At 49.1% G+C, this 46,736-nt stretch carries 42 protein-coding genes; 16 read left to right on the plus strand and 26 right to left on the minus strand.

Features of this window, described 5'->3' with window-relative positions:
• Nucleotides 1–81: 81 nt before the first annotated feature.
• From A8707_RS18840 to A8707_RS18870, 7 genes are all read right to left on the minus strand, one after another.
• Nucleotides 82–708: a hypothetical protein gene (locus A8707_RS18840; RefSeq protein ID WP_068817839.1), complete on the minus strand. Its 627-nt coding sequence runs from the start codon at nucleotides 706–708 to the stop codon at nucleotides 82–84.
• 53 nt (nucleotides 709–761) lie between these two features.
• Nucleotides 762–2,465, minus strand: a complete 1,704-nt coding sequence (locus A8707_RS18845; protein ID WP_068818749.1) for a PAS domain S-box protein — start codon at nucleotides 2,463–2,465, stop codon at nucleotides 762–764.
• A 113-nt stretch (nucleotides 2,466–2,578) separates the two neighbouring features.
• On the minus strand, nucleotides 2,579–2,980 hold the full coding sequence (locus A8707_RS18850; protein WP_068818750.1) for a response regulator: 402 nt from the start codon (nucleotides 2,978–2,980) through the stop codon (nucleotides 2,579–2,581).
• A gap of 150 nt (nucleotides 2,981–3,130) precedes the next feature.
• Entirely contained in the window at nucleotides 3,131–3,640 is a 510-nt protein-coding gene (locus A8707_RS18855) for a DUF3122 domain-containing protein (protein ID WP_068818751.1), read from the minus strand.
• A 340-nt stretch (nucleotides 3,641–3,980) separates the two neighbouring features.
• Nucleotides 3,981–5,456, minus strand: a complete 1,476-nt coding sequence (locus A8707_RS18860; protein ID WP_197484888.1) for an alpha/beta fold hydrolase — start codon at nucleotides 5,454–5,456, stop codon at nucleotides 3,981–3,983.
• A 50-nt stretch (nucleotides 5,457–5,506) separates the two neighbouring features.
• Entirely contained in the window at nucleotides 5,507–6,241 is a 735-nt protein-coding gene (locus A8707_RS18865; RefSeq protein ID WP_068818753.1) for an alpha/beta fold hydrolase, read from the minus strand.
• 50 nt (nucleotides 6,242–6,291) lie between these two features.
• A complete protein-coding gene (locus A8707_RS18870; RefSeq protein ID WP_068818754.1) occupies nucleotides 6,292–6,675 on the minus strand; it encodes a cupin domain-containing protein in 384 nt (127 codons plus the stop codon).
• Between the two features lie 366 nt (nucleotides 6,676–7,041).
• Here A8707_RS18870 and A8707_RS18875 point away from each other — a divergent pair, with 366 nt between their 5' ends.
• Nucleotides 7,042–8,067, plus strand: coding sequence for a DNA cytosine methyltransferase (locus A8707_RS18875; protein WP_068818755.1), 1,026 nt, complete (start codon nucleotides 7,042–7,044; stop codon nucleotides 8,065–8,067).
• Entirely contained in the window at nucleotides 8,064–9,800 is a 1,737-nt protein-coding gene (locus tag A8707_RS18880) for an ATP-dependent nuclease (protein WP_068818756.1), read from the plus strand. The genes A8707_RS18875 and A8707_RS18880 overlap by 4 nt, the downstream gene beginning before the upstream one ends.
• A gap of 200 nt (nucleotides 9,801–10,000) precedes the next feature.
• Here A8707_RS18880 and A8707_RS18885 read toward each other — a convergent pair whose 3' ends face one another.
• Entirely contained in the window at nucleotides 10,001–10,864 is an 864-nt protein-coding gene (locus A8707_RS18885; RefSeq protein ID WP_068818757.1) for an acyl-CoA desaturase, read from the minus strand.
• Nucleotides 10,865–11,061: 197 nt separating this feature from the next.
• Here A8707_RS18885 and A8707_RS18890 point away from each other — a divergent pair, with 197 nt between their 5' ends.
• The gene (locus tag A8707_RS18890) at nucleotides 11,062–12,285 is read left to right on the plus strand and encodes a TetR/AcrR family transcriptional regulator (protein WP_068818758.1); all 1,224 of its coding nucleotides are present in this window, start codon (nucleotides 11,062–11,064) and stop codon (nucleotides 12,283–12,285) included.
• Nucleotides 12,286–12,302: 17 nt separating this feature from the next.
• On the opposite strand, the gene A8707_RS18895 is transcribed toward A8707_RS18890, so the two are convergent.
• Together A8707_RS18895 and A8707_RS18900 are read right to left on the minus strand one after the other, a co-directional pair.
• Nucleotides 12,303–13,022, minus strand: coding sequence for a response regulator (locus tag A8707_RS18895; protein WP_068818759.1), 720 nt, complete (start codon nucleotides 13,020–13,022; stop codon nucleotides 12,303–12,305).
• A 483-nt stretch (nucleotides 13,023–13,505) separates the two neighbouring features.
• Complete coding sequence (locus A8707_RS18900; protein WP_068818760.1) at nucleotides 13,506–14,255, minus strand: response regulator transcription factor; 750 nt, start codon at nucleotides 14,253–14,255, stop codon at nucleotides 13,506–13,508.
• Between the two features lie 167 nt (nucleotides 14,256–14,422).
• Here A8707_RS18900 and A8707_RS18905 point away from each other — a divergent pair, with 167 nt between their 5' ends.
• Together A8707_RS18905 and mug are read left to right on the plus strand one after the other, a co-directional pair.
• Nucleotides 14,423–15,958 carry an AAA family ATPase gene (locus A8707_RS18905; protein WP_231948142.1) on the plus strand — a complete coding sequence of 512 codons (1,536 nt, stop codon included), beginning with the start codon at nucleotides 14,423–14,425 and terminating at the stop codon, nucleotides 15,956–15,958.
• A 12-nt stretch (nucleotides 15,959–15,970) separates the two neighbouring features.
• Nucleotides 15,971–16,519, plus strand: a complete 549-nt coding sequence (mug, locus tag A8707_RS18910) for a G/U mismatch-specific DNA glycosylase (RefSeq protein ID WP_068818761.1) — start codon at nucleotides 15,971–15,973, stop codon at nucleotides 16,517–16,519.
• 246 nt (nucleotides 16,520–16,765) lie between these two features.
• Here mug and A8707_RS29205 read toward each other — a convergent pair whose 3' ends face one another.
• Nucleotides 16,766–16,936: a hypothetical protein gene (locus tag A8707_RS29205; RefSeq protein WP_231948143.1), complete on the minus strand. Its 171-nt coding sequence runs from the start codon at nucleotides 16,934–16,936 to the stop codon at nucleotides 16,766–16,768.
• 238 nt (nucleotides 16,937–17,174) lie between these two features.
• The gene (locus A8707_RS18920) at nucleotides 17,175–17,735 is read right to left on the minus strand and encodes an HPP family protein (protein WP_068818763.1); all 561 of its coding nucleotides are present in this window, start codon (nucleotides 17,733–17,735) and stop codon (nucleotides 17,175–17,177) included.
• Between the two features lie 825 nt (nucleotides 17,736–18,560).
• On the opposite strand from A8707_RS18920, the gene A8707_RS18925 reads away from it, so the two are divergent.
• Complete coding sequence (locus A8707_RS18925) at nucleotides 18,561–18,932, plus strand: hypothetical protein (RefSeq protein WP_156518719.1); 372 nt, start codon at nucleotides 18,561–18,563, stop codon at nucleotides 18,930–18,932.
• A 343-nt stretch (nucleotides 18,933–19,275) separates the two neighbouring features.
• Here the strand turns inward: A8707_RS18925 and A8707_RS28385 are convergent, their stop codons facing one another.
• On the minus strand, nucleotides 19,276–19,416 hold the full coding sequence (locus A8707_RS28385) for a hypothetical protein (protein ID WP_156518721.1): 141 nt from the start codon (nucleotides 19,414–19,416) through the stop codon (nucleotides 19,276–19,278).
• Between A8707_RS28385 and A8707_RS28390 the strand changes: the two genes are divergently transcribed.
• Nucleotides 19,406–19,594: a hypothetical protein gene (locus A8707_RS28390; protein WP_156518723.1), complete on the plus strand. Its 189-nt coding sequence runs from the start codon at nucleotides 19,406–19,408 to the stop codon at nucleotides 19,592–19,594. The genes A8707_RS28385 and A8707_RS28390 overlap by 11 nt on opposite strands.
• A gap of 148 nt (nucleotides 19,595–19,742) precedes the next feature.
• Here the strand turns inward: A8707_RS28390 and A8707_RS18930 are convergent, their stop codons facing one another.
• Complete coding sequence (locus tag A8707_RS18930) at nucleotides 19,743–21,986, minus strand: alkaline phosphatase family protein (protein WP_082906430.1); 2,244 nt, start codon at nucleotides 21,984–21,986, stop codon at nucleotides 19,743–19,745.
• 342 nt (nucleotides 21,987–22,328) lie between these two features.
• Here A8707_RS18930 and A8707_RS18935 point away from each other — a divergent pair, with 342 nt between their 5' ends.
• A complete protein-coding gene (locus tag A8707_RS18935) occupies nucleotides 22,329–23,063 on the plus strand; it encodes a hypothetical protein (protein WP_068818765.1) in 735 nt (244 codons plus the stop codon).
• A gap of 50 nt (nucleotides 23,064–23,113) precedes the next feature.
• Here A8707_RS18935 and A8707_RS18940 read toward each other — a convergent pair whose 3' ends face one another.
• From A8707_RS18940 to hpxO, 7 genes are all read right to left on the minus strand, one after another.
• Complete coding sequence (locus A8707_RS18940) at nucleotides 23,114–24,088, minus strand: ABC transporter permease (RefSeq protein WP_231948145.1); 975 nt, start codon at nucleotides 24,086–24,088, stop codon at nucleotides 23,114–23,116.
• Nucleotides 24,089–24,100: 12 nt separating this feature from the next.
• Nucleotides 24,101–24,880: an ABC transporter ATP-binding protein gene (locus A8707_RS18945; protein ID WP_068818766.1), complete on the minus strand. Its 780-nt coding sequence runs from the start codon at nucleotides 24,878–24,880 to the stop codon at nucleotides 24,101–24,103.
• 28 nt (nucleotides 24,881–24,908) lie between these two features.
• On the minus strand, nucleotides 24,909–25,802 hold the full coding sequence (locus A8707_RS18950) for an isopenicillin N synthase family dioxygenase (protein ID WP_068818767.1): 894 nt from the start codon (nucleotides 25,800–25,802) through the stop codon (nucleotides 24,909–24,911).
• A 21-nt stretch (nucleotides 25,803–25,823) separates the two neighbouring features.
• The gene (locus tag A8707_RS18955; protein WP_068818768.1) at nucleotides 25,824–26,909 is read right to left on the minus strand and encodes an ABC transporter substrate-binding protein; all 1,086 of its coding nucleotides are present in this window, start codon (nucleotides 26,907–26,909) and stop codon (nucleotides 25,824–25,826) included.
• Nucleotides 26,910–27,034: 125 nt separating this feature from the next.
• Nucleotides 27,035–27,541 carry a 2-oxo-4-hydroxy-4-carboxy-5-ureidoimidazoline decarboxylase gene (gene uraD, locus A8707_RS18960; protein ID WP_068818769.1) on the minus strand — a complete coding sequence of 169 codons (507 nt, stop codon included), beginning with the start codon at nucleotides 27,539–27,541 and terminating at the stop codon, nucleotides 27,035–27,037.
• Nucleotides 27,542–27,545: 4 nt separating this feature from the next.
• Nucleotides 27,546–27,899 (minus strand): hydroxyisourate hydrolase, encoded by a 354-nt coding sequence (gene uraH, locus A8707_RS18965; RefSeq protein ID WP_068818770.1) that lies wholly within the window; start codon nucleotides 27,897–27,899, stop codon nucleotides 27,546–27,548.
• Between the two features lie 13 nt (nucleotides 27,900–27,912).
• Nucleotides 27,913–29,076, minus strand: coding sequence for an FAD-dependent urate hydroxylase HpxO (hpxO, locus tag A8707_RS18970; protein ID WP_068818771.1), 1,164 nt, complete (start codon nucleotides 29,074–29,076; stop codon nucleotides 27,913–27,915).
• Nucleotides 29,077–29,699: 623 nt separating this feature from the next.
• Here hpxO and A8707_RS18980 point away from each other — a divergent pair.
• Nucleotides 29,700–30,302 carry a hypothetical protein gene (locus A8707_RS18980; protein WP_068818773.1) on the plus strand — a complete coding sequence of 201 codons (603 nt, stop codon included), beginning with the start codon at nucleotides 29,700–29,702 and terminating at the stop codon, nucleotides 30,300–30,302.
• 155 nt (nucleotides 30,303–30,457) lie between these two features.
• Here the strand turns inward: A8707_RS18980 and A8707_RS28395 are convergent, their stop codons facing one another.
• Nucleotides 30,458–30,592, minus strand: coding sequence for a PEP-CTERM sorting domain-containing protein (locus A8707_RS28395; protein WP_197484890.1), 135 nt, complete (start codon nucleotides 30,590–30,592; stop codon nucleotides 30,458–30,460).
• A gap of 207 nt (nucleotides 30,593–30,799) precedes the next feature.
• Between A8707_RS28395 and A8707_RS18985 the strand changes: the two genes are divergently transcribed.
• The gene (locus A8707_RS18985; RefSeq protein WP_068818774.1) at nucleotides 30,800–32,134 is read left to right on the plus strand and encodes an FAD-dependent oxidoreductase; all 1,335 of its coding nucleotides are present in this window, start codon (nucleotides 30,800–30,802) and stop codon (nucleotides 32,132–32,134) included.
• A gap of 299 nt (nucleotides 32,135–32,433) precedes the next feature.
• Here the strand turns inward: A8707_RS18985 and gyrA are convergent, their stop codons facing one another.
• Entirely contained in the window at nucleotides 32,434–35,190 is a 2,757-nt protein-coding gene (gene gyrA, locus A8707_RS18990; RefSeq protein WP_068818775.1) for a DNA topoisomerase (ATP-hydrolyzing) subunit A, read from the minus strand.
• A 429-nt stretch (nucleotides 35,191–35,619) separates the two neighbouring features.
• Here gyrA and A8707_RS18995 point away from each other — a divergent pair, with 429 nt between their 5' ends.
• Both A8707_RS18995 and A8707_RS29210 read left to right on the plus strand, forming a co-directional pair.
• Entirely contained in the window at nucleotides 35,620–36,543 is a 924-nt protein-coding gene (locus A8707_RS18995) for a histone deacetylase family protein (RefSeq protein WP_068818776.1), read from the plus strand.
• A gap of 366 nt (nucleotides 36,544–36,909) precedes the next feature.
• Nucleotides 36,910–37,164 carry a hypothetical protein gene (locus A8707_RS29210; RefSeq protein ID WP_068818777.1) on the plus strand — a complete coding sequence of 85 codons (255 nt, stop codon included), beginning with the start codon at nucleotides 36,910–36,912 and terminating at the stop codon, nucleotides 37,162–37,164.
• A gap of 49 nt (nucleotides 37,165–37,213) precedes the next feature.
• Here A8707_RS29210 and A8707_RS19005 read toward each other — a convergent pair whose 3' ends face one another.
• Together A8707_RS19005 and A8707_RS19010 are read right to left on the minus strand one after the other, a co-directional pair.
• The gene (locus tag A8707_RS19005) at nucleotides 37,214–38,371 is read right to left on the minus strand and encodes a PAS domain S-box protein (RefSeq protein WP_068818778.1); all 1,158 of its coding nucleotides are present in this window, start codon (nucleotides 38,369–38,371) and stop codon (nucleotides 37,214–37,216) included.
• 438 nt (nucleotides 38,372–38,809) lie between these two features.
• Entirely contained in the window at nucleotides 38,810–40,045 is a 1,236-nt protein-coding gene (locus A8707_RS19010; RefSeq protein ID WP_068818779.1) for an LL-diaminopimelate aminotransferase, read from the minus strand.
• 432 nt (nucleotides 40,046–40,477) lie between these two features.
• Between A8707_RS19010 and A8707_RS19015 the strand changes: the two genes are divergently transcribed.
• The 4 genes from A8707_RS19015 (at nucleotide 40,478) to A8707_RS19030 (ending at nucleotide 46,172) form a co-directional block, all read left to right on the plus strand.
• Nucleotides 40,478–41,557, plus strand: a complete 1,080-nt coding sequence (locus A8707_RS19015) for a chemotaxis protein CheB (RefSeq protein ID WP_068818780.1) — start codon at nucleotides 40,478–40,480, stop codon at nucleotides 41,555–41,557.
• Nucleotides 41,558–42,127: 570 nt separating this feature from the next.
• Nucleotides 42,128–44,005 (plus strand): CheR family methyltransferase, encoded by a 1,878-nt coding sequence (locus A8707_RS19020; RefSeq protein ID WP_068818781.1) that lies wholly within the window; start codon nucleotides 42,128–42,130, stop codon nucleotides 44,003–44,005.
• A gap of 286 nt (nucleotides 44,006–44,291) precedes the next feature.
• Complete coding sequence (locus tag A8707_RS19025) at nucleotides 44,292–45,080, plus strand: alpha/beta hydrolase (protein ID WP_082906431.1); 789 nt, start codon at nucleotides 44,292–44,294, stop codon at nucleotides 45,078–45,080.
• A gap of 69 nt (nucleotides 45,081–45,149) precedes the next feature.
• Nucleotides 45,150–46,172 (plus strand): ABC transporter permease, encoded by a 1,023-nt coding sequence (locus tag A8707_RS19030; protein ID WP_068818782.1) that lies wholly within the window; start codon nucleotides 45,150–45,152, stop codon nucleotides 46,170–46,172.
• 255 nt (nucleotides 46,173–46,427) lie between these two features.
• Here A8707_RS19030 and A8707_RS29845 read toward each other — a convergent pair.
• A partial coding sequence (locus A8707_RS29845; protein WP_231948146.1) for a hypothetical protein occupies nucleotides 46,428–46,736 on the minus strand: 309 nt, incomplete at its 5' end.

Genomic DNA, 46,736 nt, shown 5'->3' on the forward strand with positions numbered 1-46,736 from the left:
TCTAGCCGTTCCAGAAACGTCGCCTTGCCATATTCGGGGGTGGCTCCCATATAAATGGTGTGTTGTCGGTCTCCAAACGCGTCATACAGACTGATGGGCAGTGCCGACCATGGCTTCTCTCCATCCGGTGTCGCACAACAGCATACAGGTGCCATCTAAGCCAATGGCAACACTGGCAATTTCAGCGTCTAGTTGAGGGGGCACATAGTCCCAACTTTCTTCTTTCACCTCAATGATCGTGGCCACCGCTTCACTGAGACGCTGGATGTAGGACACGGCGACCGGGCGTTGATGATTCTCAGCCAAGTCTCGCTGCACGTCTCGGGCGGAACCATACGCCAGTTTCGAGGACACTTGTTTCGCAAACAGAGGCGTGGAGGTGATGATGATGCGAGACGCTCGCTCTAGCGGACAATCCGTTTTCCCGCCTCCAGAGCGCTGATAGACATGGCGTTCAATCACGACTTCTCCGTAGGGCGTTTGATACGCTTTGGGCTGCTTGCCTTTGGTTCGCATCACCTCTCCGGCAATCTCAATGGCTGAACCGTCGGTGTCCAGATACTCAAGAGCGGCTGTAGTGGCAATACGACCCGCCTCGTTGAGGCTTTCCTGAATCGCTTCTTCACTGGTCAGCAGCGAATGACTCAGGTCTATCGTCACTTCTATCCTGACTTGCGTCCCTTCTTGACTCAGCAATTGAGCGCTCATACTCACCACCTCTTGGTTGCCTCACTCAGTGATATCATGCTTGACCTACTAAATCAAGTAGAGGTCGCACCCGTGCGAAGTAGCTTTGCCCAGCCGTAAATCGCATTGAGCGGCGATCGCAACTCATGGGAGACGATCTCTAAAAATTCGTCTTTGGTGCGATTAGCAAGTTCGGCTTCGGCGCGCGCAGCTTGCTCACGGGTGAGTAACTCTAGCCGTTCTTGCTCTAGTCGTCTTTGCTCACTAATATCCAGCACAAAGACCACATATTCATCGGCTTCACCCTTGAGCCGGGTGGCACTTACTAAGCTAGGCACTCGCCAGCCGTCTTTATGAATCAGTTCTTTCGTAGTCGATCCAGACGTGCCGAGTTGCTCGATCAGCGCTGGCGCTGATGGGTCAGATTCCAGCAGGCTGACTGCTTGCCAGGCGAGGGTTTGATCGAGAAACTCTTCGCGACTGTAGCCCAGCATTTGCAGCAGAGCGTGATTGATTTCTAAGATTTCCCCCATCGAGGTGGCAAACGCGATGCCCACCTGCGCGGTGTTGACCATGTGCTGCAATCGCTCTTGACTGCGGCGCAGAGCAGATTCGGCTTGCTTACGATCGTCAATGTCGATCGTCGTGCCGACAATTCTCGCAGGGTGGTTTGCTTCGTCTCGCAGCACAACTCCTTGGTCTTGCACCCACAAATAATGACCGTCGTGATGCCGCACTCGATATTCGATCATGTAGCGATCGGCGGTTTCTAAATTGATGCGGTAGCGATCGCGCAGTTGGCTTGCATCGTCTGGATGGATGCACTGTTGCCACCATTCTCTTGTCGGCTCGACTTCTTCGGGGCGATAGCCCAACAGCTCAGTGAAGCCAAACGGTCGAGTAACCAGGTTTGTCTGCAAATCCCAATCATAAATCAAGCACTTAACGGCGGTTGCTGCAAGTTTAAATCGCTCGTTGAGGGTGCGAAGTTCCGCCTCTGATTGTTTGCGTTCGGTGACATCTCGCCACGCTGCAACAAAGCCGTCTTCTAACTGGCTAACGTGAAGATCGTATACTCTGGTCGAATGTTCATTGCCAAACACGTCTGAGTAAATCAAGGATTTTTCGACTAGGGGCTGTCCCGTTTCGACGACCTGACAATATTTGGCAAATTGCCCGTCACGATGGTTAGGCAGCACGTCATATAGGGGTTTACCAATATCATCGGGAGTCAGGCAACTGCTTTCGAGGGCTGCCGCGTTGAGATAGTCAATGCGAAAATCTATGATTTGCCCTGTTTGATCTCGGATTGCTGAGTAGATGCCAAAGCAATCGAGCATATTCTCAACAGATGTGCGAAACCTCTCTTCGCTGCGTTGTGATTTTTGTTTTAATTCTGCATTTGCGATCGCGGTCTGAATCGCCATTTGCAGTTGATCTGGAGTAGTTTTATGTTTGATTAAGTAATCTTCTGCGCCTTGTTTAATGGCTTGCACTGCGATCGTGACATCTTCATTATCAGCAATCATCACAATAGGGGGACAGCGATCGCCCATCTGATCGCTTAACTGCGCTAAACCCGTTAGCCCGTTTGATGACAACAAAATGCAGTCTAGGGACTGTAGCGCGAACGATCGGTTCGGTGCCAGTGCGCTTTCTAGAGAATTTTCTAAAATCGTGTAGCGACAGTCTAATGCGGACAGACACCGCTGACGAAGGTCGCCGTCTGAAGGAAAGTCTTCAATGATTAGAATCACGCGCTGGGGCAAATGAGTCATCAATGAAATCAGCAACAGATTTATACCGTTAGCCTACTTCTTTAGGAATAGCGGTGCGTCTTCCAAAAGGTAGATGGGTTTGTCTGTGAAAGATGTCACCCAATACCCAGATTTTAACCTCTATCAATCAACAATGCTTTCACTTGATTGATTACTTCTTCAAAGTCGATCGGTTTGTGGATAAAGCCATTTGCCCCAATGTTCAAGGCTTGATCAAGGCTTGGCTGATCATAGCCCGACACCAATACGATCGGAATAAACGGCAGATGCCCGTTTTGTCTAATCTGTCGAGTCACTTCAAACCCACTCATTCCGGGCATCATCACGTCTAATAAAACCAGCGCCGGAGGAGCCGCCACGATTTTATCTAGTGCCACCTGACCGCTATTTGCCACTTCTACCTGATATCCCTCGCTCTCTAAAAGCGTTTGCAACAAAAAAGAATTATCAGCAACATCATCGACCACTAAGATGCGATCGTCGGTTTGACCAGGATGATGTAGCAGAATATTCATAGAGGTGGAAAGTGCATTGGTAAGGTACATCTTCATTGATCTGTTGCACTATCGCCCTCACCCTCAAGGAGTATCATGCGTTACATTCATTCGCCATACAAAAATGAAGTTTTAGTGAATAGAGTGGTTGAGTCAAGGCACAGTCTGCTTTCAAGGAGTTTTGTCTAGAACTTCATGCCATTCTTGAACGACCGATCGAGGCACCCAAAGCTTTAGATAGTCTTCTCCGCCTAAAGGAATGCCTAACAGAACTTCTTCGATAGGCAGCTTAGGCACGATTGCCTGAACGTTATATTCACCCATCGTTGCGATCGGGGCTTCAGATATAAAGCTGTCGTCTGCCTGAAAGATCTGATCCTCTTGAGTTCTAATCTTCAGCGCTTTGGGATGGACGACCTCTGCCGAGCCGGGTAGTCCCATCAACCGTAGATAAAGCTGATTGGCACCATTTTGAGGAGTCATTTGCTTAAAGACAATGACCTGCCACGCCTTGCCGAGATCGTCTCTCAAACGATGGTAAGAGCGATAGAGAATCTGCCCCGACGGGTCTTTTATCTGTGTTACGGCTGCTTGTGCAGGTTGAGGAGTCAACCCCCCGAACCCTATAAGTAGAAGCACGATCGCGATCATAACTACCGCTTGCCTGATCTGACGAATCATTGAATCCACCTCTCCCCTAAATGTTTACACGAGTCATGATGGAGTAATTCAAATCTTTTTATCCCCTCCACAAAGAGAGATTTAAGCTCCGTCCCAACGTTTAGCACGAGTTCGGCTTTGCTTTGCCGATAGCTGACTGAAGCAGCCATGCAAAGATGTAACGCAATGTGCGACTTTCCTGAAACGTCTGCAAAGACAGCCCTCACCCTAGCCCTCTCCTGTGGGAGAGGGAACTAGAACTATCCGAAAGCCCTTCTCCTTGGGGAGAAGGGTTGCGAGGGCTTCGCCCCACTTCATGAGGAGGGCAAATTAGTTGCACATCGCATAGTACATTACGTCATCATCCAAACGATAGACAACACGCAGAGAGAGGAAATCCAGCCGCTAGAAGCCATGCAAAAAACAATGTGTTTCCGATTGCATAGATCCATGAATTATTCAACAGTGCGGATACAAACGCGAACAACGCCATTACTACCGGAAACAATGGTAATAACAAAAACATAAAACCCAATTTTGGCAAGACGATGATCACCACTAGAAATCCGGCAATTAACATCACGCTTTGCCCAAACCACCAGCCCAACCGTGTAAACCAGCGAGTCGATTGCTGCACCATTCCCGATGCTAAAAACCACGGAAAACACGCGATCGCGATCGGGAGCCAAATCATTAATCGTGCCGGAATCAACCACCACTGAAGCCACACGATCTGAGCCATTGCTCCAACTGCGATCCACAGCAGCCCGAATAATGCAACCCCAAACCCAGCCAGTTGCCAACTCACACGAGGAAGCTGACCCAGAATTCTCAGCCAGACTAACCCCGCAATCAAAAACCAGATTCCGACCGCGCCCCCGACCTGTACGCCGCCCAACGACTGCAAATCGACTATCGGGTCGAGAAGCCGCAACCCACCAAGAGCTACGATCGGAGACACGACCAATCCGCCCCACGCTCTCCAAGGTGCAATCTTTAAGTCTGGAGTAGCAGGAATCTTCACGTAAGGAGCGATCGCGCTTAACAGCAATAGCCACCCGACTAGATGTAGAAAATACCAGATCATGCGGCGATCGACATACTCACTCTGCGATTGTTGTCCAAAGGTCAAATCGAGCCACCGCAGCGCTGCTTGATGACTGACTTGACTAAACAGAATCGTAATATGCTCAACGGTTGGCACCGTCACCAATTCTCGCGCCTTACCTTGAGCAAATTGCTCATTTGCGCCGCCCGCATCCTTCAACAATTGTTGAGTATAGGGCAACAATCTACCTTCCCAAGCACCGACTTGCAGTTGCAGGTTGCGAGGCGCTTGCGACGTGACCTTTTGCCCTCCGGGAGAGATGGCGATCGTTGCCGCAAATTGCTCTACGTTCTGAACTCCGGCAGCGATGACCACACCACTTCCCATTGAGTGCCCTAAGAGAGCAAGACGAGTGCGATCGACCTCTGGCTGCTCGACTAAAACCTGCCGCGCCACGTCAAGATTTTTCTGAAGTTCAAATCCTTTGAGCGGAGCAGGATTCGCGCCATGACCGTCAAAATCCCACAGCATGACCGCGTAGCCTGCTCTCGCCAGCACATGACCATAGCCCAACATCAACTGCTTAGACCCAGCAAACCCGTGAGCAATCAGAACTCCTGGAGCGTTTTGCGCCTGCTGCGGAACCATGTATAGCAAAGGAACCTGATCGCGCTCAAAAGAGCGGACAACCAGCCCCGATCGAGCCGCAAAAATGCCCCACCACGACAGTCCGATTAGAAGAATTGCTAAGAGCGATCGGAGAATCTGCCCTTGTTTTGACTTCATCATTTTATAGCGATCGTCACGATGTCACAGTTTAAAGGATTTGACTCCAGAAACTAAGCAATCAGCGATAAGTCGAGTGATCTGACGCTGACGGTCTGCCAAAAATTGAGCAATTCATCTCCGACTTGCTGCGGGTGAGCCATTTGAAAAAAGTGATGCCCCTCTGGAATCCGCCGCAAACTATCGTCTGGCTTCAGCCAAGGTAGCCACCCCGAAAGAGTTTGAGGGTCAACAATCGGATCGGTGTTACTTCCATATACGAGCAACGGCTGTGAGATTCCTCCTTTGGCTAACTCGCGCAGCTTAAACAGAGAGTGAGGAATCGGAGATAGTTCTAAATCACGATCGAGCCTCACTACCAATTCTTTCGCCGGAATCGGCAACACACTGCCAAACAGACTCCGTGCAATCTGAGCTAAAAGCTGATATTGGCTACAGGGCATCAACTGACGCTGAATATAGTAATGCGTGTGCCAGGTAATGGCGGGCTGCGGCGCAACAGAAAGTAAGGACAGCGATCGCACTTTCTCAGGACAGAGACGCGCATACATTAAGCCAATCACGCCGCTAATGCCGTGCCCTGCGAGATGAATCGGAGTATCGCAACTCTGGAGATACTCATCCAACAACGTCACAGCATTCTCTACAGAACTGGCTTCATCAAGGGTTTGATAATATTCCCACTGAGCAACGCGAACGTGAGGGGACAAATATCGCAACAGAGGTTGATTAAACGATTGCAAACTCGGACTCGCGCTCAACCAAAGAACTTCGGGTAAATGAGACATGAGAATTATAGAAATGAATGACATCGGAATCGTGAGCGGTCAAAACTATTTTAGAGATTAATAACCCAAGGTGAATCATGGGTGTCTCGATCGGGCATACACCGATTCAGCAAAAAGACGAGTCTCGATCGAGTCTGCAATGTGTGAAAGGTATTCGCAGGAATAAACACAAACATTCCTGGCTCTAATGTCACCGTTTCTTCTTGAATAATCAGGTTCCCATTGCCTTCTAAGACCGCGATCGTGATGTCTTTGGCATCACAAATTTCTGGCAGTTGCACATCTGCCCCCGAACTCATCAAGTTTTGCTGATAGAGAGCCTGGTCGCCATCGCCATGCTGAACGATTTCTACATTCAGAATTTGATGCGGCTGTGACTGCATTGGCAACAGTTGCAAGTGAAAAGGACGACGAAGATCAGCAGCTTGTGCCATAAAAGCCTCCACAGTTAGGGGTGATAAATTTCGCCTTATTGAGTCTATATCTCAACAAGCTTCTGCTTATCTTACCACCATTATTGAGAATTTATTTCATTAATGATGAGAGCGATCGGACGAGTGGAGTGGGGCGATCGCGTTCTGAGAAGAGATACTGAAATTTTCCCTGTATTTCGCTTGTCGAAAGGCAATAGGTGGTGAGGGCTAATAAAGTTCCATTAGAAATTGGTGCAATTGCTGGTCTTGCAGGGTACACTTTTGCAAGCGAGTTAGGCATCCCTGAGATTAATCTTCGCTTGTAAGAATTCTAAATGCCTAATTGTGGGCTGAAGATTGCAGAAGACATCTAATCATCACAATATAATGACATTTTTAACATCCATTGACCTTTTTGCTGGTGCAGGGGGACTTAGCTACGGACTCGCGGCAGAGGGATTCCAAGTAAATGCTGCGGTGGAAATTGATCCAGTATCAGCGAAAAGTTACAGTCTCAACCATCCAAATACGAATGTTATAGTCAGTGATATTCGTCAGGTGAGCGGTCCTCAGATTCTCAAGGAAGCAAAACTTACCCGTGGCGAGTTGGACTTGTTAACTGGTTGCCCACCCTGTCAAGCTTTCTCCACACTTCGTACGCGGCGGCGGAAGCAACAGTTAAACGATCCAAGTAAAGAACTCATTACGGAGATGCTACGACTGGTACGCTCGATGCGACCCCGTGCTGTCATTGTAGAAAACGTTCCTGGTCTAGCAGATGATAAGCGCTTTACTAACTTCCAACTTGGTTTGAAACAAGCCGGGTATAAATCTGCATACGCAGTTCTCAACGCATCTGACTTTGGTGTACCACAGCGCCGCAAGCGGTTAATCCTTGTTGCATTGCGGGGAAGAGAAATCCCCTCAGGTTGGTCAAACTATTCCTGTGAGGGTAAGACCGTTAGAAGCACAATCAGCGATCTAGCACCAGCAGGAACAAGTGGAGATGTGCTTCATGACATTCCTGAAAATCGAACACCAGCTATGATGTCGAGAATCAGAGCAACGCCCAAAGATGGTGGTAGTCGCCGTGATATTCCCTCTGAGTTACAATGTGCCTGCCACGCACACACTGACGGATTCAAAGATGTCTATGGTCGAATGGCGTGGGACGATATCTCGCCAACTATTACTGGCGGGTGTACAAATCCTTCTAGAGGTCGTTTCCTTCATCCCCAGGAGAACAGAGCCATAACACTTCGGGAGGCTGCCCTGTTACAAGCATTTCCTTCAGACTATCAATTTTGCCTTGATCGAGGCAAAGAGCATGTTGCTCGTCAGATCGGAAACGCGTTCCCTCCAGATTTGATTAGACCAATTGCAAGAGTCATCAGCCGCGAGTTGTCAGTATGAGCCAGAAACCCCCCGTAGATACTCTCGAAAAGAGTATTAGGGCACTTGAAAATAAAGAAACCTACATTTGCAGCCTTCGCTTTCCCAACTATCGGAATCTTCGATTTGACAGCGAGATTCCGTTTGATTTTCCAATCACGGTCTTGCTTGGTCGAAACGGGACAAACAAGAGTTCTATTCTTCACGCTTTGTACGGTAGCCCAGATCGTAAAACTGTTGCAGACTTTTGGTTTGAGACAGAGCTTGACACAATTCCACCTGAACGTGATGGACGCAAACAGAGCATCATTCATAGCTACCGTCAAAATGATGGCGAAGTCGTTGAATGTATTAAGGCTCGTGCCCCGCGTGGAGCTAAAGATCCTGATTATTGGGAGGCGGTTAAACATAGTAAAACCTATGGACTCTCTGATAGTGGCACTCGAATTAGTCCTATTAAACTTAAAGTCATGCATTTGGACTTCCGAGGTGAATTGCCCGCTTTTGATAAATACTTCTACTTTCCCGATCCACAGCATCTTGCGGAGCGTGCCCGTTCTGCAAAAGAAAATGGGACGCTCCGCAGAGGGTACCGAAAACAAGACTATCTCAGACGACGTTCAGGACGGCTGAAGAAGGAAATTGAAAAGAAGGGCATTCCACTAGCTAAAGACGAGTTAGAAGTGCTGAAGTATATTCTTGAGCGTGACTACATTAGTGGAAAGATGCTGAGACACTCACTGTTCCACGGGCATGAGGGCTGGACAATATTGTTTGAGACAAATCACTTTAATGGGTATTCAGATGCATTCGCTGGTAGTGGTGAGTCAGCCGCCGCACTGCTTGTACACAATATATTACAGGCTCCAGAGGGGTCGTTGGTTCTCCTAGACGAACCTGAAACATCCCTTCACCCTCGTGCCCAAAAACGAATGATAGAATTCATCGCACACCAAGCTGTGCGAAGATCGCTTCAGATTGTGATTGCAACTCACTCTATTTATCTTGCGGAGAATCTTCCTCAGGAAGCGATTCGAGTACTTGTACTTGAGAAAAATGGCACTGTAACCGTAAGAACAGATCTTTCAGCAAATGAAGCGCTACATGAGATCGGTACTCTCCCTCCTGGGAAAACTATCTTGGTTGAGGATGAGCGCGCAAAACACATTGTTATTTCAGCTTTTTCAGCTTTGTCGAGTCATGCCCTACAAGAGTTTCAGGTTTTGGTTTTGAAAGGTGGAGCTTCACGAATATATAATCATATCCAAGCCTATGCCAATTCTGAGAGAAAGGACATTTTTGTTGTTTTTGATGGAGACAATAAGCCTAAAGAACCTATTCCTGAAGAGGGGTCTCTACCCCAAGGAAAGAGTGATTTGGATAAACTAATTCAGAAAATCACATGTGGAAATGATAAAAATGGTCCTAAGCTTAACTTTGTAGACATAGATGAGAGAACCCACTACATTCGCTTTCTAAAAAGGTCTGTACATTTTTTACCTGAACTGACTCCTGAACACCTCGTTTGGGACGAAAATGCAGCTAAAGAACTCCTTGATGGAGAAGAGCTACCGCTTGAAGTTTCACAAACAGGAGACTTCAAAGAACGAATTCGCCTTCTTGCAGAAAGAATTCCAGGCTTGGATGCTGATGCTGTCTTCAAAAATCTTCTTGCCAGCCTGTTGAAGGGGGAAAGCCAGCGTAAATCGGATCTCATGGATGTTGTTAGAAAGATTCGATCTGCCGTTGTTTAAGTGTGATCGCTTCTCAGAGGTTCCTGCACTTCCCATCTGCATTACTGAAGGGACACGATCGAGGAAGTGATAGCTACTTTGAAGGATGCGATCGGAGGTTAGCTCAACGTTATCAATAGTTTTGAAGTTCCTTGAATCTTTAAAACTAAAAAGGTCAGAACAAGCATCGTTTGCCCTGACCTAATCAAATTATGAGTCGTTTATTTATCTGTTGGAGGCAGAACGAGTTTCTTCACCAAGCCCAACCGATCGAGACCTCTAATCGCCCACCATGTCATATCAATTTCCCACCACTTCCAGCCTGCTTTTGCCACATTGGGGTAAGCGTGGTGGTTGTTGTGCCAGCCTTCGCCGTAGGTGAGAATCGCCGCCCACCAAAGATTCCGGGAGTTGTCGTCTGGCTCAAATGTGCGATAGCCCGTTATGTGACTCGCAGAATTGATCAACCAGGTGCTGTGCCAGAGCAAAACGGCTCTCACAAACACCCCGTAAATCACAAACGACCAACCACCTGCTAAATAAAGCGCCACCCCAACTGGGATTTGAAGCAACAAAAAGTACTTATTTATCCAGCGATAGAACGGGTCACGATCGAGGTCAGGCGCAAATTTCTTACACTCGTTGTAGTCAAAAAACTTCGACTGCGGATAGAACAACCAGAGCATATGACTCCACCAAAATCCGCGCTTTGCCGAATAGGGATCAAGATTCACATCTTCGGTGTATAGGTGATGCTGCCGATGCCCTGCGACCCAAAAAATCGGTCCGCCCTGCAAGGCTAACGCACCAATCAGCGTGATAAATCGCTCTAACGGTTTCGGAACTTGAAAACTGCGGTGCGTCAGCAAACGGTGATATCCCAAGCAGATGCCAATGCTGCCAAACAGCCAGTGCAGCACCAACGCCACACCCAACGCTGACCACGAGAAAAACCAGGGAGCCAGCAGCGCGATCGCGTGAAACGTCCCAAAAAATCCGACGTTCACCCAATCTAGTTTGGGTTCTTCTTGCAGCGGGGGCAACGGTTCACTCGAAACTGTAGATTTAATAGAAGTAGGGGTCATAAAAATCCTTTATCTAAATGACGAGATCAATCTGCGTTCAATCAGGCAACCCGATCGATAAACCCCTCAACGCACGAGTAGACATCTGCGCTTCTGCTAGAAGACCGTTACAGTAGAGGAGTGAATGCAAGTGCTGCTTACATCCATCACCTTAACAAGTTTTCGTGATTTCTGCAAGTGCTACTTGCATTTTGTCTATGTCTTCTCAACGAAACCCCACCCGACAACGGTTAATCACCGCTGCATTAGAGCTATTTGCCTCGCAAGGAGTGACTGAAACGACGACCAAGCAAATCGCAGAACGAGCCGATGTCAACGAAGTAACGCTATTTCGGCAGTTTGGCAATAAACACGGGCTGCTGTTAGCTGTGATTGAAGAAGCCGCCGTGTTTACGACCCTGGGGCAAACGCTGGTTGAGCAAGCTAATCAGACAAGTAGCCTGCATCAAGCGCTCAGCAAATATGCCACTGCCTGTCTGCAAGCCTTAGAACGAGTGCCGGAAGTGGTGCGATCGGTGGTCGGTGAGGCGGGGCAATATCCGTCTGAAAATCGACAGGCATTAGGGCAAGGATTCACGCAAGCCAATCGCTATGTTGCTGAATATTTTCAAACCGTCATCGATCGAGGGCAGCTAGACAGCTATCTATCAGCCGAACGACTCGCAAGTTTGCTAAATGGAATGCTATTAGGATATGCCGTGATTGAGTTTACGAGCGAATTCCATGATCTCTGGCAAGACCGACAGGATTTTTTAGAGAATCTCGTCACCTTGTTTTTGCATGGAGCCGTCTCACCGTCGGAGTCGTCAAGCAGTTTGGTGCGGGTGGAACGGGACATGATCGAGCGAGTCGCCGACCTCCCGGCTCAGTTAGTGCATTCGATTTTGCAGCGCGCCAAAAAACAAGGATTGCAGCCCTACGCGTGGGCTTATGTGTTGTTTGGAGCAGGACTAAGTGTGGCAGAGGTGGCGAGACTGGAGCGATCGCATTATATTCACGACGCTCATCAGCAGCTTTTGCAGGTGACTCAGGGCGATGTGCGGCAGGTGCCTGTCAATCAATGGATTATGGGCAAACGCTATGGTTCTTACACCAAAAATCCGTTGACTCAGTGGATCAAAAGCCGCAAAGATCAGCAATCTGCCCTGTTTCTCAACGAGTCTGGAAGACCTCTATCTGAAACCGATCTGCGGCAACAATGGCAAGAGTTAACGCAAGAATTTCTGACTCCAGAGGGGCAACCTCCAACGATCAAGCAACCTCAGCAAACTTGGTGCATCGAAATGTTGATGAGGGGAATCAAGTTAAATGATCTGCAAATTCTGACAGGTTGGAGTGCCGATCGCCTCCAACCCTATGAGCATCGAGCTAGAGAAAAAGCTGCTTTAGAAGAAGCCATTCGTCTCGATCAGAAAGTTTAAAGAGCGACAGAACCTAACTACTGAACCAATCCTGCTCTAAGTGCGCGCACTGCAACCTGAGTCCGATCGTCAGCACACAGCTTATTCAAAATGTTGCGAACGTGCGTTTTGACCGTTCCGACCGTAATGTATAGCTTCTCAGCAATTTGGGCATTGCTGCATCCATCGACGATTAGCCGCAGCACTTCTAACTCGCGCTCAGTGAGCGGATAGGTCAGCATCATCTCATTATCTTCGTCAGACAAGCGATTGATGTTAATCGTGCTAGAGGCAGGAGCCGCCGTCTGGTCAGGAGGAGCTTGCACCTGATGAAGCACAATTCGAGCGATCGCCGGATCGATCCAAGCGTTGCCTTCTGCGGTGGTTTTGACGGCTTCAGACAAGCGATTAAAGCTCGTGTCTTTCATGCAATAAGAATCTGCCCCAGCCGCAAATGCCGCCAGCACCACAGATTCGTCATCTTGCATGGTCATGATCAACACGCCAGTCTTGGAGGCAGATTCTTCGGCGGCTTGAGATTTTTTGAAGCGCTGGGTTAACTCAATGCCCGTCATGTCGGGTAAGCCCACATCGACGATCGCAACATCAGGTCGAGTAGATTCTAGCAGTTTTAGCCCTGATTTTGCGTCTCTTGCCTCACCGACAATTTCAATGTCTGGTTGCTGCTGCAAAATTGCACGAATGCCAAACCGGGTCAGGTCATGATCTTCAATTAAAGCTACACGAATCACGTTCATCGTTCAACTCTCCATTAACCTTGCATACTGTAGGGCAAACATCAATTTGAGATTACTGATGTTGTTTTGAACAGGGAAAGCGACCCAACAAGGAATCAATAATACCTCTTAAGTTCAATATTAGAAGGTCAAATTCTGATTCCTTGTCTACCTGAAGACAGAGCTTGAATGAGTGCTATTAATAATCGTTGTTCAGACTATAAGTTCATGAGCAAAAAGTTTAGCTCTAAAAATAATTTATTGGCTGGTGATGTGATTGCTATAGCGAATGCTGTTTAATCACTGTAGTGAACGCCATTTAATAGAGATCTCGTTGCAAAAAATTGAATTTTAGGAATACTGGAAGGCGTTGCTGAATCGATCGATGAAGCGCAGATTTTACCCTCACCCTAGCCCTCTCCCAAAAGGAGAGGGGACAAGAGTTCTGACTCCTTTCTCCCTGGGGAGGAGAGCATTTCATATCTGCATTCAGCAACGCCGAAATTAGCCAAATCGATAGCCAAACCCTCGAATCGTAATAATGTATTGGGGAGCACTCGGATCAATCTCTAGCTTCTCTCGCAGCCAGCGAATATGCACATCCACTGTTTTAGGATCACTCATCGATTCAATGCCCCAGATACGTTCGAGCAGTTGGTCACGAGAAAACACACGACGCGGATGACTCATAAATAGCTCTAGCAGCATAAACTCTTTGGGAGATAAACTCACTGCTTCGCCGCGTACCGTCACTCGATATTCTTGGAGATAGAGCACCACATCGTCAAATTCAAGCACAGGCTGATCAAGCGTCTGAGCAGAAAAGCGGCTGCGTCGTAGCAACACTCGACATCGGGCGATCAGTTCTCGCAAGCCAAACGGTTTAATCAGATAGTCATCGGCTCCCACTTCTAGTCCAACAACGACATCCATTTCGCTGCCCCGCGCACTCAAAATTAGAATAGGAGTGAAATTGTTTTGTTGTCGGAGCGATCGACAGATATCCAACCCATTCACATAGGGAAGCATCAAGTCTAAAATGATCAAGTCGATCGAGAAGGTCCTGTCGTCTCGCATCGTCGCACTGCGAATTAAGTTAAGCGCTTGTCGCCCATCTTCAGCCGTGATCACGTCGTAACCTTCGGCAGTCAGCGCGATCGCAACCGTTTCGCGAATGATGCTTTCATCTTCGACGAGCAAAACACAAAGCTGTTGAGAAGACTGCTGGAACTCAGGGATTTCAGACGGGGGCATAAACGATCGAAAACCCTAGCTTCATTGCATGGAGTCGCATTTATCAGCATTCATTACAACGTGACGTTAGAGGTTAAATCTGATTAAAGATCGGGTTAACTCAGGTTTCCCGTCCAGAGGGTCGCTTAAAGCGTCATGCTAGAGATGAGAGCCTGCCGTTGCCGTCGATGATGATTTCTTCTTACCCGTCGCCTCATCAAGCGCTAATTGACCAACTCGATTTAATGATTCGAGCGCATTATCCAATTCTCTACCTGGTGGCAGTCGAAGAAGCGCCCGTCGAGGAGGTTGTGCGTCAAGTTGCAGCGAAAACCCAGCCCAATCGAGCCGTTCTACTGTGGGATATTGTGCGGGGTTGGACCGATAACGGCACCGATAAAGGCAGCGTGATGGGGGCATTGGGACGGATCGCCAACGCTGCAAAACACGATGCTGTAATCTTTGTGCTGAGGGACTTACACCCGTTTCTAAAACAGCCCAATAGCAAAGATAGCGTTCCGATCGTGCGCGAGTTAAAGAATCTGGCACACGAACTTAAACGCAGCCGTACCACGATCGTGCTACTCAGCCAGACGCTAGAACTGCCCGTCGAGTTAACCGAAGCCGTGACGGTGATCGATATTCCGTTGCCGAACGAGATCGAGATTGACGCGCTGATTTCTCAACTCGTGATGCCAGATAAACTGCACCTCACCGGACTCGCCCGCGAACAACTCGTAAAAGCCTGCCAGGGATTGAGTCGATCGCGCATCGAACGGGTTTTAGCTAAGGCACTTGCCTCTAAACAGCAGGTCAACGAAACTGACATTAACGAAGTATTAGACGCAAAAAAACAAGCGATTCGGCAGACCGGAATTTTAGAATTTTTCACCGCAGAGCGATCGCTCAAAAGTGTCGGCGGGTTAGAAAATCTCAAGCAATGGGTGAGAATGCGGCAAGATGTCTTCACAGAGGAGGCGCGTCGATATGGCATTCCCAATCCCAAAGGGCTGCTGTTGGTGGGCATTCAAGGCACTGGGAAATCACTCTCGGCGAAAACGATCGCCCATGAGTGGCGGTTGCCTTTGCTCAGACTCGATCCGGGTCGGCTCTTTGGCGGCATTGTGGGAGAAAGTGAAAGCCGAATGCGACAGATGATTCAACTTGCAGAGGCGATCGCGCCGTGCGTGCTGTGGATCGACGAACTCGACAAAGCGTTTGGCAACTTGAACAGCAGCAGCGATGGCGATTCGGGCACGAGCCGCCGCGTCTTTGGCACTCTGATCACCTGGATGCAGGAAAAAACCAGTCCTGTATTTATCGTTGCCACCGCAAATAATGTGCAGATTCTCCCGGCTGAACTGTTGCGAAAAGGACGGTTTGATGAGATATTCTTTCTCAATTTGCCCAGCGATCGAGAGCGACAAGAGATCTTTAAGATCTATCTACAACGATTGCGCCCCAGTCGCTTGCGAGAGTTTGATTGCGAGAAACTAGCCTGGACAGCCCGAAACTTTAGCGGTGCAGAAATCGAGCAAGTGATCACCGACGGAATGCACCGAGCTTTCGGCAAAGGTCAGAGTGGACAACGCCAAGATTTCACCACCGATGACATCTTAGAATCGATTCAAGAGACGGTTCCCCTCGCGTCAATCTCTCAGACACAAATAGAGTTATTACAACAGTGGGCAGAACGAGCCGGGGCACGCAACGCTAGTCATTAAATTATCACTAAAATGAACGCTAAACCCACTAAACAAGACATCCAAGCCGCAACCGGAAAGATGATGTCTGACATTCTTGCTCCTGACTTGACGATTATGTTTTGTGGCATCAATCCGAGTCTCTATAGCGTGGCAGTCGGACACCATTTTGCACGTCCTGGCAATCGCTTTTGGAAGGCACTTCACTTCGCAGGATTTACAGACCGATTGCTCAAACCTTTTGAAGATCGAGAGCTTTTGCAGTATGGCTACGGAATTACAAATATCGCCGATCGAGCCACCGCACGAGCCGACCAGCTCACCTCCGAAGAACTGATCGCAGGTCATCAACAACTCGCCGTAAAAGTAGAGCATTACCGTCCAAAAGTCCTTGCCGTGCTAGGAATTAGCGCTTATCGCACCGCATTTGCTCGAACCAAAGCCACGATCGGACGACAGTCTGAGTGCATTCACGACACGATCGTTTGGGTGTTGCCCAATCCTAGTGGCTTAAATGCTCACTATCAGTTGGCTGATTTGACCCGATCGTACCAGGAGCTTTTAATCGCAGTAAAAGTCTGATTTAGCATTTACGATCGCCCGTTTGCGAAGCAAGTTCCCCTTTGGATAATCGCTCTCCCAGTCAACCATACCTGCAACATTCAGCGATCGCACATCTTCGCCTTATAGCCCTAAGCGATCAGCAACCTACGTTCCAAATGATCCTGTGACCTGAACCGTTGGAGTTTCAGAACCTAAGCTCCCACCCGACGAGATACTGACTAAAGAGGCAAGCACCATCGATGGGTTTTCGCGGGTATCAATCCGTCATCCCCGCGAATGAATGTTATTGACGGTCAAACTAATTTCGCCAGGGTTTCCGAGAATACGAATGACCAGCCCGATTAATGAACCCGATAGCGGCATCACAATCAATAGACTGATGCCCTGAAACGATCTCAGAAAATGGGTCAACAGTTCTAAGGCATTCCAGTACAAGCCAGCGAAAAATCGACTCCCAATCCTAATGATTGCCCAGCAAGCCATCCAACGAGAGAAAGTGAAAGGATTTCTAGCTGATAAACGAGAGACCCAACAAATTGGCAAGCTTTGTCGATCGAAACGATGCCTTTTTGGAGCCACTATTCATGATAGAAGGTGTTGCAGTCTGAGCAGAGGCTTGGATGCAGCTATCTTCCAGCGAACTTTTTGAGATAACAATCTGCTAGAGAAATTGCTACAGCCAATATTTTGGATACGTTCTTTCTGATGCTAAATTATTGAAGATCACAGCACTAAATACCAAGATCATCGATCCCTCCAAAGCAGGCGTGAACAGAAATTTCCAATCAGGCTTCGTCATCATCACAACTAGAGCAACCGCTCCTGACGGCGGATGTAATGTTCCGGTGATCTGCATGATGGCGATCGCACTCGAAACCGCAAAACCCATTGCCCAGGGCGAAGACCCCAGAAATTGTAGAACTATCAGGCTGAGCAAAGCGGCTAGGAAATTTCCCCCAACTACATTGCGGGGTTGAGCTAACGGACTGTCAGGCACACCAAAGATCAAAACGCTGGTTGCACCAAACGGAGCCATCAGCAACGGAGAATCTGTTTTGATTGCCAGATAAGAGGTTGCAGTAATCGCCAAAAAACTCCCAAACCAACTCCAAAAAACGTGCCGATGATGAGGTCTGTCGATTGGGCAGGCTAATGGGCAAGATTGCCATCGACCCAGGACTTTGAACCAATAACTTTCCCATTTCAACCAAGCATTTCTGAGATTTATAGCCATCGCCACTTTGCTTAGGACATTTTTGGTAGTGTACTTCGCGTGCTGCCAAAAATGTCCCTGTCCTAACCTATGTGGCGGTAGCTATATCATGAAACCGCACTTCTAGAGTCGCCTCGTTCAGACGTTGCTAAAGTTACAGTGTCATAACATTTCTCAAAAGAATCTAAATAAGGTATTGAAATATACAACTTTTATTGCATTCAACGGGTTTCTCAGCAAAAATTGATGAAAATTTCAGACTTCAATCTCAGAAAAGAAACGGTCAAACCGCTTCAGTCAGAGTCATTCAATCGTGGACGTATAGTTGATACAGTGATGCCTTGCGGGTCTCTCAAAGCGATCCTTCATCCAACACCGACTCGAAGCACATCAGGCTAACTTCTTTTTAGAGAGGAACTTTCCGCATATCGTGCCAAGACGGGTGGATCGGCAGAAACTTTCCACCTATCTATTAAAGGTGCGGAGAATTCACAGGTATCATCAGTACAGGTCATACTGCCGGATGCGCGATCGCTCCACCCTTTCCCAAGCAATCGATCGCTCCTTCCAAAAAATTCAGCATTCCAAAAAACCAAGAACTCTTGTAAAATACATCGCAGTGATGAAGTTGTGCCCCGAAGCCTGATGTGACGATCAGACTCCGAGGACTTCCATCCCTAGTTAGTACCGATAACTCAGGAGGCGTTCATGATTGTACACCGTCGGTTTTGCGATGGGATCTTGAAAGGCTGGAATCAAGATCCTGCAACCAGGTTTCACCCCTACCGAATATCTGAGAAATCAATGTTTTTGTCCTCTTTGAATTAATCGAGAGGACAAAATACTATGGGAGTTAGGACGATCGTGCCTAGCTCGATTTCGTTCACCGTTGAGTTGCGTTGCTCAACGGAAAGACGTTATCGAGTCAGCATTACTTTGGATTTACAAGAGCGTTACATATTCATGTCGTCTGGTGTTATTCCAAACATTAGCGATTCTATTGAAGACTTTGTTTCACAACTGAGCGAGATTGCGTCCAATCAACTGGCATTGCTCAAATGGGATGGCACGAGTGATTTGACAACTGAATATCAAATCGTCCGAGTGTTGCCGGGATATCAAATTGAGCGTTCTTTAGCGAAGTTCAATATTGTCCTGGGCAATGGTTCACTCATTCAAGTGGAGGAATTGCACGACAAAACCACCATTCAACTGTAGACCTCCTGCATAAATCTGGACAGCCCTCCTCACGAAGTGGGGCAAGCCCTCGCCAGCCCATCTCCTCAAGGAGAATAGAGCCAGAACCTCTTGTTCCCTCTCCTTGGGGAGAGGGCTAGGGTGAGGGCGAAGGATTCGTGCAGGAGGTTTTGTAAAAAGGCTGGGAGTCGCTGATGACCTCTTTTAAGAAATGCGGCTCCCTGATTGCAGTTTGGCAAACGTGAGTGACACCCGCCTGTAATCGTCGTGGATGAACAACCCAATTGAATGCAGTGCATTGCCATTGGTGCAAGACTTTAACTTTAATAGAAGCAGCAAAGCCTTGAGCAATCCTAACTTCCACTTAAACGCAAGTCACGATCGCTCGAACGGAAGTCACAACTGCTTCAGCAAAAGTAACTTCCGCTTGAATAAAAGCAACTTCTGCTTGAATGGAAGTCACGATCGCTTCAGCAAAACTAACTTCGGCTTGAATGGAAGTCACGATCGCTTTAAGGTTAGCAACCGTACTTTATCTCACATCTTGCACCTACCACAATCAGCCGATTTTAGTCGTGTCGTTCATGGCTCAAACCCGCCCCGGACTGGAAGTCCGGGGCGTAACAGAACAAAGTCCACTCAGGGGGACTGGGAGAGAGCTTGAGGCATTCAGTCCGTTTTGACGGACTTCGCACCATTAGCCCCGACTTTAGTCCGGGGCGGGACGCGATCGCAGCAAAAAAACTGGTGCAAGATCTCAGTAATCCTAGACTGTACAATTCCCGGAGTTATTTAATCTACGATCCTTAGCGAAAATCAGGACTCGATCGCTCAGTCCTTAAGCTTTAAAGCCCTCCCCTCAACGGTTGAAGCTGATTTAACTCCTAACAAACGATTGATCGTCGGCACTACATCAATATTGCGAACCTGCTTAAACGTTCTGCGATCGATGTCGGGACCCGCCGCAAAAAAGATTGCACTCATGTTTGGTTTCTGTGGGTCATAGCCATGAGCACCATAAAAATTGGGAACCGAAAACACGGCGCTGACTGCGGCATCGTCACCAACACGGGGCACGACAGGAGTTTGAGTACCATCGAAGTTGTAACCCTCTTTCATCGTTGCAAAAACATCTCCACTGTCTTGACCGATGAATTCATTCGTGCCCAAACCAAACTTTGGGTCATTGAGATCGCCCGATCGTGGGCGAGCATAAATCTTGTCAAAAATTCGCTTGCCCTCGCGCTTTGTGTAGGTTGAATTGGGATCTTCTAATTCCTTTAGCGCCTCGATCACTTGCTGCTGCAACGTTACATATTCGCTTCGACTCACCGTGCCATCGGGTTCGCGTCCTTGCAGATTGATATAGACATTGACCGCAGGACCCGATGTGATCGCTCTAACTTTTGTAGGATCGAATCCTTTGCTCGTCAGAAAAGCATTTAAGTTGACCGCAGTGTGGAAAGGAGAGAAGCCGTGGTCAGACACCACCATCACGTTGCGGCGAGGAATTCCACCGCGAGTTGTTCCGACTGCATCAATCACTTGTTGAACCGCACGATTGGCAACTTTATAAGCAGTTTGGACATAGGTTTGATAACGGGCGATTTTTGCAGCATCTTGCCCAGAGCCGATCGTGTTTGCGTCAGTCGGATTGGTCGCTTGACGAGAATCAACCGTGAGAAACTGATGTTCTGATCCGTCAGGCTGCTCAATGTAGAGCATTACGAGATCAGCATCAGGATTTTTAGCGATCGCTCTCAGCGCCACACGGGTCTGATAATCGACAAAGGTGCGAACTTGATCTTCATAGATATCTTCTAATTCGATATCTGGGAAGTCAGTCAGACCCGGACTCAGCCGCTCTGTGATCCGAAAATCGGCTTGCGGTGCCCAAAAGCCAACATTTTGATTAATATCGTCTACATCGGCTAACACTGCTGGGTTGCGAGGAATTGAATTCGCAGAGTATCGTACCAAACGAACGGTGGATAAATCGGGTGCTAAATTGCTGACATAGAACGCAGTTCCGGCTTTATTAGAACTGCCTTCTAGATAGAACAAGCTCGACTGTTTGCGCTTGGCTTTGACAAATGCTGAACCTGTCGAGGGCAAACTTCCGCCCGATCGCATCCCGCTTTTCGCATCAAAAAAGACCAGCGTATCGTAATTGATTTGGCGATCGTTACTCGTGTCGATTGCCGCAACCTGCAGGTCATAACTCACGCCGCCAACGGTAAATTGCTCCAGCGCGCTCGTTTTTTGCAGCACTGGACTATAGGATATTCGACCTGCGGCGGTTAGTTGCTCGGTGGTCTGAGTCGGGGCAGCAGTGAAGTCTCCGGCACTGAGGCTAAACCCCTTGGCTGATAGCCCCGCAAATCCGCCGAACGGCACCGTGTAATCGACCGTTCGCACTTTGGCAGATTGGACGATCGGGCTACCCACGGCATTGGAGAGTCTAATGTCTGCGCCATCGGCTCCAGGAAAGGTAGCAGCAACCACTTTTTTTCCGTTTTGTCTGAGCTTAATCCAAATCGGTTCAGCCGTTGGGTTAGCACTTTCGGTCACGCCATTTGCGTTTATTGAATAGCCTCCGATCGGAGCCGCAAACCCGCTCACGTTCTGCCTAAACAGACTAGCAACTAGGTGAAAAGTATTGGAAATGGCATCATGTCGGGCAGGCGTAGATCCAGAATTAAGGGTGGTGTGACAGGCAGCCGTCAACGATGGATTGCAGGTTATATTGCGCTGTGCAGAAACGCCTCGGCTTTGCAGCAGTCCTAGCCCTGTGCGACGATTGAGAACTCCATTTGCTAAATATTCGTCAATGATGCGAGGCGTTGCGCCATCGAGTGAAATTAACACAACCTGCGATCGTGTAGTAACACTGTGAGCGATCGTGGAGTGAATCATAGTGACCAACAAAAAAGTCACCAACGCAAATGCGAACAAACGTCTAAATAGACTGCGACTAAAAACACTGGCAACGCGATGAAAAACCGTAGAAGGATATCGGAAGACGCGCTGAAGAATTGGAGAGAAACTAAACTCTCTCCATTTGTGAGTGTTCATTGAGGTAGAATCTCTGAATGGTTGAGTCGATGTACAGTCTACCGCCACGATATTAAGCGCAGACTATTGTTCGATTAACGGCACATCTCAAATCGTGACAGACGAGTTTCTATAACCTGTCCTAGATGCACTCTAAAAGCACCTCTATCGATCGGTAGATCCTTCTGCTTGTGAGACATCTCTTAAAGTGGAGCGACTTAATCAAACTGATTCAACCTCTGATAGAGAAGAAGCTGGAACGATCGCATTAGATTTGAAGAACAAGTTTTTGTAACTTTTTCTTACTTCAGCTTGATTTTTATTCTTCTATTTCGTTCTTTTTGAACTTTGGAGCGTAAGGCTATGGCTAGCGTTGTTTTAGATTCTAGTAAACTCAGTAGCTGGAAGACAGGAGACCTTAAAAGCGAAGTTTTAGCCCTGACAAAAGACCGAGATACTGACTCGCTCAAAGACAAAGTATTGTTTCATAAGAACGAGTTAACGCCTTACTTTGATGAGCTAAGTCGGCGCAATCCTTACCCTGTCGTTGAAGACCAGATTGCAGTAGTATTGGGCGTGTGGTCGCCTGTCTGGTCAACGATTCCCTTTCACGACAGTCTGCCGGGACGCATCCACGATCAGTCTTATCAAATCTTTGGTAACAGAGGCTATTACGGAAACATTGCCCGCTATGCACCCGGAAACCGGTCGAATCTTTTGCAGAAGTTCTCATCGCTTCTGATCGCTTATGACTTTATGGTGCTGCAAACCTTTGCCGTTCGAGATGGTCAATGGTGTATTCAAAATGTCGGCATTGAGCAGGCATTTAGACGACGGAGTAGTGCACTGACGATCGACAAAGCAGAAAACTGGTTTACAACGGTTGTAGATACACGACTTGATGCTAAAAAAGCGGACTTGCCCCAAGAGTTAAAGCTGCAAAATCTAGATCGAAACACCGTCAAAAAGTTTGAGAAAACTTACCTGGCATCGCCTAAATTTGAGCATCTTTACGTGGACGAAGACTTCCGTTTGGTGAAGACGCAGCGAGAAGAAAAGCAAAGACCGTCTTACACGATCGCGGTTCGTAGACGATGATTTAACTAAGCTGTAAGGACGCTGCACCTAACGTCCTTATCGTTTTTGACTCAGTTCTCGCGCTTGATCGCACTCTCGTGCCATTCTTTCAGCAAGAAATTAGATAACCAAGTTAGACACGCGAAGATTAACACACCTGTTAACGTAATCATGAACAGGGCAGCAAACATTCGAGGAATTTGTAGATTATAGCCTGCCATCAAAATTTGGTACGCTAACCCTGACTGAGAGCCTCCAGTGCCAGCCACAAACTCTGCAACGACTGCCCCGATTAGCGCTAACCCGCCGCTAATTTTCAAGCCACCTAAGAAATAGGGCATTGCACTCGGCAACCGCAGATAAATTAAGGTTTGCCAACGGGAAGCCCGATACAAGTGGAATAGGTTGATCAAATTATGGTCAACGCTGTTTAGACCTAGCGTGGTATTCGAGACGATCGGGAAAAACGCCACAATCCACGCACACACAATTAACGCTAGAAACGTATCATTCTTTAACCACATGATGATCAGCGGCGCGATCGCCACGATCGGAGTCGTCTGCAAAATCACCGCATAAGGAAAGAAGCTGCGTTCAATCCATTTGCTTTGAGTAAACAGAACTGAAATTAACAGCCCTGAGATGGCGGCGGTAATGAATGCAATTAACGTCACTTTCAAGGTGACTAACAGGGACGGAAACAGTTCGCCCCATGAACTGATCAATGTTTGAAAGACTAGGATCGGTCCCGGCAGCAGGTAAGGCGGCATATTTGTCACATGGACAAAAATTTCCCATGCCGCGATCGCCAACACTCCCACCGCTCCCGGAGCTAAGATGTCGGGTGAGAGAACCCGTCTGATTAAAGAAGGTCGAAATTTTGGCGGAGAAATCGTGCGCGATCGAGTTCTGCTCCCAGTCGAGCGACTCACTTTGCCCGATAGATTGCTAAAAAGATTGATAGACGCGGGAGGGTTGATTCGACCCATTCGCAAAAGGTTTTGTAGCTCTACGATCAAGACCGCCAATTGTCGCCAAAACATCATGATTCAGTTCCTTTAGAGAGTGACGATTTGCAGGTCGCGATCGCTTCCTTTGAGAGATGCTTCTGCGAGGTGGTGAGACACATCTCGGCAATAGTGGTTGTAGTCAAGCGATGTCCGAAACTCCTCATCGCGGGGATAAGGCGCGGCGATCGCTACATCTGCGACCACTCGACCGGGACGCGCCGCCATGACTACGACTCGCTGAGATAAATAAACCGACTCATAAATGTTGTGAGTCACAAAAATTACCGTCCAGCGCAGTTGACTCCACAGCGATAAGAGGTCGCTATTGAGACGGCTGCGAGTCATCTCATCTAATGCCGCAAAGGGTTCATCCATCAGCAGCACATCCGGCTTAGTCACCAACGCCCGCGCGATCGATACCCGCATTTTCATGCCGCCCGACAGCTCACGCGGATAGCATTTCTCAAACCCTTGCAGACCGACCATCGCGATCGATTCCTCAACGGCTGCCATCGCCTCTCGTTTTGGCATTTTTGCCAGCGTTAACGGCAGTCGCACATTGTCCTGCACCGTTGCCCAGGGCATCAATGCTGCTTCCTGAAACACATAGGCAAGTTTAGGCGTTCGCCCCTGTCCCCACTCCAGTTGCCCCGAACTCATTTGCCCCAGTCCTGCAATGATTCGCAATGCCGTGCTTTTGCCGCAGCCAGACGGACCGACTAGACTAACAAACTGCGATGCACCGATTTCTAGATTCATGTCCTGCAAGGCAACGGTGCCATTTGCATAAACCTTGTTAATGTGGCTGAGCGTAATCGTAGGAGTCATGGCAATCGAGGTTTATAAAGGTGGACTGTTAATAAGTGGCGGCTAACCGACTCGCGAGATACTCTCCTGCCAAGATGGGCGGATATTGGGGGACACGATCGGAGGAGTCTGAACAGGCAATCTCAACGTCTGGATCGGGGTCACAAAACAGCGCGATCGAATAGCGCGATCGCTGGCTCTCTACTCCTAATGGAACGGCAACCCGATGAGGCGTTGAGCTTAAGCGATCGTTGGTCCAACGCTGCATGGCATCGCCAACGTTGACTACAATCGTATCCTCAATTGGAGGGGCGGCAATCCAGTCTCCCTGACGAGTTTGCACTTCTAATCCCCCGACGCGATCTTGCAGCAATAGCGTAATGCTGCCGTAGTCGGTGTGTTCTCCTGCCCGAAGTTGTCCCGGTTGAGGAATCTGATCGACGGGAGGATAGTGCAGCATTCGCAGGAAATAATGGCGGCTGTGCTTATCGGCAAAGAATGCTTCGGGTTGATGGAGGGCGATCGCAAATGCCCGCAAAATGTCGGGAGCGACTTCTGTGGTACAAAGTCGATAAAACTCCGTCACCACGTCGCGAAACGCCTCTTGATGCGGCAGCCAAACCGATTGGATGCCCATATTAAACACCTCCTTCAAATCCCAGGGATTTTTGGGATTCAGTCGCTCTTTTTGCAGCCCGACATAGCCGCAATTTGTCTCGCTCGATCGAGCCAATTGTTCCTTCACCTCGCTCGGTAGATTAAAGAACTGTTTGGACTGATCGAGCAGATCAACTATGAGCAATCGAGGAATGCCGATGTTCCGCAAATACATAAAGCCGACCTCATGACAGGAGACATAAATCTGCTCGACGACGGCTTGTTTTTCAGTCGCGTTTCCCTCAAGAAAGGGGGCAAAATCAATCACCGGAATTTGGGTAGTCATGGTCAACAAATTGCCCCATTCCTAAGCTTGATAAGCTTGCGGTCCTTTGTTCACAAACTTCAGCGTATATGCCTGCTTATAATCGGTTCCTGCTTTAAACACGCCAGCCGTCACCATTGAGTCGAAAAATGTTTTCCAACGCTCATCGGTCATTGCGCCAATGCCTTTCGCTTCAGCATCTCCGCCATTCACAATCTTATATTTGTCAAACGTCGATCGCGCATAGACAAGTTGGTCATCTGTCATTTCAGGATTGTCTTTCTTAATCAATGCGTCACCCGGAGCCGGATCTTTGAGGTAGCTATACCAACCTATAATCGACGCATCGACAAAGCGCTGCACCAGATCAGGATTTTTCTCAACTAGCTCCTTTCTGGTCTCGATCGTCGTGGCATAAGGCGCATAGCCAGAGTCTGCCAGCAAGAAAACAACTGGCTCAATTTTTCCGACCTTTCTAATGATGTTTGGTTCAGACGAAACATAGCCCTGTTGAGCAATATTCTTGTCGGCTAAAAAGGGACCAGGGTTGAAGTTGTAGTTGCGCTTCTGGTCGTCAGTAAAGCCATATTTCGACTTCAAATAAGGCCAATAAGTGGTGTATGCCTGGGTAGACATCAAAATGGGTTTGCCTTTGAGATCAGCCAAATCTTTGACCCCAACCCCTGGGTGAGCAATCAACACCTGCGGGTCTTTCTGAAACAGTGCCGCAACCGTGACTTTGGGAATGCCCGACTCAACCGAGACGATCGCGTCGGCTCCATAGCCCATAAAAAAGTCGATCGCGCCGCCCATCAAAAGCTGAGTGCCGTTGACTTGAGGTCCACCCATTTTGAGCGTCACGTCTAGCCCGTGGTCTTTGTAAATGCCTTTGGCAACGGCTTGATAAAAGCCGCCATGCTCGGCTTCTGCAAACCAGTTGGTGCTCATTGTGACTTTATCGAGCTTACCAGCACTCGCAACGGGTGACGCGCCAGGAGAACTCGTGGTTGAAGAACCTCCCCCATTAGAGCAGGCAGCCACAATCCCGCTGCCTAACGCGAGCGAACCGTATTGGATGAATTTGCGGCGACTAACGCCTCGATCGGAAGATTCTTGAAAATAGCTCACGCTGGTTCCTTTTGGCGTATACGGAATCTAGTATAAAAGCCGAAAACATTGAACTTTGTAGCACAGAATACTTTTTTGAATAGATGAAATGGATATCACTCCTCAATATTGAGGAGTGATAAAAATTAAGACGACGACTCGATCAGACTCATTAGCCTAAAGTGAGCAATCGTCGAAATTTCGATCAACGCTTGCGTGATTTCTGCGGACAACGAATTCTTTAACCGCTGATCGAACGTATATAAAACGCTAGATTTGCTGTGATTTTTAACTGCAATAATAAATGGGAACCCAAACTTATCTTTATAAGCTTGATTGAGAGATTGAAACCGAGCGTATTCTTGAGAACTCAATCGATCCAATCCAACCCCTGACTGCTCTTGCACCGAAGCCTCTGCCATTTTTGCTTTGCTGCCCAAATCAGGGTGAGCGCGAATGAGCCGGAGCTGGTCTGTTTGGCTCATCAGTTTTACGATCGCAGTCATTTTTTGATGCAAATTATCTACATCCGCAAACGGGCGTTGCTCCCACACTTGTTGCGCGATCGTCGGAGTCTCTTCAAACACAGCCCCCAACCGTTCAACAAATTCCGATTGGCTCATCTGATTCAGTTGCGCGATCGAGTAACCCATTGAATCAACTTCCTCGATAAGTGCTGTAAGCCCAAGGCGATGTCAGCAAAGGGACATGATAGTGAGCCGTCAGATCTGAAATGCCAAACTGAATGGGAACCCGATCGAGAAACGGCACTGCCTGTTCTCCCTCGAACTGAGCGAAATAAGATCCGACTGAAAACACGAGTTCATACACGCCAGTCTTGAATTCGGCATCTGCTAACAGTGGGAAATCTGTGCGTCCGTCAGCATTCGTGACGATCGTTTTTAGCAATGTTTTTTTCGATGTGGAATCGATTACAAAAAGCTCGATCGTTAAATCAGCCGCCGGACACCCGTGTGCAGTATCTAAAACATGAGTGGTGAGTTTACCCATCTGCTCGTCTCATTTAATGTAACGGTCCTGCCAAGATTGTATTAGAAATCGCATTGATGATATCACTGCCATCGTCTTGTTTTAGTTGTTCATACCACTGCTGCGTTTTTTCAGGATCTTTTCCGTGGGTCATATGCGATCGCTTTCGTGCTTTCAGCACAATATCAGCCGTTCGTCCCAGCCGTTCTGACTCATATCGCTGTAGCGCATCTTCAACCCCGATCGTCGTCGAACTCAGATATCGCGCCAAGACTTCAGCATCCTCGATCGCTTGACAGCCTCCCTGTCCCAAGTCAGGAGCCGTGCTGTGAGCCGCATCACCCAAAAGCGCCACGCGACCTTTGACAAACCGTTCTAACGGCTCAATATCGTGAATCTCAACCCGATTGGTCTTCAACGGATCGAGTCGCCCAATCAGCGTTTGTACAGGGTCAGCCCAGCCCTTAAAAAAGCTCGTCAACTCGTCTCGATAGCTGTCTGGAGTGCTCACAGACCCTTTTGGAATCGGCACATCAAAAAAGAAATAAAATCGCCCCTCTCCCACAGGCATCATCGAGACGCGCTTGTGTTCACCCACATAGATCGCCCAGCTATCTACCGGGGCTAAATCCTCACTGATTTGCACAAGTCCATTCCAGTTGACATAGCCGACATAGTGGCGATCGGTCGCGTGCCCTAAAACGTGTTGACGCACGATCGAGTGGGTGCCATCGGCTCCGATCAGAATATCGCCTGTTGCGGTGCGTCCATCTTCAAAGTGGGCAGTAACTCCATCTTGCGTTTGTTCAATCGCAACACACTTGCAGTTGAGATGCACCTTCTCAGCCCCAAACTCGTCTAACAGCATATTCTGTAAATCAGTTCGAGCGACTGGATAAGGGCGCTGCCCCACTTTTTGCACCAGAGGAGCCAGACTCACATCGGTTAATAGCTCTCCGGTGTGGCTATAGTATTGCATCCGATCCATCTGTCCGCCGATTTGGGCGATCGCTTTGCCTAAGCCCAGACGATTTAGCACCTTAACCCCATTTGACCAGAGAGAAATTCCAGCTCCGGCAGGTCGCAGCTCGCTGACTCGATCGTAGATTTCGACCTGATAGCCCACCTGACGCAGCGCAATTCCTGTCGCTAAACCGCCCATTCCCGATCCAACGATTACAACCTTGAGGTCATCCATCCCCGACTCCTTTCTGCTGTGAGCGCAACCTGTGAAACCTGTAGATTCACTACCGTATACCGGATACTATGATCAGAACAAGAATAAAATACTGTGATGATTACTACGAATTAGGACGACAGATCTAAGGGTTAAATGAGTGTTGTAAAGGGACGATCGGCAGAAGTCATCATCCGCAATTCAGTAGACCTCTTGCAAAAGTTCCTGCCCTTACCCCAAATCCCTCTCTCAAGCTTGGGAGAGGGACTTTGAAATCTGGCTCCCCTTCTCCCAAGCTTGGGTTGGGGAATGAGGGCATCGTCGGACTTTTGCAAAAAGTTTAGCAATCTAGCGAATGGTTCAAAAGTCTTCATTCATCTTCCTACTTTGGAGTGAGACGGCATCTAGCCTTTAGACTGGCTCATTTAAGAGGCGAGACTGATAGTTTAGATACAACAGCAAATGCGTCAGGTTGTTGTTAAACTCTCCTCTCTGAAAGAATGCGTCTAGCATAAATGAAGCCCTAAGCTCCTGAGCACTTGGGGCTTTTAATTATTTACAAAACATCAAAGAATAATTAAGTTGCTGTGTGCAGAGAGCTTTATTGTAGTGGGGTTCTGTTGAATTGACCGAGTTGGATCACCATGAAAAAGTATATGTCTCTCTTGTTGAGTGCGATGTTATTGAGCAGCACGATCGCGTGTAGCAAATCAAATGACACCGCTATGTCAACGGATGGCAGCAAAACCACGACCGCAAACTCTACTGCGATCGCGGCAGGAACTACCATAAACACTGACCTTCAGCAAGACATCTCGACGGGGAAAAATCGCGATCAGGAGCCGTTTACGCTCAAGGGCAAAAATGGTTCACTTAAAGACGCGACGATCGAAGGGCATTTAGAAGACGTGGTGAAGGCGCAGAAAGACAAGAAGGCGAGTTTGCACCTCGTATTGGATAAAGTTGTGCTCAAAGATGGGAGTCAATATCCGATCGATGCCACACTGGTAAACACGCGAGTCGAAAGCAAAACAAAAGGCAAGTTTTTGCAAAACGCAGGTGTTGTTTTGGGCGGAGCTGTTGCGGGTAAGTTTTTGGGAGACAGAACTAAATTCAAGCATGGCGGCTTGGCAGGTGGGGCAGCGGCGACAGCGTTTGTGTTGTCGAGTCCGGGGGGCGAAGTCGTTCTCAAAAAGGGAACGGATGTGAATTTGAAGCTGAAGAGTCCTTTGGAGATCACACCTTAAGATGGTGGATTAAACCAAGCCGAATTCGCCCTCAACCTAGCCCTCTCCCAAAAGGAGAGGGGACAAGAGTTCTGGCTCCCTTCTCCTTGGGGAGAAGGGTTGGCGAGGGCTTGCCCCACTTCGTGAGGAGGGCTGTCCAGATTCACGCAGGAGGTCTATTGCACGCTCGATTTGCGTCTAAGTCCAAAGACACCGACTGCGACGAGTGCAGGTCCGATCGCTGCCGCAGGTTCAGGAACTTTAGTCAGGGGCACAAAGCCTTTTAACTCTGCACCATCCGCTTTGAACACACATTTAGAAAATATTAAGTGATCACGTTAAATCAGTGATTAAAAATACTTCAACAGTTCTGTAACGACATTGCGAATCGGTATAGAAATGCTGTGGTCAATCTCTACACAAACGGCAACTCCACTCTTCAACGTCGTCAATCACTAGCGACTTCTCAGACATCCTTTTAGAATTAGCGTAGAGTTTCAAGGCGTTGAGCGTGAGATATGACAGATTTTACTCAGGCAGTGGTCATTGGTGGCAGCATTGCTGGACTGTTGACTGCACGAGTCTTAGCTGACTTTTATGATTATGTAATGGTTGTCGAACGCGATCGCGTCCCTGATCGTCCCGAAAATCGTAGAGGAGTTCCCCAATCGCCGCAGCCTCACGTTTTATTTACCAAAGGCTACCGCATTCTAGAGGAATTATTTCCCGGCATCGGAGACGATTTGACTGTGGCAGGTGCGGTGGCGATCGATTGGGCGCGTGAGTTCCATTATTTCAACGAGGGAGTTTGGAATCGCCGCACCGACGAGCCGACCGATATTACTTCATTTACCTGTTCGCGTCCTTTATTAGAGTGGGCAATTCGTCAACGATTGGCGGCTTTTTCTGCGGTGAAGGTTGTCGATCGCCATCGCGTCATCGGGCTGTTAGCAACCAACGGGCAGATTACAGGAGTTGAATTAGAATCGGTGGCGGGGAAGGCGCGATCGCAGATCTCTACGTCGCTAGTCGTTGATGCAAGTGGTCGTCAATCTGCGGCTCCTAAATGGCTAGAGAATGCAGGATTTAAAGCGCCCTCTGAGACGGTGGTGAATCCGTTTTTGGGCTATGCGACTCGCCGCTATCGTGCGCCCAAAGATGTTGCAGCCGCTTGGAAAGTGATGCTGATTTCTCAACAGCCGCCGGATGCGACGCGACTCGGCTATCTGGCAACGATCGAAGACGGACAGTGGATCGCAACGCTAGGCGGGTATGGACACGACTTTCCGGCGATCGACGAGGCAGGATTTTTAGCGTTTGCCCACAGTCTTCCAAGTTCAGAATTTTATGACGCAATTATCGCCGCTGAGCCTGTGTCTCCGATCTATGCCCATCGTGCGACGGCGAATCGTTGGCGACATTATGAAAAAGCGAATCTTCCGAATGGGTTTGTGGCGTTAGGAGATTCGGTTTGCGCGCTGTGTCCGGTGTATGGGCAGGGCATGACGATTAGCGCCTTGTCTGCGCTAGTGCTGCGAGAGTGGTTAATGGCTGGAAAGGGTCGCTCTGTTGACTTTCAGCGTCAGCTTGCTCAGAGCAATCGCTTCCCATGGATGCTGGCAGTTGGGCAAGATTCGCGCTTCTTAACCACGGCAGGGCGATCACAACCCAACTGGGTCGAGAATCTGTTGAGCGGATATATTAAACAACTGATGAAACAAACTAGCGTGAATGCAGAGATGAACACATTGTTTATAGAAATTGCACATCTAATTAAATCACCTGCAATGTTTTATCATCCAAATGTGGTCTTCCAGGTAATTAAAAATATGAACACAAAAGGTACGAAATAGAACATGCGTAGAGACGTTTTGGTGAAACGTCTCTACGCTATCGGGTAAACCCATAATCCCCGCATTGATTCATTCACAAATTTCACGCACCGTAAATTTATTTTGAATGCGTATAGATTGTTGGTCATGGCGGAAGCAAGGAGACGTTTCACCGAAACGTCTCTACGGGGTTGGTAAATTGATTGTCGATCGCGTTCATCAATCAATTTGAAATAACCATAAAAATAAGAGGCAGAGTGTTAATTTCTCTGCCTCTTACTCAAAGATTTAAGGATTCCGCTGACTCATTCAGCCAGCGACTACTCCTCGTCATCCTCAGCGATTTCATCAGCGATCTCAGACACGCTCAGGTCTGTTTCCTCTAAGGCAACCTCGGTCGCCATGACTTCGATCGCGCTATCTCCCAGCACACCCGCCGGAATCACTTCGGCTTCTCCAGTCAGAGGCACGATCGCGACGGCGGCGATCGCGTCATCTTCATCCAGTCGCTGCACCCGCACACCTGTTGCCCCACGAGACTGAGACGAAATCGCATCGACAGCTTGACGAATAATGATGCCTCGATTGGTAATCATCATCAATTCTGCCCCCTCGTTGACGATGTGCAACGCAGCAAGCGTGTCGCCCTTTTTACGGAACTTTGTGACGACGATGCCCATACCCGCACGGTTTTGTAAGCGGAACTGAGTCACCGGAACTCGCTTTCCGTAACCGCCTGTGGTGACGACTAAAATCCAAGGACCAGATGGCATTTTGAGTTCAGCCGTGTCGAGTTCAGATCCGTCCTCGTTGAGAACGACCTCTTCGTTGAGAGCGATTTCTTCGTTGAGAACAACTTCCTCGTTGAGTTCAGCATCTTCATCAATGAGTCCGGCTTCTTGCGCTTGGGCGACATTCTCCACGATTTGACCGGGCAGAATCGCCATCCCCACCAGGCTATCGCCTTTGCGAAGCGACATCGATCGCACTCCGCGAGTCGCCCGACCCAGCGGACGCAGTTGCTCATGGTTGACGCGAAAGTGAATTGATCGACCCAAACTTGAGCCGATGATGATGCTGTCTTCAACACAGGCGAGACGAACCCAGCGCAGTTGATCACCGTCTTCGAGCGAGATGGCAATCAGCCCGTTTGAGCGGATATTAGCGAACGCTGACAGCGCGGTTTTTTTGATGTAGCCCTTGTTGGTCAGCATCACCAAAAACACGTTGTCGCTGAATTCCGAGACGGGAATAATTGACGTAATTTTCTCGTTGTGAGGAATCGGCAGCAGTTGCACGATCGGCATTCCTCGTGCCGTTCTCGATGCGGTGTGAATTTGGTAGGCTTTGGCGTGGTAGACCACACCGCGATCGCTGAAGAACAAAATGCTGTCGTGGTCGCAGCAGGAAAGGAAGTGTTCAACCGCGTCGTCTTCTTTGATGCGCGCCCCTGATTTGCCGCGAGTGGCTCGGCTCTGCGAATCAAACGCATCTACGGGCATCCGTTTGATATAACCCTGCTCGGTCAGCAGAATCACCGCTTTTTCGTTGGCAATCAAATCCATGTCGCCGAGTTCGTCTTCAGACTGCTCGATCACCGTGCGGCGTGGAGTGGCGTGAGTGGCGCGGAGTTCGGTGATTTCGGTCTCAATGATGGTGAGAACTCGTTCGCGTCGAGCCAGAATGTCCTGCAAGTCGGTGATTTGAATTTGCAAATCGTCGTGTTCTTGCTGAATTTTCTCCGCTTCTAACGCCGTCAATCGTCGTAGTTGCATTTGCAAAATTGCATCGGCTTGAGAGTCTGACAAGCCATAGGACTCGATCAGTTCTTGCCGTGCAGTCGGAGCGTCAGCCGCCCCGCGAATAATCGCGATGATGCGATCGAGGTGAGACAGCGCAATCAACAATCCTTGCAGCAGGTGATCGCGTTCTTGAGCTTTGCGAAGTTGGTAACGAGTCCGCCGCTCGATCGTCTCAATGCGGAATGTCAGAAAGACTTCAAGGAAGTATTTGAGGGTGAGCAACTGGGGTTCGTTGTTCACCAGTGCCAGCATGTTTGCCCCAAAATTCGCCTGAATCGGGGTTTGCTTGTAGAGGTTGTTGAGCACTACACGCGGGTAAGCATCGCGGCGCAGCTCAATCACGATCCGCATTCCGTCGCGATCGCTCTCGTCTCGCACGTCAGAAATGCCGTCAATCTTGCGATCGTTGACCAACTCAGCAATCTTCTCGATCAGCGAGGCTTTGTTGGTTTGATAAGGCAACTCGGTGATGATAATCGCTTCGCGATCAGGTCTGCCGCGATGCTCGATGGTCTCGATCGACGCAACGCCGCGCATCGTGATCGATCCACGTCCTGTAGTATAAGCGTCGCGCATTCCTGACCGACCCAGAATTTGTCCCCCCGTCGGAAAGTCAGGACCAGGGATATACTGCATCAACTCCAGTTCAGTGAGATCTGGGTTGTGAATCAGAGCCGTCAATCCATCGATCAACTCGCCCAAATTGTGAGGCGGAATGTTGGTTGCCATGCCGACCGCGATCCCAGATGAGCCATTCAGCAATAGCTGGGGAAGCCGCGCTGGAAGAACGGTTGGCTCTTGCTGAGAGCCGTCAAAGTTGTCGGCAAAATCGACGGTTTCAGATTCAATATCGCGCAGCAGGGCATTGCTGGTTAACGTGGTCAGACGACACTCGGTGTATCGCATTGCGGCGGGAGGATCGTTGTCGATCGAACCGAAGTTGCCGTGACCATTAATCAGGCGCTCTCTCATTGAGAAGTCTTGCGCCATCCGCACTAAGGCATCATAAACGGCTGTATCGCCGTGAGGGTGATATTTACCGAGCACTTCCCCGACGACACGGGCGCACTTGCGAAAGGGACGCTCAGGCGTTAAGCCCAGTTCGTGCATGGCGTAGAGAATGCGACGATGCACAGGCTTTAAGCCATCTCTGGCATCTGGCAGTGCCCGACCCACAATCACGCTCATCGCGTATTCCAGGTACGATCGCTGCATCTCGCCTCGGAGATCAGTGGGAACGATCCGTTCTGTGGGTATCTCCTGGGAGAAGGTCATAGGTCGAAAAACTCCGAAAATGCAAGCTTGGATTTGACGATCGACACAAAGGGCTAAAACTCAAGAGTTAAGCGCTTCAATCAGTGCCGATTATTACTGAAATTTTAACATATTCCGTCATCAGTCGGACTGGCTGAGTATCATCAGAGACATGGATTGTTGTCTGGGTTAAAAGATTCAATTTTAGTCGCTGAAATGTCGGTTGAAAAAGTTATTTTGAGGCGAGTGCGCGACGCTGAGGGTAAAGGCTGAATTTCGTTGACAGCAACCCATTGAGCAGCTTCACAACGATTTAGTATGAGGTTACTAATTTAATCTGCGAGGTTTACTAAATTGTATTGTCTGATAAATGACCCATTCTAGAGTTTTGACAATCAGAATAGAAGTGAATTTTAGCCCTCATTTTAGCGATCGCTCGACTCAAACTTTATGACCTTCCCTATCATTTACTCCGATGAATTCTTGCTTCATGAAACGGGCTATTTTCATCCTGAAAAACCGGAGCGTCTGACGGCAATTCGGCAAGCGCTAGAGGCAGCCCCTTGGGCAGATCAACTAGACTGGCGAAAACCCACTTCCATTGAGGAACGATCGCCGATTGCGTTCGTTGAGCAGGCGCACGATCGCCGCTATATCGAAGCCGTCCGACAGTTGGCAAATCGCGGCGGCGGTCACATTGATGGCGATACGCCCGTGTCACCGCGCAGCTTTGAGGTGGCATTGCTGGCAGTCAACGCCTGGATCGATGGCGTGGATTTAGCGCTGACGACAGGAGAACCGAGTTTCGTCTTAGCGCGACCGCCCGGACATCATGCCGTTCGTGATTTGGGCATGGGGTTCTGTCTACTCAGCAATGCCGCGATCGCCGCTCTCTATGCCCTCGATCGCGGCGCAAATCGCGTCGCTATTCTCGATTGGGATGTGCATCACGGCAACGGCACTCAAGCGATCGTCGAGACCCATCCCAACATCGCCTTTTGTTCGCTGCACGAGTCGCCCCAATATCCCGGCACAGGCAGCACCACCGAGCGAGGATTGCACAACAACGTGCTAAATTTGCCCATGGAAGCGGGAAGCACGATCGCCGATTATCAGCCATTGTTTGAGTCAAAAGTCATGCCATTTTTGACGGACTTCCAGCCCGATTTGCTCATCGTCAGCGCGGGATATGATGCCAATCACGATGATCCGTTAGCCAACATTTCTCTCAAACCTCAAGACTATGGCGTGTTTACAGACTATTGCTTGACGCTGACCCACAAGATTGTGTTTGGGCTTGAGGGCGGCTATGACTTTGATACACTGTCTCGATCAGTGCTTGCAACCGTCGATCGTTGCCTCATTTACAGGTAGGTTTAGTAACCACACATTCTGCCAAGACACCAGAATCCGGCGTTGCTGAATGCAGATGCGAAATGCCCTCTTCACGAAGTGGGGCAAGCCCTCGCCAACCCTTCTCCCTGGGGAGCCAGAACTCCTATCCCATCTCCTTTGGGAGAGGGCTAGGGTGAGGGTCAATCGGAAATTCATACATCAATTTAGCAACGCCAAAAATCGATCGCGATCGCTCCTGTGAGTCAGCTATCCTAGCGAACCGATCGTCATCCAAATCTGAAAGATCTCTCCTTGAGATAGACGTGTAAAATCAGAATTGTAATTAAGATAACTCCATTGGGCTGAAAATTTTGCAACACTTAAAAACACAATAGAACAAATAATATGCAACTCCAAATTGAATGCAACAGTTCACCGTTTAAACAACAGCTTTGCTGTCTTTGCACGCACTCTTTTGAAACCAAAGAAGCCCAAGTGATTATCTGCAACGACCAGGGAACCGAATGTGGCGAAGTTTGCCCTGGGTGCATTGGTCAAGGCTTTAGCTGGATTAAAAATCAGTTTGAACAGTTAAATCAACCGCAAAAATCGCCGCGAACTCATTGGAGAAAGGTTCAAGAAGTTCCAATTAGCGCGTGAGGGCACAGGCAGAGGGGTCAGGCGCAATCCTGATATCCAAAACCCGTCCTTACTCGATCAAAATTAAATGGTTTTGAGCATCGACGATGACCTTTCCCTGTTGCTGAAGCTTACCCAAAAGACGCGTCACTGTGACTCTTGTTGTGCAGCAGGCACTGGCAAAATCCTGGTGAGTTAGCCGCACTCGCAGTCGAGTTCCCGTCTCAACGGGTTGTCCAATCTCCTGTTTGAGCATCGACAACAGCCGATTGAGACGGTCTTGCACTCGAAGCTGACCATAGATTGCTAAAAAGCCTTCGGTTTGCTTAAGACGCTGATTGATCGACGGCAGCAGCGCTTGAGCGAGACGCGGCGATCGGGCAATCTCGGTCAGCGGGATCGAGGCAATTTGCACACTGGCAAGCGCGATCGCCTGATAGGTCTGAAGCGAGGTAAAGCTAGACCCAAACACCATTCCATCGGTGGCTAACCCCACCAGCATTTCGTCGCCACTGTCTGATAGAGTCGTCAGCTTCACCATGCCGTGAGCGACGAGCCACAGGGCTTGATTGTCGAGCGGAATCCTTTCGCCTTTAGTGTAAGTCTGCAACGATCGGTCTTGAAACGGCGTATAGTCAGCTTGCTCTAATGAGGCTTGTGCCCGTTTGCGTTCGGTGATGTCGCGCACGAGCCAGCGCAAAACGGGCGCATCTTCAGGGTGACGAATTATATCAGCGGTGAGCATGGCATCAAACACTTCATTAGAGTGCCGTTGCAGTCGCACATAGGCATCGACGTGATCGCGCTGCGTGAGTTGCGAGAGTTTGGCTCGAAACAGAGACCGATCGTCGATCGCGACTACGCTAGTCAAAGGCTTGCCAACCAGAAATCGCTGCTGTCTGAGAAAAAGGGCGACTGCGGCACGGTTGGCTTCCCGAATGTTGCCTCCGGGATCGGTAACGAGATAGGCATCAGGGGCAAACTCAAATAGATTTTGATAGCGTTGGCGCTCGGCTTCGGTGCGGCTGTGGGCTGTCAGAAGTTCGTCATTTTGACGGGTTAGCTCCTCCATTGCAACCTGCAATTCTTCGGAGGCGACTCCTAATTCTTTTAAGGCAACAGGCAATAATTCGGGGGATGGAACGAGAGTTGCGTTGGCATGGTTGTAGAGGGTTGATAAACGCCCATACATCGTCTCAACTTGTTGACTCAAGAGATTGATGTTCATGTTTAACGGCTCAACTGTGCAGTTTTGGTAGGATAAAAGACTCTAAACGATTCCACAACTCACCAAATTGAAGATCTCAACAATTCTCGTATTAGAGATCACACACTGATTTTACAGACGCTTTATAAGGGTGTCACAAATTGCTTATTTATAAAGAGTGTAGTACGAATTTCCTGAAGGATTTGTGTAAATAAAAACCTCTAGAGGGTTTAGCTCTAGAGGTCGGACAGTTAAATGCTGATTGGTAGATACAGAGTCGATTCTCTTGATTTCGGAAATCTGCGTAAATAAATTTCAGAGATTCAGTTTGGCGATCGGGAATGAATTCACCATCCCTGTAGAGACGTTCCGCCGGAACGTCTTTCCACTCCCATCATGCCCCGTAGCGATCGAGGGTTCATTTACCCGATGCCGTGGAGACGTTCCATCGAAACCTCTCTATGATTTGAATGTTTGGGTGATGCGGGTCATGGCTTCATTCACGTTGTCGCGGCTGTTAAATGCCGAAATGCGGAAATAACCCTCCCCGGCAGCACCAAACCCCGACCCTGGTGTGCCGACGACATGAGTAGTGTGCAGCAGTTTGTCAAAGAAATCCCAGCTTGAGAGATTGTTGGGCGTTTTTAGCCACACATAAGGCGCGTTGGTTCCGCCATAGACTGCGATTCCGGCAGCGGTGAGCTGGCTGCGAATGATGGCGGCGTTCTCCATATAGAAGCTGACTAACGCCTTGATTTGCGACTGTCCTGCGTCAGAATAGACGGCTTCGGCTCCGCGCTGCACAATATAAGACACGCCGTTAAACTTGGTCGATTGGCGGCGATTCCACAGTTTCCAGAGTTCGACATCAGAGCCGTCTGCGGCTTTAGCGGTGAGCGTTTTGGGCACCACCGTCAAGGCACATCGAGTTCCTGTAAAGCCTGCATTTTTAGAGAACGATCGGAACTCGATCGCACAATTCCGCGCTCCCTCAATCTCATAAATCGAGTGAGGCAAATCGGGATCAGCAATAAACGCCTCGTAAGCCGCATCAAAGAAAATAATTGACCCGTGAGCGTTGGCATAATTCACCCACGCTTTTAGATGCTCTTTGGTTGCCGTGGCTCCAGTTGGATTGTTGGGAAAACAGAGATAAATTAAATCGACCTTCTGTGAGGGAATCTGCGCGGTGAAATTATTTTCTGCGGTGATTGGCAAATAGACAAATCCCTCATATTCGCCCTTCTCGTTGGCTTCGCCTGTGTGACCCGCCATCACATTCGTATCGACATAGACGGGATAGACGGGATCGGTAACGGCGATCGTGTTGTTATCCCCAAAAATATCGAGAATGTTGCCAGAATCGCACTTAGAACCGTCGGATATAAAAATCTCAGACGCGTCAATATCACAGCCACGAGACTGAAAATCGTGAGCGGCAATCGTTTCGCGCAACCACTCATAGCCCTGCTCAGGACCGTAGCCCTTAAAGAGCGCACGATCGCCCATCTCTTCAACCGCTTTGATCATGGCATTGCGGCAAGCTTGAGGCAAAGGCTCGGTGACATCGCCAATGCCGAGACGAATGATTTTCGCATCAGGATTTGCAGCAGCAAAAGCATTGACCCGCCGACCAATTTCAGGAAACAGGTAGCCTGCTTTGAGCTTGAGATAGTTGTCGTTGATGGTTGCCATAGTCAGTCATAGAAACGAGGGTTGAATCCTCATTATTCCGCAGTCGGGCAGCAGGGGTGAAAAATGTTGTCTTTCCTCCCTTATAAAGGTGTCAACTCGTTGAAGAGCCAACATAATGGACTGAAGGCTTTATAGACTCGATCGGTCTCAGGAGTTTAGATTAAATAAAACCGGAATTTGCCTTCACCTTACAGACATGATTTTACCGATTCGTTTGAATCATCGGGAAACCCCCTAAATCCCCCACGAGTAGGGGACTTTGACTCTCAGGTCAGGGCTGAAACGTTGACTCTCTTGCTGGCTCAAAGTCACCTAGAATGGGGGATTTAGAGAGCGAAGGAGCGTTGCAATTGTCAGAGTTATTTAATCCACAATCCTCAGTCGTCCCTATAATTCTCTTCAGCTTTCACTGATACGGTTTAGGAGACACACGTGTTAGGTAACGACTCTTCTCAAGATGACCATTTCAGCATTATTGTGATCGGTGCCTCGGCTGGTGGAGTCGAGACGCTCACTCAACTGGTGAAACTGTTGCCTCGTGAGTTAGATGCGGCTGTTTTGGTCGTGCTGCACTTTCCGAGCTATGGCACCAGTGTGTTGCCGAGCATTCTCAGTCGAGCTGGAACGCTGCCCGCGAAGCACCCCGAAGATGGCGAAGCACTACGATCGGGGCACATCTATGTTGCGCCCCCTGACTATCATCTCGTCGTCGAGCCAGGGCGGGTTCGTCTCAGTCACGGTCCCAGAGAAAACGGACATCGACCTGCGATCGACCCGCTGTTTCGCAGTGCGGCAATGGCATACCAACGGCGGGTGATTGGGGTGATTCTGACTGGAATGTTAGATGATGGCACCGCAGGGTTGGCAATGGTCAAGCAAAAAGGCGGAATTGCCATCGCCCAAGATCCCGAAGAAGCGTTGTTTAACGGGATGCCAACCAGCGCGATCGCCAACGTTGCGATCGATTATGTCTTGCCCATAGCTGAAATTGCATCGGTGTTGGTGAAGCGATCGAACCACCAAACCTTCAATAGAGCGATCGATAACAAACGCGACCCAGACGTTGAAATTATTCAGCAAGACAAAGCTTTAGCCGAGCAAGGAAAGCCACAAAAAGAGCCGTCAATCTTCACCTGCCCTGACTGCGGCGGCGTGATGTGGGAACTCAACCATGACGGCATATTGCGCTATCGCTGCCATGTTGGGCACGTCTATTCGACCGATAGTTTAGCCGCCGAGCAGTCTGATGCCGTAGAAGGGGCTTTATGGACAGCCATTCGCTCCCTTGAAGAACGAGCTAGTTTAGCTAGACGACTTGCCCATCAGGCTCAAATGAACGATCGAACCTTATCTGCCAAGCAGTTTATAGAGAAGGCAAATGATGCCGCCAAACACGCGCAACTAATTCGGCAAATCATCGCGGTCGATCAAATTGTGATTGCGTTTGAGCCAGATGCCTTGGAACTGATTGCATCGCCTCAAACCACCAAGTCTTCAAAAATCGACGAATAGACTTCCTGCACGAATCCTTCGCCCTCACCCTAGCCCTCTCCCCAAGGAGAGGGAACAAGAGGCTCTAGCTCCTCTCGCCTTGGGGCTACCGGGTACACACGAGTCTTTCGATCAGTTATTGCTGAGACCCTCGCCCCCCTAAATCCCCCATCTGGGGGACTTTGAGATGAAACGAGGGTTTGGAGGTCAAGCCATTTATCTGGTTCAAAGTCCCCCAATTTTGATGAGTCACTGCGTTGGGCGTGTTCCCCGACTTAAAGCAAGTGACGTAGGGGGATTTGGGGGGCTGAAAGACCTGAAACGCAGCGACACAGGCTTGTGTGTACACGGTAGAACTTCGTGAGGAGGGCTGTCCAGATTCGCGCAGGAGGTTCAATAAATCGTGATAGATTACTGCTTTAGCAAAGTGAACTGATGCCCATTCGCTAGACCTCCTGCCCAAACTCTAGAAGCCCTCCAAATCTTCAACACTGGGAAGATTTGAGTTGAGTTCCTTCAGAAAAGCAAAGGGGCAGACAGTGACTTTTGCAGGAGACTGTACCCATTTAGACCATAGCTGTTTCTGACGCGATGACTTCTCCCGAAATCGATTTGCAGTTTGAAGCGCTGCTCAACTATCTCAAGCGTAGCCGTGGGTTTGACTTTACGGGCTATAAGCGATCGAGCCTAAGTCGTCGAGTTCAAAAACGAATGCAGGCGATCGACATTGACCAATATGACGAATATCTTGACTATTTGCAGGTGCGCCCAGAAGAGTTTTTGCCCCTGTTCAACACGCTGTTGATTAACGTCACCACTTTCTTTCGCGATCGCCCCTTTTGGGATTTTTTGAGCAGCGAAATCTTGCCCCGCATCATTGCCCAAAAAGAGTCAAATGAGCCGATTCGCATCTGGAGTGCAGGCTGTGCAAGTGGCGAAGAGGCATATAGTCTGGCAATGGCACTTGCTGACCTGCTAGGAGTCGAACAGTTTCAGCAGCGAGTCAAAATCTATGCGACCGACGTAGATGAAGAAGCGCTCTATCACGCACGTCAGGCGACCTATCAAGCAGGAGAAGTCGCAGATGTGCCACCTGAATTTTTAGCGACTTATTTTGAGCCAGTCGAGGTCTCCTCAAAAGAGGATGAAGTCAGCCGCTACACGTTTCGCAAAGACCTGCGCCGCGCGGTGATTTTTGGTCGCCATGATTTGATTCAAGACGCACCGATTTCTAAAGTTGACCTGCTGGTGTGCCGCAACACTCTGATGTATTTCAATGCCGAAACTCAGGCAAAGATTTTGATGCGCTTTCACTTTGCTCTGCGCGATGGCGGTTATTTATTTCTCGGCAAGGCAGAAATGCTGCTCAACAATGCCACAATGTTTACGCTTGTTGATTTACGCTGTCGGGTGTTTGCAAAAATTGCCCAAGCCATGACGCGCGATCGCATGGTGCTGATCAACCCAAACGGCGGTGACGCGATAACAACTCCGCTGCCTAATCGGGTGCGACTACAAGAAGCGGCGTTTGACAACAGCCCCTTGGCGCGTATTGTGGTTGACCTCAATGGCAATCTCGCCTTGGCGAGTGAGCGGGCACGATCGCTGTTTAACATTACGCCTCGCCACATTGGGCACCCCTTTCAAGACATAGAAATTTCTTATCGACCCGTCGAGCTGCGATCGTGCATCGAAGCCGTTTATCGCGATCAGCCAGTGGTCTCTGTGCGCGATGTCACTTGGCATCAGCCCAATGGCGAAAGCGTTCATCTCGATATTCAGGTCGCCGTGTTGACTGATTCAGCGGGCGATCGGCTGGGTGCCAGCATTTCGTTTATCGACATGACTCGATATAAGCGAATGCAAGAAGAGTTAGGACACTCAAATCAAGCAGTCGAGATGGCGTATGAAGAATTGCAAACCACGAATGAAGAGTTAGAAACTACCAATGAGGAATTGCAGTCCACTAACGAAGAGTTAGAAACCACCAATGAGGAATTACAGTCCACTAACGAAGAGTTAGAGACGATGAATGAAGAATTGCAGTCTACGAATGAAGAATTGCAGACGGTGAATGACGAGCTTCAGCGACGCAGTGAAGATCTCAATCAGACCAATTATTCTTTAGAGTCGATTCTTGCCAGTCTTAAAAGTGGCGTAGTGGTGCTCGATCGAGACTTGCGGGTGCAAATCTGGAACCACAAAACCGAAGACTATTGGGGAGTGAGCGCCCATGAAACGATCGGGCAACACTTCTTAAATTTAGACATTGGGCTTCCGGTTGAGCAACTGCGTCTCTGCATTCGCAACTGCCTCCAAGGAATCTCTGACCCCGCTAACGAGGTGACACTCCCCGCAGTTGATCGTCGCGGTCGATCGCTCCAATGCCAGGTGAGCTGCACCCCGTTGATGGGAGACGAGCAAGACGTGCAGGGCGTAATTTTGTTGATGGAAGCACAACCAAAATGAGACACTCTGCTCGATCGCGGTGTTAACGCTGACACGATCGCTTCATCAGCAACTGTGCTTTAGAGAGACGTGGTAACGCACGATCGCCTCTATCCTACAGAGACTGCTGTCTGTGTACACACAAGTCTTCTGATCCTATCATCGCCGAGATCTTCGCCTCCTAAATCCCCCATGAATGGGGGACTTCGAGCCAAGCGTTCGATTTCAAAGTCCCCCATTCTGGGGGATTTAGGGGACTGAAGCCGACCAAAACGGAGCGATGCCTTCGGCACACGTAAGCGTGACAATGACTTGTGTGTACACAGCAGCCTACAGAGGGTTGAGAGCGGGCAAGTCTAACCTTGAATCTGAAATCAGCCGAGTCAATGCTTCCTCCTACTTAAGAGGTGCGATCGTGCAACCCGATCTCAAAACCGCTCCAAAAAGAATCGAGGTTCTTGCCGAACGTCGAGAACCTCAGCCCGATAATTGTCAACTCATTAAGCTGTCTACAAACCAGGGAGAAATTCAGGGGCACTATTATCAGGCTGAACACGCCAAACTAGGAGCCATTTGGGTGGGCGGAATCAGCGGCGGCTGGGACAGTCCGGCAAACGGCTTATATCCTCAACTGTGTCAAAAGCTCCGTGAGTCAGGGGTTTCGCCTCTTCGCATCCGATATCGCTACTCAACCATTCTCAAAGAAGCCCTCTTAGACACCCTAACCGGAATCGCATTTTTAGCTCAAGAAGAAGTCTCAGCGATCGCGCTAATTGGTCACTCGTTTGGCGGTGCTGTTGTGATTCAGGCTGCAATGCTGTCTCCACTGGTGCAGACGGTGATCACTCTGGCGAGTCAAAGTCATGGGGCAGATTTGGCGGCTTATCTGGCTCCTCAGTGCTCTTTACTATTGCTGCATGGCACAGACGATCAGATTCTCTCGCCCAATTGCTCACGATATATCTACGCGATCGCTCAAGAACCCAAGCGGCTCATTCTCTATCCTGGAGCGCGACACAGCTTAGATGAAGTGTCAGATCAAGTGTCTCAAGCCATCTGCGATTGGACGATCGAGCAACTTACTCCAAAACGGTAAGCTCCCCAATCTTCGATCGCGATCGCCAAACTGGAAGACAATAATCAAACGTCTCTGTTTGAGTTGCCCATGTCTCGATCGAGTTCTCTGCGCGATTACACACTGTCGCGAGTTTTGGTTGCCCCGCTAATGCTGTGGCTGATCACAACGCTGGTCTTTTTGCTGCTGCGAGCCACCCCCGGAGATCCGATCGATGCCCTATTAGGTCCTCGCGCCCCACAAGCGGCTAAAGAAGCTCTCCGCGCTCGGTTAGGGTTAGACAAGTCTCTGTTTTTTCAATATCTCGACTACATGGGTTCGCTGCTGCACTTAGATTTGGGCAAGTCACTCACCAGCAAAGAATCGGTTTGGGAGATTATCGGCAAATTTTTTCCGGCAACGGTCGAATTGGCGATCGTCAGCATGGCGATCGCGCTTGTGGTTGGCATTTCTGTCGGCATCATCTCAGCCTCTCGCCCCAACAGCGCGATCGATGCCGCAGGTCGGCTGTTTGGAATTATTACTTACTCAATCCCATTATTCTGGCTAGGAATGCTGCTGCAGCTAGTCTTTTCAGTGCAACTCGGCTGGTTTCCATTGGGGACTCGATTTCCGGTCACCGTTCCCGCCCCCGAAGGAATCACTGGGCTTTACACGATCGATAGTTTACTGCGAGGCAATCTTAGCCAGTTTTTCATTGCGCTCTATTACTTAGCGCTGCCCTCCCTGACGTTAGGAGTTTTAGTCAGCAGCATTTTTGAACGCATCGTGCGCGTTAACCTCAAACAGACCTTAAAGTCTGATTATGTAGAAGCGGCTAGAGCAAGAGGCATTCCTGAACGAAAGATTCTGATCAATCACGCGCTTAAGAACGCCATGATTCCAGTGATTACAATACTAGGGTTAACGCTAGCGGCAATGCTAGGAGGAGCGATTTTGACCGAAGTGACCTTCTCGTGGCCCGGACTCGCCAATCGACTCTATCGAGCGATCGCTCAACGCGACTACCCCACCGTGCAAGGAATCGTTATATTTTTTGCGGCGATCGTGGCGTTAGCAAGCATCGCGATCGACCTCATCAACGCCTATATCGACCCCCGCATTCGCTACTAAAAGATAAGTTGGCGTTGCTAAATTGAGCTATCAAAAGCACAGATTTTGCTCTCACCCTAGCCCTCTCCCGAAGGAGAGGGAACAAGATTTCTGGCTCCCCTCTCCTTCGGGAGAAGGGTTGGCGAGGGCTTGCCCCACTTCGTGAGGAGGGCAATTCATACCCGCATTCGCTGCTAAAGATAAGTTGAACATTTCGCACACAAAGCTTGTGCTAAACAAGGCGCTTTAAGCCCCTTGCCTGTCCAGAGTTCAGTTCTATCGGTTGTTAGCGCCACCTGGCAAGCACTCGACTGGAACCAGAGTCGCACTCTGATTGGAATAACTTGCCTGGGTAGGAGCAGAGTAAGCACTGCTAGTCAGATTGTCTGAAAGCATTGCACTCTGCATAAATGACCCGTTATTCGCGCGATACGCCCGCAAGTTTAGGTTCGATTCTCCACCAGAGGTGCCCGCCGGACCGTTGGTTCGGGTGCGACCTCTATTTGATACTATTAGAGGGCAACGGAAAAGCCGTATTGATTCAGTTTGTTCCAGAATTGATCCCAACGCGTTGAGGTCAAGACC

Source organism: Phormidesmis priestleyi BC1401 (assembly GCF_001650195.1).
GTDB classification, from domain to species: domain Bacteria; phylum Cyanobacteriota; class Cyanobacteriia; order Leptolyngbyales; family Leptolyngbyaceae; genus Phormidesmis_A; species Phormidesmis_A priestleyi_B.

What these genes read in the sequence shown, in the direction of transcription:
- A8707_RS18885 (WP_068818757.1), bottom strand. Translation starts at nt 10,864, where the DNA reads ATGACCCCTACTTCTATTAAATCTACAGTTTCGAGTGAACCGTTGCCC.
- A8707_RS19010 (WP_068818779.1), bottom strand. Translation starts at nt 40,045, where the DNA reads ATGGCAACCATCAACGACAACTATCTCAAGCTCAAAGCAGGCTACCTG.
- A8707_RS18930 (WP_082906430.1), bottom strand. Translation starts at nt 21,986, where the DNA reads ATGAACACTCACAAATGGAGAGAGTTTAGTTTCTCTCCAATTCTTCAG.
- A8707_RS18950 (WP_068818767.1), bottom strand. Translation starts at nt 25,802, where the DNA reads ATGACTACCCAAATTCCGGTGATTGATTTTGCCCCCTTTCTTGAGGGA.
- A8707_RS18995 (WP_068818776.1), top strand. Translation starts at nt 35,620, where the DNA reads ATGACCTTCCCTATCATTTACTCCGATGAATTCTTGCTTCATGAAACG.
- uraD (WP_068818769.1), bottom strand. Translation starts at nt 27,541, where the DNA reads ATGGGTTACTCGATCGCGCAACTGAATCAGATGAGCCAATCGGAATTT.
- A8707_RS18840 (WP_068817839.1), bottom strand. Translation starts at nt 708, where the DNA reads ATGAGCGCTCAATTGCTGAGTCAAGAAGGGACGCAAGTCAGGATAGAA.
- A8707_RS18880 (WP_068818756.1), top strand. Translation starts at nt 8,064, where the DNA reads ATGAGCCAGAAACCCCCCGTAGATACTCTCGAAAAGAGTATTAGGGCA.
- A8707_RS18900 (WP_068818760.1), bottom strand. Translation starts at nt 14,255, where the DNA reads ATGCCCCCGTCTGAAATCCCTGAGTTCCAGCAGTCTTCTCAACAGCTT.
- A8707_RS18980 (WP_068818773.1), top strand. Translation starts at nt 29,700, where the DNA reads ATGAAAAAGTATATGTCTCTCTTGTTGAGTGCGATGTTATTGAGCAGC.
- A8707_RS19030 (WP_068818782.1), top strand. Translation starts at nt 45,150, where the DNA reads ATGTCTCGATCGAGTTCTCTGCGCGATTACACACTGTCGCGAGTTTTG.
- A8707_RS18920 (WP_068818763.1), bottom strand. Translation starts at nt 17,735, where the DNA reads ATGGCTATAAATCTCAGAAATGCTTGGTTGAAATGGGAAAGTTATTGG.
- A8707_RS18860 (WP_197484888.1), bottom strand. Translation starts at nt 5,456, where the DNA reads ATGATGAAGTCAAAACAAGGGCAGATTCTCCGATCGCTCTTAGCAATT.
- gyrA (WP_068818775.1), bottom strand. Translation starts at nt 35,190, where the DNA reads ATGACCTTCTCCCAGGAGATACCCACAGAACGGATCGTTCCCACTGAT.
- A8707_RS29210 (WP_068818777.1), top strand. Translation starts at nt 36,910, where the DNA reads ATGCAACTCCAAATTGAATGCAACAGTTCACCGTTTAAACAACAGCTT.
- A8707_RS28390 (WP_156518723.1), top strand. Translation starts at nt 19,406, where the DNA reads ATGGAAGTCACGATCGCTTTAAGGTTAGCAACCGTACTTTATCTCACA.
- A8707_RS18945 (WP_068818766.1), bottom strand. Translation starts at nt 24,880, where the DNA reads ATGACTCCTACGATTACGCTCAGCCACATTAACAAGGTTTATGCAAAT.
- A8707_RS18850 (WP_068818750.1), bottom strand. Translation starts at nt 2,980, where the DNA reads ATGAATATTCTGCTACATCATCCTGGTCAAACCGACGATCGCATCTTA.
- hpxO (WP_068818771.1), bottom strand. Translation starts at nt 29,076, where the DNA reads ATGGATGACCTCAAGGTTGTAATCGTTGGATCGGGAATGGGCGGTTTA.
- A8707_RS19005 (WP_068818778.1), bottom strand. Translation starts at nt 38,371, where the DNA reads ATGAACATCAATCTCTTGAGTCAACAAGTTGAGACGATGTATGGGCGT.
- A8707_RS18940 (WP_231948145.1), bottom strand. Translation starts at nt 24,088, where the DNA reads ATGATGTTTTGGCGACAATTGGCGGTCTTGATCGTAGAGCTACAAAAC.
- A8707_RS18875 (WP_068818755.1), top strand. Translation starts at nt 7,042, where the DNA reads ATGACATTTTTAACATCCATTGACCTTTTTGCTGGTGCAGGGGGACTT.
- A8707_RS18890 (WP_068818758.1), top strand. Translation starts at nt 11,062, where the DNA reads ATGTCTTCTCAACGAAACCCCACCCGACAACGGTTAATCACCGCTGCA.
- A8707_RS18870 (WP_068818754.1), bottom strand. Translation starts at nt 6,675, where the DNA reads ATGGCACAAGCTGCTGATCTTCGTCGTCCTTTTCACTTGCAACTGTTG.
- A8707_RS18855 (WP_068818751.1), bottom strand. Translation starts at nt 3,640, where the DNA reads ATGATTCGTCAGATCAGGCAAGCGGTAGTTATGATCGCGATCGTGCTT.
- mug (WP_068818761.1), top strand. Translation starts at nt 15,971, where the DNA reads ATGAACGCTAAACCCACTAAACAAGACATCCAAGCCGCAACCGGAAAG.
- A8707_RS18925 (WP_156518719.1), top strand. Translation starts at nt 18,561, where the DNA reads ATGGGAGTTAGGACGATCGTGCCTAGCTCGATTTCGTTCACCGTTGAG.
- A8707_RS19020 (WP_068818781.1), top strand. Translation starts at nt 42,128, where the DNA reads ATGACTTCTCCCGAAATCGATTTGCAGTTTGAAGCGCTGCTCAACTAT.
- A8707_RS18985 (WP_068818774.1), top strand. Translation starts at nt 30,800, where the DNA reads ATGACAGATTTTACTCAGGCAGTGGTCATTGGTGGCAGCATTGCTGGA.
- A8707_RS18895 (WP_068818759.1), bottom strand. Translation starts at nt 13,022, where the DNA reads ATGAACGTGATTCGTGTAGCTTTAATTGAAGATCATGACCTGACCCGG.
- A8707_RS18935 (WP_068818765.1), top strand. Translation starts at nt 22,329, where the DNA reads ATGGCTAGCGTTGTTTTAGATTCTAGTAAACTCAGTAGCTGGAAGACA.
- A8707_RS19025 (WP_082906431.1), top strand. Translation starts at nt 44,292, where the DNA reads ATGACTTGTGTGTACACAGCAGCCTACAGAGGGTTGAGAGCGGGCAAG.
- A8707_RS18845 (WP_068818749.1), bottom strand. Translation starts at nt 2,465, where the DNA reads ATGACTCATTTGCCCCAGCGCGTGATTCTAATCATTGAAGACTTTCCT.
- A8707_RS18905 (WP_231948142.1), top strand. Translation starts at nt 14,423, where the DNA reads ATGATGATTTCTTCTTACCCGTCGCCTCATCAAGCGCTAATTGACCAA.
- uraH (WP_068818770.1), bottom strand. Translation starts at nt 27,899, where the DNA reads ATGGGTAAACTCACCACTCATGTTTTAGATACTGCACACGGGTGTCCG.
- A8707_RS18865 (WP_068818753.1), bottom strand. Translation starts at nt 6,241, where the DNA reads ATGTCTCATTTACCCGAAGTTCTTTGGTTGAGCGCGAGTCCGAGTTTG.